This window comes from Pseudarthrobacter sp. CC4, from assembly GCF_048957775.1.
In the GTDB taxonomy this organism is placed as follows: Bacteria; Actinomycetota; Actinomycetes; order Actinomycetales; family Micrococcaceae; genus Arthrobacter.
In genome coordinates this window covers 57,672-115,342 of sequence record NZ_JARCCZ010000001.1, presented here as the reverse complement: position 1 = coordinate 115,342, position 57,671 = coordinate 57,672, and the positions used below count along the sequence as shown (strand labels likewise).

Below are 57,671 nucleotides of genomic sequence, written 5' to 3'. Positions count from 1 at the left end.
GGCAAGGTGGACACCGCAACCACCACGGCGGCCACCGTCGGCAAGGTCCTCGAAGACGCCGGCCTGGCCCTTGGTGCCAACGACCGCACGTCGCAGCCGGCCAACGCGCACGTGGTGAACAATATGGTCATCAAGGTCTCGCGCGTCGACACCGGCCAGACTGCGGTCGCCACAGAGGACGTCCCCTTCGAGATTGTCACCAGTGAGAGCGCCGAACTGCTGAAGGGTGAAAAAGAAGTCACCCAGGAAGGCGTCGCAGGCAAGCTGGAGAAGACCTTCAAGCTGGTACTGGTGGACGGCCGCGAAGCGTCCCGGACCCTTGTGTCGGAGACTGTTGCGGTCCAGCCCGTACCTGAGAAGGTCACCGTGGGCACCAAGCCCAAGCCCGTTGCGCAGGCTGCCACCTCGGCATCTGCAGGCGCCAACACCGGGGCCGCTGCTCCGGCAATGATGAACGAAGCCATGTGGGACAAGATTGCCCAGTGCGAGTCCGGTGGAAACTGGAGCATCAACTCCGGCAACGGTTACTACGGCGGCCTTCAGTTCGATATCCGGACCTGGATCGGCGCCGGCGGCGGCGCGTACGCCCCCAACGCCAGCCTTGCCACCAAGGCCCAGCAGATCGACATTGCCAACCGCGTTTACGCACAGCGCGGCCTGCAGCCGTGGGGCTGCGGTTGGGCTGCCACCAGCTGACCTCGCGGATTGCCTGCCCATGCGGGCACTGCGGCCGGTCCCGGATACCCGGGGCCGGCCGCAGCCGTTTAACCGGGCAGTCTTTCCCGGCGGGTTCCCCGCCTGTTTCCCCCTCCTCTTTTCCGGTGGGGCGCCCGTACCGCGCGGGATAGGATACCTAGGTGACTGAACCAATCCCCGCGCCCGCACCATTGTTTGGTGCATCCGACATACGCCGGCTCGCGGAGGAGATCGGTGTCCGCCCCACCAAGACCCTCGGCCAAAACTTTGTCATCGACGGCAACACCATCCGCAGGATTGTGGCCGCCGCGGATGTTGGCCCGGAAGAGACAGTGCTGGAAGTGGGGCCGGGGCTGGGATCCCTGACCCTCGGACTCCTCGATGCTGCGGCGTCGGTAGTGGCGGTGGAAATTGACCCGGTGCTGGCTGCCAAACTGCCGGAAACCGTCAGGGAATGGCGGCCGGCCGCCGCGGGAGCCTTCCACCTGGTGCATGCCGATGCCATGAAGGTCACGGAGCTGCCGGTGCAGCCCACGGCACTGGTGGCCAATTTGCCCTACAACGTCGCCGTTCCCGTGGTGCTGCACCTCCTTCAGCACTTCCCCAGCCTCCAGCACGGACTGGTGATGGTCCAGGATGAGGTGGCGGACCGGCTGGCCGCTGGGCCGGGTTCCAAGACCTACGGCGTGCCGTCGGTAAAGGCGGCCTGGTACAGCCAGATGCGCAAAGCGGGGGTGATCGGCATGAACGTTTTCTGGCCGGCGCCCAAGATCCATTCGGGGCTGGTGGCCTTTACCCGGCGCGAGCCTCCGGTCACCACAGCCACCAGGGAACAGGTCTTCGCCGTGGTGGACGCCGCCTTCGCCCAGCGGCGCAAGACCCTGAGGGCCGCTTTGGCCGGTTGGGCCGGCGGGGCGCCGGAAGCGGAGCGCTGCCTCGTTGCCGCCGGCGTCGACCCCACCGCCAGGGGCGAGGTCATCGGCATCGAAGCCTTCGCGAAAATCGCGGAAGCCAAGCAGGCGCTGGCATGAGCGCCCCGGGACGGTTCACCGCAAGGACAGTCCGCGTCAAAGCCCCCGGCAAGGTGAACGTTTCGCTGGAAGTGGGGCCGCTGCGACCGGATGGCTACCACTCCGTTGCCAGCGTGTACCTGGCCGTATCCCTCTACGAGGAAGTGGCTGCCACCAGCACGGAGACGCCCGGGATCACCATCAGCCTCAGCCCGGCCAGCACGGTCGATCTTGACGCCGCGGACATCCCGCTCGACGGAAACAACCTGGCCCACAAGGCCGCGGCGATTATGGCCGACGTCTCCGAGCACTCCACCGGGGTCCATCTGGAAATTACCAAGCGCGTGCCGGTGGCAGGAGGCATGGGCGGCGGATCGGCAGATGCTGCCGCAACCCTGCTGGCCTGCGACGCGCTCTGGAACAGTGGCCTGTCGCGGGAAGAGCTGGCGCACCTCGCTGCCGAACTGGGGGCCGACGTCCCCTTTTCCCTCCTTGGCGGCACGGCGGTTGGCCTGGGCGTGGGCGACGAACTTTCGCCGGCGCTGGCTAAGGCACAGACCCACTGGGTACTGGTCACCGCGGACTACGGGCTTCCCACTCCCGAGGTGTACCGCACCCTTGACCGCCTCCGCGAAGCGGCCAGCGCCAACGCCGCAGAACCCACCGGGGTGGACCCGAAGATCCTGACAGCGTTGCGCAGCGGTGACGCCGAAGCGCTGAGCCGTGTCCTGGTCAACGACCTCCAGCGGGCATCCATTGAACTGGCGCCCGCCCTGCGCGATACGCTGGGTATCGGAGAATCGCACGGAGCAATTGCGGGCATCGTCTCCGGATCGGGGCCCACGGTGGCCCTGCTGACTGATGATTCGGTGGCCGCTGAAGGCCTGGCCGCGGATCTGCGGCACTACGGCTTGACAGCCCTCGCAGTCCATGGCCCGGTTCCGGGCGCGCGCATCATTTCCGACACCCTCCTCTAAACCTCCAGTTTTTTACCTGAAGCAGAAAGCAGTTCCTTTGGCACACCTTCTTGGCGGCGAGAACCTGACGGTCTCCTACGCGACCCGTACAGTCCTGGACGGGGTAACCCTGGGGCTTGAGGAGGGTGACAGGATCGGCATGGTGGGGCGCAACGGCGACGGCAAATCCACCCTGATGCGGCTGCTTGCCTTGCGCTCCACGCCGGATTCGGGCAGGGTCACCAAGCGCGGTGACGTCAACGTGGGATACCTGGATCAAAGCGACGTGCTCGACGGCGACCTGACAGTGGGTGCCGCGATCGTGGGGGACCAGGCGGACTACGAGTGGGCCCGCAATCCCCAGATCCGCGAAGTCATGGGCGGGCTGGTGTCCGACGTCGATTGGCACGCCAACGTCCATGCACTCTCCGGCGGCCAGAAGCGGCGCGTGGCGCTTGCCAAACTGCTGATCGAGGACCACGACGTCATCATGCTGGACGAGCCCACCAACCACCTCGACGTGGAGGGTGTGGCCTGGCTGTCGCGCCACCTGAGGACGCGCTGGCGGCCCAACCAGGGTGCTTTCCTGGTGGTGACCCACGACCGGTGGTTCCTCGATGAGGTCTGCAACAAGACCTGGGAAGTCCACGACGGGATCGTTGACCCCTTTGAAGGCGGTTATGCCGCCTACGTGCTGGCCCGTGCCGAGCGGGACCGGATGGCGTCCGTCGTCGAGGGCAAGCGCCAGCAGCTGGTCAAGAAGGAACTCGCCTGGCTCCGCCGCGGGGCACCCGCGCGGACGGCAAAGCCCAAGTTCAGGATTGAGGCCGCCAACGCCCTCATCGCAGATGTGCCTGAGCCGCGGGACTCCATGGCCCTCAGCAAAATGGCAACCGCCCGCCAGGGCAAGGACGTGCTGGACCTGGAGAACGTCTCCCTCAACTTCCAGGGCAGCGATGACGGGCGGAAGCTCTTCGACAACATCACCCTGCGTCTTGCCCCCGGCGAACGCCTGGGACTGGTGGGCGTCAACGGCGCCGGCAAGACCACGCTCCTGAAGCTTCTCAATGGAGAGATCCTTCCCGACGCCGGAAAGGTCAAGCGGGGCAAGACCGTGGTCACCGCTGTCCTGACCCAGGAGGTCAAGGAACTCGACGACGTCAAGGACCTGCGCGTCATCGAGGTGATTGAGCGGGAAAAGCGGTCCTTCAACGTGGGCGGCAAGGAATTCAGTGCCGGCCAGTTGGTGGAGCAGCTGGGTTTCACCAACGAGAAGCAGTGGACCCCGGTCAAGGACCTGTCCGGTGGCGAACGCCGCCGGCTCCAGCTTCTTCGCCTGCTTGTCGGCGAACCCAACGTGCTGATGCTGGATGAGCCCACCAACGACCTCGACACCGATACCCTTGCGGCCGTCGAAGATGTCCTGGATGGCTGGCCCGGAACCCTGGTGGTGGTCAGCCACGACCGCTACCTGCTGGAAAGGGTCACCGACCATCAGATGGCACTCCTCGGCGACGGCAAGCTCCGCGGCCTGCCCGGCGGCGTGGACCAGTACCTCGAGCTGCGTGAGTCCGCCCTGGCAGGCTCCACGGTCACCGGCGGCGGGAACCCCGTCACCAGCGCCGGCAGCAGCACCGCCGCCTCAGCCCCGTCAGGCGCCTCGGAAGCAGAGAAGCGCGACGCCCGGAAGGCCCTCAACAGGATCGAACGGCAGATCAAGAAGCTCGACCAGCAGGAAAAGAAGCTTCACGACGACATGGTCAAGAGCACGGAGAAGTCCGACTTCGACGCCCTGGCAGAACAGAACAAGCAGCTCAAGGACCTGGCCGACGAAAAGGACGCCCTGGAACTCGAATGGCTTGAGTCCTCGGAACTCCTGGGCGACTGACCCCCTTCGCCGCGGACGGAACCACGGCGAGGCCTAGAGTTCAGACTGCAGTTCCGGGTCCTTTTTGAGGCCGGTCAGGCCGTTCCAGGCGAGGTTGACGAGGTGTGCGGCCACCGTGTGCTTGTCGGGCTGGCGGGAGTCCTGCCACCATTGGCCGGTCATTGCCACCATGCCTACGAGCATTTGGGCGTACATGGCGCCGTCCCGGGCGCTGAAGCCGCGCCGGTCGAACTCGTCGGAGAGGATGTGTTCCACCTTGGCGGTCACGTGCGAGAGCAGTGTGGAAAAGGCGCCTTCCGGCTGGGACGGCGGAGCGTCCCGCATCAGGATCCGGAAACCTTCGGTGCGGTCCTCGATGTAGGTGAGCAGGGCCAGGGCGGCACGTTCCACCAGGACGCGCGGCTTGGCTTCCTCGGTGAGTGCGCCGTTGATGGAGTCCAGGAGGAGCCGAAACTCGTGCTCTACCACCTGGGTGTACAGGCCTTCCTTGGAGCCGAAGTGTTCGTAGATGACCGGCTTGGAGACTCCGGCGCAGGCAGCAATTTCCTCGATGGTGGTGCCGTCGAGCCCGCGGACGGCGAAGAGGCCGCGTCCGACGTCGATCAGCTGGCTCCGCCGCTGAAGCCCGGTCATCCGTCTCCGCGGGGGGTTGGTGCTCACCGTTCCATCATGCACTACGCGTTCCCGGCGGATTTGCGGCGCTCCGGACGGGCCGGGAAAGCGGGCGGGGCGGGACAGGAACGGGGGAAGGGCAGGGGATGAAGGGCCCATGTCGCGCGGCGCCCCGAACCCGTGGCAAAATAACTACTTGTGCCCGGCCGCGCGCCAAGGCATGGTCCGCTCTGGTGTAATGGCAGCACCCCGGCCTTTGGAGCCGTGGAGTATAGGTTCGAATCCTATGGGCGGAACTGCTGTGCGAGGAGCGTTCAGTAGGATGACATACGGTGCCGCCCGCAATTTCGCCGGGACACCGTAAGCGCCAGCGTAACCAAGCAAGGAGAGCCCGTACGTGATCCCCGAGAATACCGGCCCGGCCGCAGTAATCGTCCTGGCGGCAGGCGCCGGTACGCGGATGAAGTCGCGTACCCCCAAGATCCTGCATGAAATCGGCGGCAGGTCCATGGTGGGCCACGCACTGCTGGCCGCCCGCAGCATCAGCCCCCGGCAGCTGGCCATCGTGGTCCGCCACGAACGCGACCTGGTGGCACGCCACGTCGCGGAGCTGGACCCTGCTGCCCTGATCGTGGACCAGGACGACATCCCCGGCACCGGCCGTGCTGTTGAAGTGGCCCTGCAGGCCCTGGACGCAGAACAGGACCTTACCGGCACCGTGGTGGTGACCTACGGCGACGTGCCGCTGTTGTCCGGACAACTGCTGGCCGAGCTTGTGGCCACGCACGAGCGTGAAGCCAATGCCGTCACCGTGCTGACCGCCGATCTTGACGATGCCACGGGATACGGCCGGATCCTTCGCGGCGAGGACGGCACCGTGACCGGCATCCGCGAACACAAGGACGCATCGGACGCCGAACGCCTGATCCGTGAGGTCAACTCCGGCATCTACGCCTTTGACGCAGCCGTCCTCCGGGACGCACTCACCCACGTCACCACCGACAACTCGCAGGGCGAAAAATACCTCACTGATGTGCTCGGACTCGCCCGGAAGGCAGGCGGCCGCGTCGCCGCCGTCGTTACTGCCGACCGCTGGCAGGTGGAAGGCGCCAATGACCGCGTCCAGCTCTCCGCCCTCGGCGCAGAGCTGAACCGCCGCATCGTGGAGGCCTGGATGCGCGCCGGCGTCACCGTAGTGGACCCCGCCACCACCTGGATCGATTCGTCCGTAACCCTGGACGAGGACGTCCGGATCCTTCCCAACACCCAACTCCACGGCGCAACCACCGTGGCGAGGGACGCCGTCGTCGGCCCCGACACCACCCTGACGGATGTCACCATCGGCGAGGGCGCAAAGGTAACCCGAACCCACGGTTCCGGCGCCGTCATCGGCGCGGGCGCCGCCGTCGGCCCCTTCACCTACCTGCGTCCGGGCACTGTCCTGGGGGACACCGGAAAGATCGGCGCGTTCTACGAAACCAAGAACGTGACTATCGGGCGCGGGTCCAAGCTGTCACACCTCGGATATGCCGGGGACGCCGAAATCGGCGAGGACACCAACATCGGCTGCGGAAACATCACGGCGAATTACGACGGCGAGAAGAAGCACCGCACGGTCATCGGCTCGGGCGTCCGGACAGGCTCCAACACGGTGTTCGTTGCTCCGGTCACCGTGGGCGACGGCGCCTACAGCGGTGCCGGCGCCGTGATCAGAAAAGACGTGCCGGCGGGAGCGCTTGCCGTGACCGTTGCCGCCCAACGCAATGCCGAGGGATGGGTCGCGGCCAACCGCCCGGGAACCCGCTCCGCTGAACTGGCCCAGGCGGCCACCACAGATTCCTCAAGTACCCCGGCATCTACAGAAGAGGGCAAGTAACCATGAGCGAAATTACGGCGCGCGGCGAGAAGAAACTGGTGCTCGCAACCGGCCGGGCCCACCCGGAGCTGGCCAAGGAGATCGCCAAGGAGCTCGGTACCGACCTGCTGCCGGTGGACGCCTATGACTTCGCCAACGGTGAGATCTATGTCCGCGCCGGTGAAAGCGTCCGCGGCACGGATGCTTTTGTCATCCAGGCCCACCCCTTCCCGCTGAACAACTGGCTGATGGAACAGCTGATCATGATCGATTCGCTGAAGCGGGCCTCCGCCAAGCGCATCACGGTGGTGTCCCCGTTCTACCCCTACGCCCGCCAGGACAAGAAGGGCCGGGGCCGGGAGCCCATCTCCGCCCGCCTTGTGGCGGACCTGTACAAGACCGCCGGCGCGGACCGCATCATGAGCGTGGACCTGCATACCTCGCAGATCCAGGGCTTCTTCGACGGCCCGGTGGACCACCTCATGGCCATTCCGCTGCTCGCTGACTACATCCGCACCCGGGTGGCCGCCGAAAACGTTACCGTCGTTTCCCCGGACACCGGACGCGTCCGGGTCGCGGAGCAGTGGGCCGAGCGCCTGGGCGGCGCGCCGCTCGCCTTTGTGCACAAGAGCCGGGACCTGACTGTGCCGAACCAGGCTGTGTCCAAGACCGTGGTGGGCCAGATCGAGGGGCGCACCTGCGTCCTGATCGACGACATGATCGACACCGGCGGAACCATCTCCGGCGCCGTGCAGGTGCTGAAGAACGCCGGTGCCAAGGACGTCATCATCGCGGCCACCCACGCGGTCTTCTCCGATCCCGCCGCCAAGCGCCTCTCCGAGTCCGGCGCCCGTGAAGTGGTTGTCACCAACACCCTGCCGCTCACTGCATCCCAGCGGTTCCCCCAGCTGACGGTGCTTTCCATCGCCCCGCTGATCGCGCGCGCCGTCCGTGAAGTGTTCGACGACGGTTCGGTCACCAGCCTTTTCGACGGCAACGCCTGACGGCGTCGCCTGCAGTGGGCCCACGCCGGCAGGGTTCCCTGGGCGAGCCTGGGGAGCTGGCGGGGACCGTTTTCAGTAAACGGGCCCGGCGCTGGTAAGCTGTTCAGCGATACCTTGGCGAGGGAGAGCACTGGTAACCGCATCTGCGGGAAGCCGTTGCAGGTCTCCGTTATCGACTGGGTCTGAATCTCCCTTCTAGGATGGGCCGGCTCCGGCCGCCCGGCGTTGAAGGTCGCAACAGACCTCCGCCCTTGCTGAACACCGTTTAGGATTCAAGGAGATTTCCATGTCTGAGCAGAAGCTCGCAGCAGAACTGCGCACCGAATTCGGCAAGGGCTACGCCCGCCGCGCCCGGATGGCCAACCTCATCCCCGCCGTCATCTACGGTCACGGCGCAGAGCCCATCCACGTCACGCTTCCGGCCAAGGCCACCACCCTGGCTGTCCGCACCCCCAACGCCCTGCTGTCCCTGGACATCAACGGCGAAGGCCACCTGGCCCTGGTGAAGGACGTCCAGCGCGACCCCATCAAGCAGATCATCGAGCACATCGACCTCCTCACCGTCCGCAAGGGCGAAAAGGTCACCGTTGACGTTCCCGTCCATGTTGCCGGCGAAACCGCCCCCGGCACCGTGCACAACCTGGAACTGACTGTGGTGTCCCTCGAGGCCGAGGCCACCCACCTGCCCGAGGCCGTTGAGGTGAGCATCGAAGGCCGTGGCGCCGGTGAGCACATCCACGCTTCCGATCTGGTCCTGCCCAAGGGCTCGGTCCTGCTGACCGACCCCGAGGCCCTCGTGGTGAACATCTCCGAGGCCGTTGAGGTCGCAGAGGAAGAAGCAGGCGAAGAGGCCGAAGCTGCCTCCGAGGCCGCTTCCGCGGCCACCGAGGAAGCCGCAGCCGAGTAATCAGCCGCATTCCCTGCCAATGGCCGGACTCCCGCGGGGTCCGGCCATTGGCATGTCTACTGCCCGTTGCGGCACCAGGCCGGCGGGCCACCCACCCTAGGATTGACTCATGACTGATAGCTGGCTGATTGTCGGCCTTGGAAACCCCGGCGCCCAGTACCAGGGCAACCGGCACAATGTCGGCCAGATGGTGCTTGACGAGCTGGCAGGCCGCATAGGTGCCGGCTTCAAAAGCCACAAGGCCCGCGCCCAGGTCCTCGAAGGCCGCCTCGGCATCGGCGGACCCCGCGTCGTGCTGGCAAAGCCGATGAGCTACATGAACGTTTCCGGGGGGCCCGTTGCGGCGCTGGCGAACTTCTACGGCATTGCCCCGGACCATGTGGTGGCGGTCCACGACGAGATCGACATTCCCTTTAATACGGTCAAGCTCAAGATCGGCGGGGGAGAAGGCGGCCATAACGGGCTGCGGGACATCTCCAGGGCCTTGGCCACCAAGGACTATCTCCGCGTCAGGGTGGGGGTGGGCCGGCCGCCGGGACGCATGGAGACCGCCGATTACGTGCTGCGCGACTTCGGCTCCGCCGAGCTGAAGGAACTGCCCTTCCTCCTGGACGATGCTGCTGATGCGGTTGAAGCGCTGCTGCGCGACGGCCTCACGGCGGCGCAGCAGAAGTTCCATCCAGCGAAGTCCGAACGCCAGTAACCAAGAACTCCGGTCAGTCAATTACTCCAGCAACTTGAAATCTCCGGTAACTTTGAAAACTTAAGTGCCTTTGGCCCTGTCTCCTTGTCTCTGGTGCGGGGTAGTCTTCTACCTATGCGGGGGAGCGATGGGGCTACATCCCGCTATCGCGGGATGTAGGGGAAAAGTTCATGTCAATCGAGCCACTTAGCTGGGGACGTGGGTCAACACCTCACCACGTCGGGCTGAACACAGACACCTCCGAGAGGCGGGAGGGTCAGCTTTGGTCTGCCCCTGCACGCGGCGCAAACCTTGAGTCGGTCCGCACCGCCCTGACCGGCGCAGACTCCCTTGGGGTGGTGATCACCGGCGGCCGCGGCGTGGGAAAGTCTTCACTGGCCCGCGCTGCCGTGATGGACCTCGGCCCCGACATCTGGTCACTGCAGCTCCGCAGCGGACCCGCCGGCTCCGCAACGCCCTATGGTTGCCTCTCCTTTCTCCTGGCCAGGCTTCCGCAGGCGTACATGGGCTCGCCCACGGCAATCCTCCGCGGCATTACTTCCCTGATCCGCAGTGACGCCGCAGGACGTCCCTGCATCATCACCCTTGACACCTCCGGCAGCATTGACGACATGAGCGCCGGAGTGCTGCTCAACGTCCTGCTGACCGGCACCGCCAAAATCATTGCTGTGGCCCCGAAAATCAGCGATCTTCCTGCCGATTTCCACTGGCTGCTCACGGACCACCGGCTGACCGAAGTCCGGCTGAACAACCTCAACGAACTGCAGACCCGCCAGGTCCTGTTGTCCCTGCTGGGGCACCGCGTTTCGGCCTCCCTGGTCAGCACCTATCACCACATGGTGGGCGGCAACCCGCTGCTCCTGAAGGCGCTCGTCACCGAACAGCAGCTGTCCGGAAACCTGGTGCTCTCCGATTCAGTCTGGACCCTGCGGGACAAAGTGGTGCTCGACGGCGCGGCCAGCCTGGACGACATCGTTCGCTCCAGATGGTCCAGGGAAACGCCCGAAACCCGGGAAGTCATCGAGATGCTTTCCTGCGCCCGCAGGGTTGAGCTGTCCAGGCTGACGGCCATCTACCGTGCCGAAGTGGTGGCCGACATGGAAGACGGCGGCCTGCTGGAGATCGACCAGTCCGACCATCGCTGGGTTTCGTTGCGTGAAAAGTACATTGGTGACGTGGTGCGCACCTGGCTGAGCATTGCCCGGCGCAGGGAACTGCGCAGCGTGCTCCTGGCCGGTGCGGAACCTGATCCTGCCGCCATGACCGTCGAGGAGCTAATGGCTTTCGCGGCGTGGACGCATGAATGCGAGGCGGACCTGAGTCCCGCCCTGGCGTTGGCTGCCGCGGAAGCGGCAGTCCAGCTCTTCGATCCGCGGTTTGCGCTGACGTACGCCGAAATGCTTCAGCGGACGGACCGGGAGTGGACGGCCGGCCAGCGGCAGAAAGCCGCCGCGTACCTTCAGCTGGACATGCCGGTCCAGGCCATGGCCGCACTTGATGACATTTCGCAGCCGGAACTCGAAAGCCTTGACGTCGAGGAGTATGCGGACGTCATAGCCGCCAAGTCGCAGGTCATGATGCGGCTCCCGGAGGCGGCAGGCAAGGTGCCGGACCTGCTCAGTGAAGCCCGGCAAAGGCTGGAGTCGGCCCCGAACTTTACTGGGTGGCCGGAGCCTGCGGCCGCCGCAGCGAACCGGGTGGCCTTGAGCGGGTTCGAGTATCGCGCTTTCGTGGGTGATTACGCCGCCATCATCCCGGACCTCGAAAGGGCTGCGGACCCTGCGCTGAACCCGGATACCGGCTACCGCATGGATTCGGCCATCCTGCTGATGACCGCATTGGCCATGACCGGACGCGAGATGGATGCGCTCAGCCTCATGCGCCAGTTGGGCGGCCAAATCAGCGATGCCTCCCACATTGTTGGTCTGCGGGAACGTTATACCAGGGAGGCCTACCTGGTATTACTGACGGCGGGGCAATGGCGGCGGTGCATTGACCTCCTGGGTCCGCAGGCCACCGAGGAGCCGCACAGCCTTCCCTTCCGCAGTGCAGCAACCGAACTGGCAGCCGGCATTGCCTATGTCTATTCGGGCCGGGGCATGGCGGCCCTTGACCCCCTGATCTCCGCCGCGGCGCAGCTGGAGCTGCAGCCGGTCCAAGCCGCCCTGCGCTGCGCGTACGCGGCCATTGCACTGGCCCACGCCCAGACCGGCAACGTAGCCCAGGCGCGAAAGTACTTGGCGAAACTGCAAAGGACGTCCGGAAAGTCCAGCTTCATCACTGACAGCATCGTTGAGTTCTGCTCGCTCGTCGCGGGCCGCTGGCTGGGCGATCCCGACGCCGTGACCGGCCTCAAGCGGTGCGCCCGGCAGGAAATGGAGGCCGGGCGCTTCACCCTGGCCGGGATCAACCTGCTCGCTGCGACCATCAACGGCAGCGATGCGGACTTCCGCCTGCTTGAGGAGATTGCGGGCCACCGCCAGGGCCCGCTTGCCGAAGTTTCCCGGCTGATCGCCGTGGGAAGCAGGACGAAGGACGCCAGGACCCTCCTTGCCGGTGGTGAATTGGCCGCCACCCTCGAACTGGATGCCGTTGAGGCGCGGTGCATGGCCCTCGCTGTGGACTTCGCACGACAGGACGGCGATTCACTCACCGCGCGGACCGCGCAGGCCCGGCTGGACATCCTCGCCGCCACCGTGTCGAACCTTCCCATCGTCCCAAGCAGCGGAAGCCCGCTGCTGACCAGCAGGGAACGCCAGATTGCCCGGCTGGCGGGCCGGGGTTCCTCCAACCGCGATATCGCCCTGGAGATGGGCGTGTCGGTCCGTACCGTGGAAGGCCACTTGTACCAGGTCTTCACGAAGCTCGGCGTAACCTCCAGGGGTGATCTGACTGGACTCGTCTAACGGCCATAAGCCTGCCACAGCGCACCGGCTCCTCACCGGCCGCCGGGAGCCGCTTGAACGGATCTGCAATATTGTCCGGAACCATGCGAGCCAGGCGGTTTTTGTCATGGCAGGGCCGGGAATTGGAAAATCGTCCCTGACGGAGGGGATCGCGGAACGCCTTGGCGGGGAGCTGAATGTTCTGCAGCTGCACGGCAGTTCCGCCCTTGCTGCCGTGCCGTTCGGCGTCCTCACTCCCTACACCGGCGAGTTGACTGCCGAGGAGTCTGTCTCTCCGGTTGCCGTCCTGCGGTCCATGTGGAGCTACTTCGAAAAGCTGAAGGCAGGAAGCGGATCCCCTGTCCTGCTCCTCATTGATGATGCGCACTACCTGGACGAGGCTTCGGCCGGTGTGATTGCGGACCTGATCTCGGCCGGATGGGCAACAGTGGTTGCTGCTGCCAGGCCGCGGCCGGGCCTTCCGCAGCCACTGGACCAGCTCTGGTACGACGGCCTGGCCGAACGCGTGGACCTGCGCCCGCTGAACCGCGACCAGATCGAGGAAGTCCTGGCCCACGTTCTTGACGGGACAGTGCCGGATGCCACCGTGGACGCCGTCTGGAGCGCCTCCGGGGGCAACCCCCGGCTCCTGGACGCCCTGCTCCACGACGCCGCAGAGGCCGGAATACTGGCCAAGCGGAACGGAATTTGGGTCCTGCTGGGGTCTTTGCCCACGGATGGCGTCCGGCTCACGGGAGTTGTTACCAAGGATCACCTCCGCCGCCGGCCGGAGGAACAGGAGGCCCTGAAATTCATTGCCCTTGCCGGGCCGGTGGGCCGGAAGGTCATCGAAGACATTTGCGGCGCGCCGGTGGTCCGCTCCCTGCTGGATCAGCAGATGGTGGTCGAGAATTCAGGCGTCCCCGCCGAACTGACTGTCTGGAACAGCCTGTTCGCGGAGGCCATCAGAAACACCATTTCGGTCTCCCGCAGCCTGCAGCTCCTGGAAAAGATCCGGGAACACAAGGATCCCGCCACCCTGCGGGGAGAAGGCCGGCTGCGGTCCGTGGAGTGGTCCCTTGAGTGCGGCCTGCGCGTACCCGACGCCGAGATGCTGGACGCCGCACGCGAGGCACTGACCCGCTTTCGGAACCACAGCGCCCGCGCCATCGCTGCCAAGGTCCAGGACCCCGAGTTCCTTCCCCTTGCCCATGCCGTCCGAGCGCGCGCCCTGTACAACGAGGGCTCGTATGCGGACGCTGCGGCCCTGCTCGACGCCTGTTGGCTCCAGCTGGCAGGCCACCCCGAGGGTCCGTCCGTCCTGCTGCTGAGGGCGGCGGCCCATCAGGCAACGGGACGCCCCTTGGCGGACCTGGCAGAGGAGGGCGGGGAACAACACGCTGGCACAGCGGAGCCCGCAGCATGGTGGCTGGAACAGCTCTTGCAGCTGCTCCAGCTCGGTGCGGACATGGATGCGGAAGGATTGCGCGGCCGCGTAGCGGACATCAGGAACCGCAGCTCCACCGAAGAAGAGGCGCCGGTCAGGGCTGTCGGGGAGGCGCTCCTGGCACATGCCCTGGCCGCAGCGGGCAAGGCCGCCGAAGGACTCGAGGCCGCGCTTGTGGCGTCCGCGGAACTGCGGCCCCTGGAAGGGAAGCTGTTTTTCTTTCCAGAGTTCGTCCTGGGACGGCTGGTCGCCGATTACCTCGCCATGGGGGAATGGCACTCCGCCGAGCGTGAGATCGAAAGCTACGCCGCAGGGCATACGTTCTCGGCCGCCACGTTCAATGGCAGCCTGCAGGTGCTGCGCGGCTACTCCCTGCTGCGGCAGGGCCGGATGGAACGGGCCTACCAGCTGCTGCTGCCGGCGGTGGAAGCGTTGCGGCTCAACGATCCGCTCCAGCTGTTCCGCTTCGGCTCTGCGCTGGGCTTCTATGTCGCGGCGCGGCTGGGAGACACTGCCCAAGGGAAGCGGCTGGAACAGGACTACAAGGATGCCTTGGCAGGTGCCCCCGCCCATGATTTCCTTGCCCGCGCCTACGCTGCCGCCGCGTCAGAGTACCTGTCCAGGGACGGCAAGGGCCTGGCTGCGCTGCACACGCTGATGACCACCCATGAGGCCTCTACGAGGGCCGGCACCCTGCTGGAGCTGCTCGGACTCGGCTGGGACCTGGGTGACCCCTCCGTGATCCCCATGGTGCAGAGGGCAGCTCACGGCGTGGAAGGCCGCTGGGCAGCCGCCATGCTGAAACTGGCCACGGACTGGGAAGCCGCTGACGGGGATGCGTTGATGGATACCGCGGCCTCGCTGGAGGAATCCGGTTTCGTCAACCTTGCACGTGAGGCCTACGCCCGCGCCAGCACCGTGCTGGAGCAGTCAGGGGAGCGCCGCCGCTCCAGGCAGGCCGTGGCCCAGCGCGAAAAGTGCGACCACGAATTGGGCGAGCGGTTCCGGGAGGGCCGTTTCATTGCCGCCACCCCGGCCGTGCAGCTCACCCGCCGGGAGCAGGACATCGTCGAGCTTGCCGTGCAGGGCCTCACCGACCGCGAGATTGCCCAGCGGCTCATGGTCTCTGTCCGTACGGTAGAGGGACACCTGTACCGCACCTACGTGAAACTCGGTGTGCGCAGCCGGGACGAGCTCGACGCAGCGCTCCCCAAGTAGCCCCGGCAGCCGGTACCGGAAAAGACACCCGCCCCCGCTGTGCCCAGGCGGCGCAGCCGCTTTTGCCTGCCCGCCTCCGCTTGATGGACGTGGTGGCCACCCGCCCTCGCAAATCACCCTCCCGGGTATATGCCGGGCGGTCCCGGTAGTACTGGCTCGCGGAATTCGAGTACTGCCTACTCGTGTACCTCCCGCCGCCGCAGTATTTACTTAAGGAAGCAAAGGACGCGGGGGAAACAAAGCCGCAGAGCATGCTGAGAGCAGTACAAGGCTCCTTGAGTTTCCGGTCCCCGTGACCGGGCCAGACGGGGCCGGCGACGTCAGAGTCTTCTGAGACCGAGACTCTCCCCCCAGCCGTCGCCGGCCCTCCATTCCGCGGGCTGAAGCCCGGAGCGGCTGTGGCGGCTACCCTTCCCGGGCGGCCGCCACAGCCGTGCTGTGGGACAATTGAGTGTCATCCGTTGGCATCTCAAGGAGTTAGTCTTGGCCGTAGTATCAACGCCAGCCACACTGGAACGCGCCTTGCCGGCCATGGATGACGCCGAGGTACTCCGCATCCGGAACGACTTTCCCGTCCTGAACCAGCTGGTCAACGGCAGGCCGCTCGTCTACCTCGACTCCGGCGCCACCTCACAGAACCCGCTGAGCGTCATTGAAGCCGAACAGGAATTCTACGAACAGCGCAACGCGGCCGTGCACCGGGGGGCGCACCACCTCGCCGTTGAGGCCACCGAGGCCTTCGAGGATGCCCGGCAGACCATCGCGGACTTTATCGGCGCGGATTACGCGGAGACCGTTTGGACGTCAAACGCCACTGAAGGCCTCAACCTGCTGAGCTACGCGTTGTCCAATGCAGGGCTATGGGCCGCCCAGGGCCGGGGCGACGCCAGGCTCAAGGAGCTCGCACTGAGCCCGGGTGACGAAATCGTGGTTACGGAAATGGAGCACCACGCCAACCTGATCCCATGGCAGGAACTGGCTTTCCGTACCGGTGCCACCCTGCGCTACATCCCCGTCGACGACGCCGGCCACCTCCGCATGGATGCTGCCGCAGAGATCATCGGCGCCCGGACCCGGGTGCTGGCGTTCACCCACGCGTCAAACGTCCTGGGCACCATCAACCCCGTCGCCGACCTTGTGGCCCTCGCCCGCCCGGCCGGCGCCCTGGTGGTCCTCGACGCCTGCCAGTCCGCGCCGCACCTGGCCCTGGACGTCAAGGACCTTGACGTGGACTTCGCCGTGTTCTCCGGCCACAAGATGCTGGCACCCACCGGGATCGGGGTGCTGTACGGGAAGCAGGAGCTGCTGGATGTCCTGCCGCCCTTCCTGACCGGCGGCTCCATGATCACCACTGTCACAATGGAACGTGCGGAGTATCTGCCGGCACCGCAGCGCTTCGAGGCCGGAACGCAGCGCATCTCCCAGGCCGTGGCGCTGGCGGCTGCGGCCAACTACCTGACGGAAACCGGGCTGGACCGGATCCATCAGTGGGAAGCCGGGCTCGGCCAGCGTATAGTCACCGGGCTTGAGTCCCTTCCCGGAATCCGGGTCCTGGGCCCCGCCGCGGGCCAGGAACGCATCGGACTGGCTGCCTTCGACGTCGAGGGTGTCCATGCCCATGACGTGGGGCAGTTCCTGGACTCACGGGGTATCGCCGTGCGCGTTGGCCACCACTGCGCGCAGCCCCTGCACCGCAGGCTGGGCCTTACTGCCACCACCAGGGCCAGCGCGTACCTGTACAACACGACGGACGACGTCGACCAATTCCTGGATGCCGTAGCCGGCGTGCGGGCCTATTTCCGCGCTTAGCGGGGAAGACCGAAGGACACCATGAGCCTTGACCAGCTGTACCAGCAGATCATCCTGGACCATTCAAAGGCCCGGCACGGCAGTGGACTGGCCGGGACAGAGGCCCCTGAGGGCGCTTCCACGGGCCAGTCCCACCAGCTCAACCCGGTGTGCGGGGACGAGGTCACCCTGAGGCTCGCTGTCACTGACGGGAAAGTGGCCCAGGTTTCGTGGGACGGGGCGGGTTGTTCCATCTCCATGGCCTCCGCGTCCGTGCTCAGCGAACTGGCGGAGGGCATGACCGTGGCGGAGCTCCATGAAGTGATTGACAGCTTCCGGGAGGTTTTGCGCTCCCGGGGGAAGGTCCCTGCGGATCCGGCGCTGCTGGGCGATGCCGCGGCGTTTGAGGGCGTGGCCCGCTACGCGGCGCGGGTCAAGTGCGCCATGATTTCCTGGGTTGCGGCGGAGGATGCGCTGAATCAGGCCGCCTGACCCGGTCCTGCCGGCGCAGGTTCCCGCCTAATACCGGGAAGGCCCTCGTCCCAGCGGGACGAGGGCCTTCCTTTTGCAGTTTGTTAGCCGGCCAGCGCCAAGATGCCGATCACGGCAGTGGCCGCGCCAAGCACCATGGAGACGCCCACCAGCACCACGTGGACGGTGAGGAACTTCGTGGCCTTCCCGGCGGAGTCCCTGGCGCGGGGATCCTTCATGACCCGGCGCAGGAACTGCGGCCAGACCACCAGGGACCATACTCCCGCAATGATCAGGACCAGTGAAGCGAAAACGGGCAGCTCCATGAACTAGTGGCTTTCCAGCCAGGCCTGCGCCTGCTTGGCCTGGAGGTTCAGGGCCTTGGACACCATCGGCTCCGCTGCATCCGCGATCTTGCCGCCGAGGAATGGAACGGACGATTTCACGGCGCCCTCAAGCTCCACGCGGGTTCCGCCGGCGTCTGCCACCAGGCGCTGAACGGCGGTGACGTCCACGGGGGCGCCGGCGATCTTCAGCGAGATGTTGCTCTGGCGGGAGCCGTCCGCTGCGGGGGCGTCCCAGTTCTCCACCTGGGTGACCTTGAGGTGCTCACCCACGAACTTCCGCGCGATCTCGGGGAGGCGGGTGGTGGGAAGGGTGCGCACGGACGTGGCGCTGAACGCTCCGGCGACGTCTCCGTCCACGGTGAATGACTCCAGCGAGCCGCCCACCAGCTGGCTGACGTGGCGCTGGAAATCTTCGTTCACCAGCACAGCTGCGACGCTGTCGACGGAGTGGGGAAGGGTGGTGGTTGCGCTCAAGGCCATGGGTCCTCCTGGGACGTGGGGGTCGGATTAGGCTCCAAACATCCTACGGTGTCCCGGCCGCGTGCTCCGCATCCGCGATCTCACGGGCGGCCCGGGTGATGTTCCTGGCCATGGCGGGAAAGATCAGGCTGTGGAACGGAAGGACGGCCAGCCAGTACAGCCGGCCGCTGAGTCCTTTAGGAAAGAAGATGGCCCGCTGCCGGTAGCGGCTGCCGTTCCCGTCCGGCTCCACGGAGAGTTCCAGCCAGGCGCGCCCAGGGGCGCGCATTTCCGCGCGGAGCCTCAGCAGCCTTCCGCGGTCAATCCGTTCAACACGCCACCAGTCCACCACCTCGCCGGCCGCAAGGGTGTGGGGATGCCGCCTGCCGCGCAGGAGCCCGGCGCCCCCGGTCAGCTTGTCCAGCCAGCCGCGAACCTGCCATGCCAGCGGCAGGGAGTACCAGCCGTTCCGGCCGCCGATCCCCTCGATGACCGTCCACACCTTCGCGGGATCCACGTCCCCGTGGAACGTCCGCTCATCGATGTACACCTTGTGGCCGGCCCACTCGGGGTCGCTGGGCAGGGGATCGGAAGCAGCTCCGGCGTTTGCCCAGGTGGTTTGCACCTGCCCGTCACGTTCCTTGCCGAGCGCCAGGGCGACGGCGGTGCGGTAGTCGGTCAGGCCGCCGTCGGGCTGCGGGATGTATTGGTCGATGTCGTGCTCGTCGGACACGGCATCGTGCTGCAGGGACTGGACCAGCGGCATTGCCATGGACAAGGGGATCGGCGTGGTGAGGGCAACCCACATGCCGGCCAGCTTCGGCGCCGGGATGGGCAGTGCCAGCACCGGGCGGTAGGGCAGGCCGGCCTCGGCGGCGTACTCCTGCATCATCCCGGCGTAGGTGAGGACCTGCCGGCAGCCAACGTCGAACGTGCGGTTGAGCGGGCCGTCCAGCGATGCGGCGGAGACCAGATAGTACAGGACATCGCGCACGGCGATGGCCTCGATCCGGTTCCGGACCCAGCTGGGCGCGGGCATCAGGGGGAGTGTCTCGGCGAGGTGGCGGATCATCTCGAAGGACGCCGAGCCGGAGCCGATGACCACGCCCGCCTGGAACACGATGGCGTCCACGGGGCTATCCAGGAAGACTTTCCCCACCGCTTCCCTGGACCGCATGTGGGTTGACAGTTCGACGCCCGTGGGGTGCAGCCCGCCCAGGTAGACGATCCTGCCAACGCCCGCGGCGGCTGCGGCGTCCGCGGCCGTGCGCGCCATCGCCTGCTCTTTCGCTTCAAAGCCCGCACCTGCTGCCATCGAGTGGACCAGGTAATACAGGACGTCGACGCCGGCCAGCGCCTGGCGGAGGGCGTCGCCGTCGTCGAGGCTGCTCTCCACCACGTCCACCCGGTCCCGCCATGGCACCCCGGCGATCTTGTCCGGTGAGCGCACCAGGACCTTGACCCTGTGGCCGGCCTCAAGGAGCTTGGGCACCAGCCGGCCGCCGATGTAGCCGGTAGCCCCGGTGACCAGGACCGTTCTGGAGGTGCGGGCGGTGTTCCCGGGTTCGGTCATGCTGACTCCTTAGTGTCCACAGGCCATTCGGAGCGGCCTGCTGTTTGGACTGCCTGTCTTGCGGCCCGTTGCCGGCGGGCCCCGCCCTGCCAGCCTATCCCCGGGCCGGCTCGCATTGTCGCTGCTGCGCGGTAGGCTGGGTTTACCCGGGATTCGAAGAGAATTTCGGGTTTTCGCGTTGCCTGCCTTTCGTTGCACACCACAGGAGCTTTCTGCCATGAGCCTTCCAGGCCCGTCCAACGCCGGCCACACCAGCACGGGCCCATCGCTGGACGGACTGCGCCGCGCCCTCGCCGCGGACCAGACCTTCGCCCGCGTCCGCGCCGAGGCCGCCCGTGGGTTCGAGGTCCGGGGCCGGGACTACCAGATCAGCGCACCCGCCGGGCTTCGCCCGCTGCTGCTTGCCGAGATGGCGGACGGCGTGGCGGCCGCCGCGGGCGAAGGGCACGACGACGGCAGGCCTGGCGTCGTGCTTGCCGTCACCGCAACCGGCCGCGAGGCCGAGGACCTGACTGCGGCGCTTCGGGCGTACCTTCCTGCGGACTGCGTGGCCGAATTCCCCAGCTGGGAAACCCTCCCGCACGAACGCCTCTCGCCGCGCTCGGACACCGTGGGCCGCCGCCTCTCCGTCCTGCGCCGCCTGGCGCACCCGGAAACGTCCGCGTCGGGCCCGCTTCGGGTGGTGGTGGCGCCCGTCCGCGCCGTGGTCCAGCCGGTGGTGGCCGGCCTGGGCGAGCTGGTCCCGGTCACCCTGAAAGTGGGCCAGGAGAAACCCTTCACGGAGGTGGTGCGGAGCCTGGCGGACGCCGCCTACGCCCGGGTGGACATGGTGACGCACCGCGGGGAGTTCGCCGTCCGCGGCGGCATCATCGACGTCTTCCCGCCCACCGAGGACCACCCCATCCGCGTCGAGTTCTTCGGTGACGAGGTGGACCAGATGCGCTGGTTCGCGGTGGCAGACCAGCGCTCGCTGTCCTCGCCCGGCCTGCACCACCCCATCGAACTGCATGCCCCGCCGTGCCGGGAAATCCTCATCACCCCGGCCGTCATGTCCCGGGCAGCCACCCTCAAGGCGCAGCTCCCGGCAGCCGCCGACATGCTCGAAAAGATCGCCGGCGGCATCACCGTGGAGGGCATGGAATCCCTGGCGCCCGTGCTGGTGGACTCCATGGTCCCGTTCGTGGAGCAGCTGCCCGCAGGCTCCATCTCGGTGGTCATCGAGCCGGAGAAGGTCCGGACCCGGGCCCACGACCTCGCCGCCACCAATGAGGAGTTCCTCGAGGCCGCCTGGTCCACCGCCTCGGACGGCGGGACGGCGCCGCTGGATCTCAGCTCGCAGGCAAGCGCCGCGCTCCATTCCGCCAGCTTCCGCTCCCTCACGGAAACGCGGACCTCATCCCTGGAGCACGGGGTCTCATGGTGGTCCATCACGTCGCTCGTGCAGGACGAGGAACTTCTCCCGGACATCGACGTCCTGAACCTGCATGCGCGGGAACCGCGCGGCTACCAGGGCGATGTGGCCGAGATGATGGACTTCATCGGCTCACATGTGCGGGACCAGTGGCGGATCGTTGTCGCCACGGAAGGCCCCGGGCCTGCCCAGCGCCTGGCAGAGCTGTTCCATGAGAACGACATCCCGTGCGCCCGCGTGGACACCCTGGACCACGAGCCCCAGGCGGGCATCATCGAGGTGACCACCGCCGCCGTCGGACGCGGTTTTGTCCTGGACGGGCTCAAACTGGGCCTGCTCACCGAAGCCGACCTGCTGGGCCGCACCTCCGCCGGGTCCACCAAGGACATGCGCCGCATGCCCTCCAAACGCCGCAACGCCGTGGACCCGCTGCAGCTCGTGGCGGGGGACCATGTGGTCCACGAACAGCACGGCATCGGCAAGTTCGTGGAGCTGATCCAACGCAAGATCACCGTCGGCGGCTCGAAAGATACAGCCGGGGTGCGCGAGTACCTGGTCCTCGAGTACGCGCCGTCCAAGCGCGGCGCGCCGGGGGACAGGCTCTTCGTTCCCACGGACCAGCTGGACCAGGTGACCCGCTACGTGGGCGGTGACACCCCCGTCCTGAGCAAGATGGGCGGCGCGGACTGGGCCAGCACCAAGTCCAAGGCCCGGAAAGCCGTCAAGGAGATCGCCGGCGAGCTGATCCGGCTGTACTCGGCCCGGATGGCGTCCCGCGGGCATGCCTTCGGCCCGGACACTCCTTGGCAGCGCGAGCTTGAGGAAGCCTTCCCCTACGTGGAGACGCCGGACCAGCTCACCACCATCAACGAGGTGAAGGCGGACATGGAGCGCGAGATCCCCATGGACCGGCTGGTTTCCGGCGACGTGGGCTACGGAAAGACCGAGATCGCCGTGCGCGCCGCGTTCAAGGCAGTGCAGGACGGCAAGCAGGTGGCCGTGCTGGTGCCCACCACGCTGCTGGCCCAGCAGCACTACGAGACGTTTACCGAACGGTTCTCCGGATTCCCCTTGCGGGTCAAGGCACTGTCGCGGTTCCAGGGGACAAAGGAAACCAAGGAGACCGTGGAGGGCGTCAAGAGCGGCTCGGTGGACGTCGTCATCGGCACGCACCGGTTGCTGTCCAAGGACTTTGCCTTCAAGGACCTGGGCCTGGTGATCGTGGACGAGGAACAGCGCTTCGGCGTGGAGCACAAGGAAGCTCTCAAGAAGATGCGCACCAATGTGGACGTGCTGGCCATGAGCGCAACCCCCATTCCGCGCACCCTGGAGATGTCGCTGACGGGAATCCGCGAGACGTCCACCCTGGCCACCCCGCCGGAGGAACGGCACCCGGTCCTGACCTACGTGGGTCCCTACACGGACAAGCAGACCTCCGCGGCCATCCGGCGTGAGCTGATGCGCGAAGGCCAGGTCTTCTTCGTCCACAACCGGGTCTCCACCATCGAGCGGACCGCGGCGAAAATCCGTGAGCTGGTCCCGGAGGCGCGCGTCGAGGTGGCGCACGGCAAGATGTCCGAAAGCCGCCTGGAGCAGATCATCGTTGACTTCTGGGAGAAGCGATTCGATGTGCTGGTGTGCACCACCATCATCGAAACCGGGTTGGATATTTCCAACGCCAACACCCTGATCGTGGACGGCGCGGACAAGTACGGCCTGTCCCAGCTGCACCAGCTCCGCGGCCGCGTTGGCCGGGGCCGTGAACGCGCCTACGCCTACTTCCTCTACCCGTCCGAGAAGCCCTTGGGCGAGGTGGCGCTGGAACGGCTCAAGGCCGTGGCCACCCACAACGAGCTCGGTGCCGGCATGCAGCTGGCCATGAAGGACCTGGAGATCCGCGGCGCCGGAAACCTGCTGGGCGGCGAGCAGTCCGGCCACATCCAGGGCGTGGGCTTCGACCTCTACATCCGCCTGGTGGGCGAGGCCGTGGCTGACTTCCGCGGCGAGGCCGAGGAGAAGGCGGCCGAGATGAAGATTGAACTGCCGGTCAACGCGCACCTTCCGCACGACTACGTGCCCGGGGAGCGGCTCCGCCTTGAGGCGTACCGCAAGCTCGCGGCAGCCCTCACGAATGAGGCAATCGACGAAGTCCTGGCGGAACTGGTTGACAGGTACGGAGAGCCGCCGCTCCCGGCACGGAACCTGGTGGCCGTGGCCCGCTTCCGGGTGGGAGCCCGTGAAGCCGGGCTGTCCGATGTTGCCCTGCAGGGCAACTTCATCAAGTTCTCGCCGGCCACCCTTCCTGAATCCAAGGTCATGCGCCTGAACCGGATGTACCCGGGGTCCCAGTCCAAGCCCGCCCTCGATGCCGTGCTCATCCCCAAGCCGAAGACCGCGAGGATCGGGGGCCGGGACCTGCAGGATGCGGAAATCCTGGAATGGGCCAACGGCGTGATCCGGAACATCTTCTCGGACCAACCGGTCACTGTCGCGCCGACCGGGAGCTAGCACTTGATGGGAGGACACCACGCCGCGTCGGGAGCCGCGGCGTGGGTAGCTATTGCCTCAACCGGGCCCTACACCCTTGGCTGGTACCCGCTGGACGCCACTGGCATCCTGATCGGCGGGATGGCGACGGCGGGAACCGCCCTCGTGTGCGACTGGGACCACCGGCACAGCACGGTGGCAAATTCCCTGCCGCCGTTGTCCAATGTGATCGCGGTCGGGATTGAAAACGCCAGCGGCGGGCACCGCCAGGGCACGCACTCCGTCCTCGGGGCAGCCTTTTTTGTCCTTCTCGCCACCCTGGCAGGCCAATTCCAGCTGGAGACGGACTGGGGACTGCTGTCCGTGGGTGCGGGGCTGCTGTGCATGTTCATGATCAACATCGCGGCCAAGGCACTGAAGCTCTTTCCGAAGGCGGGGTTCATCAGCAACTGGATCTTCGCGCTGACCATGGCCGGCCTGGTCACCTGGTTTGCCCCGGACCAGTGGACCTGGCTCCCCATTTCGATGCTGACCGGCGTTGTGGTCCATATCGTGGGCGACCTGGTCACCACGGGAGGAGTGCCGCTGCTGTGGCCACTGGTGGTCAGGCCGCCCAAACCCCTGCGGAGGGTACCGCTGCTGCGCCAGGTCTGGCGGCCCAACGGTGCATTGTCCCTCCCGCTGCTGGGCCGGGCGGGGTCAAAACGCGAGTGGCTTGTCCTGATCCCGGTGAGCGCCTACGCCATGGTGGGGATGTGCATGGCCGGCTGGTCCATAGCGCACAGCCACTGGGGCCGCGCGGCAGAGGCAGCGGTGGCCTGGGCCCGGCTCTGGCTGTAATGCCCGGGCGGCGTCCGCCGGGCATACGACAAAACCCCCGGACAGCGTCCAGGGGTTTTGTGCTGGCTGGTTGGTGTGGGCTAGTGCTCGCCGGCTGAGTCGGAGCGTCCCAGGACGGTCTGCGGAATCCAGAAGGCCAGGGCGAACAGCGCGATGCAGACAGCCATCGGCCAGGGGTTGTCCAGCGTGAGGAAGGAAAGCGAGTAGACGGCACCAAGGAACAGCGCGATCATGACCACAAAGAGGAAGACACTGGTTCCCAGCTTGTTCTCGTTCTGCGGGGTCTGCAGCGTGCCCTGATGTGCTCCGCGGCTGGAATCCGTGCCGTCGTTGGACGTCGTAATCTTGCTGGACATTCGTTCCTCCTCGGCCCCTCGGGGCTCAATCTGTGGCCGCGTCCGGTTGCCGTCAGTAGCCGGATGAACCCTGTTCACCCTTGACAATGGCAATTCCGGAGCTCGCACCAATACGTGTTGCACCTGCTGCAATCATAGCCTGCGCGTCTGCAAGGGACCGCACCCCGCCGGAGGCCTTGACGCCCAGGCCAGGCCCCACAGTCCTGCGCATCAGGGCGATGTCCTCCACCGTAGCGCCGCCGCCGTTGAAGCCCGTTGAGGTCTTCACGAAGTCTGCGCCTGCCTCCACTGCGGCTTCGCAGGCAAGGACTTTCTGGCTGTCGGTGAGCAGCGCGGTTTCGATGATGACTTTCAGGATGGCCCCGCTGGCGTGCACGGCCTCCGCCACCGAGGCGATGTCCTCGACAAGCGCCCCTTTGTCCCCGGCCCGGGCGGCGGCGATGCTGATGACCATGTCCACTTCGTCCGCACCGTCCAGCACTGCGCCCCGGGCTTCGAAGGTCTTGACGTCGGTGGGGGTGGCACCCAGCGGGAACCCCACCACCGAGCAGGTCAGGACGCCGGATCCCTTGAGGGCCTTCTTCACCGTTTTGACCCAGATGGGGTTGACGCATACAGACTTGAAGCCGTATTCAGCTGCTTCCGCACAGACCTTGAGGACCTCAGCCTCACTGGCCTCCGGCTTCAGCAGCGTGTGGTCGATGAAGGACGCTATGCTGCCGGAGCCCGCGGCGCCGGTGGCTGCAGCCTGAACGGAAGGGGTGGCTTCGTTGCTCATGATGGTCCTCTCCAAGGGCCTGTGGGCCGGGCGTTGTAACGCCCGCGACTCGTTTCGCAACCATCTTGCCATACGCTGAAGCGGCCAGAACCACCCCCGACCAACGGCAACGCGCGGTCAGTTTCCGCCCAATCCGAGCCGGTTATCGGGCGGGGAGTGACCCCGCGTTGCTTGATCAGGCCGCCGTCAGCAGCTGGGTGGCACAGGCTCCCGCAGCGGACGCGGCGGCCACCAGGAGGCCCAGCCGGACGCCGTCGAACGCTGCAGCGTCTCCGAGGGCCCAGATGCCCGGTACGGACGTCCGGAAGTCATGGCTGATCACGATCCCGCCGGTGGCCGCCGTCTCCAGGCCGGCACTGGCGGCGAGGTCGTCCCGGGATTCGCGTTCCTCGGCGAGGACCACCAGGTCGCCGTACATGCTGCTGCCGTCCTCGAAAACCACCCCGGAGGCTGCAAAGCCCGAGGTTGACGGGGCAGGGATCACGGAGGCCGGGCGGGCCGTGGTGCGGATGGGCCGCACGCCGCGGGCCCGGAGGACCGCCTCTGCCTGGCCGGCTGCGGCGCCGGTGCCCACCAGGATTCCCAGCGGACGCCGGCCCAGCTCCCTGGCCACCTGGCTCACGGCCTCGCCGACGCGGGCGGCGTCGTCGATGGTGGAGTAGCTCAGGCACTGGCCCGCTCCCTCGACGGGGCTGGCCACGGGCGCCGAGCCAGTGGCGATGACCAGCTGGTCGTAGGCAAATTCCATGCCGTCCGCCGTGGCCACCGTGCGGTTCGCGGCGTCGATGTGGCTGGCCGGCTGCCCGAACCTCACCGAAACCTGGGGCAGCATCGCCAGCTCCAGCAGTTCCGCCGGGGTGTCGTCCCGGTTGCTCAGGACTGTGATGGTGCCGGTGAAACGCGCCCGGTCAAGCTGGCTGACCAGTGCCTGGGCAGCCGGGCCCGCACCTGCGATGACGATGCGGGTGGCGGGAGCGGCGGAGGTGGAGGGTGCCGGAGCGGACATGTGCTGGCCCTTTCGCTGGCGGCCGGGAACGGCCGTAACTTCGTGATGGACCCAGCGTAGGCCCGCGCCTTTTCCGGGGTGTTTCCCCGCAGTTGCTGTTTATCAGGGCTGTGTTCGCCAGTATTTACCGGCCGGTAACAGAACCCGTGACGTGCCTCTCATCCGCGTGCGCGGCTGACACATGAGCGCCCGGCTCCGGCCAGGCTAGACGCGGATCCGGTAGCCGCGCTTGACCACGGTCTCCACCAGCCGCCCGTCGGGCAGGGACGAACGGAGCCGGCTGACCGTCATGTCCAGCGCGTGGACGGAACCGCGCAGTTCCAGCAGGTCGGACAGCGACTCGCGGGACAGGACGGCGCCGCCCGCTCCGAGCAGGGCACGCAGGAGCAGCAGGGGAGCGGGCGCCAGTTCGATGAGCTGGCCGTTGATGCGGAGGCTGCGGCCGCGCAGTTCGATGTTCCCGGACCGGGTGTCGAGGCGGCGCACGTGGTTCAGGGCAAGGTGCTCGCACACCAGGCGGATAAGGGCGCCCATCCGGAAGCGCTCCGGGATCAGCGGGGTGACGCCGGCATCCAGCAGCGGCTGCGCGGTGACCGGACCCACCACGGCGGTGGTGACGTTTGTCTTCAGGCTCTCGATCAGCTGCTTGTACACGCCCATCTCGTGGGCGGTGCTCCACAGGGCATCGACGGCGGGCGCGCTGGTGAAGGTGAGGACATCCAGGTTGCCGCTGCACGCAGCCTCAATGAGCCGCGGAAGCCGGTCCTCGCCGTCGGGCTTTACCCAGCGGTAGGGCGTGACCGTCAGGACCGTCGCACCGGACATCCGCAGGCGCTCCAGCTGCCGCACGTCCGTGTAGCCGTGCAGCTGCACCGCGACGGTCTTGCCCCGGACGCCCTCCTTGAGCAGCATGTCCACCAGTGTTGCGGTGGTTTCGTCGCTGCTGATTCCGACGTCGGCAAGGCCGGCCGCGCGCACGGCGCCGCGGGCTTTGGGTCCACGGACGAACATCCGGCAGGCACCCAGGGCGTCCAGCAGCTGCTCGCCGATCCCGAAGGAATCCGCTGCCTCGCACCAGCGGCGCATCCCGTAGGCGGTGGTGGCAATGCAGAGGTCCGGCCTGGCGGCGATGATGGCCTTGGTGTCCTCGATGAGGCGCATGTCCTCCTGCACGGGGGCGATCTTCAACGCGGGGGCGTGCAGCACTTCGGCGCCGCGGCGTTCCAGGGCCTCGATGAGGTCGCTGGAGCGGCGGTCCGAGGTCACGCCGATGCGGAAGCCCTCCAGGGGCGACTCGGCGGAGTCCGGGGCTTCGTCAGCCCTTTGTTCGACCTGCGGTGTTTCGGCCGGTGCAAGTGCAGTCATGGGGGTCAATCCTTTCATGAACCCAGCAGCGAGGCCGCCAGCCTGTCCAGGTCGGCGGCGGCCTCGGCATGCCCGCGGTTGGCCTCAGCCACCCGAACCACCTCGCCGATGACCAGCACGGCAGGGTTGCTGCATCCGGCAGCGGCCGAGGTGATCGTGCCAAGATCCGCGATGGTGGTGCGCTGGCCGGGGCGGTAGCCGCGTTCGACGACGGCCATGGGCATGTCAGCGCGCATCCCCGCCCTGCGCAGGCCGGCAGCCAGCTGGTGGAGGGTTCCGATGCCCATCAGCACGACGATGGTTCCGCCCAGCCCGGCCAGGTGCTTGTGCTCCTTTTCGGTCAGCGGCGCGTGGCCGGAGACCACGGTGAACATGTGGCTGACTTCGCGGTGGGTTACCGGGATCCCGGCGGCGGCCGGGACGGAGATCGCGCTGGTGACGCCGGAGATGACGCGGACCTTGACGCCGGCGGCGACGCAGGCGGCAACTTCCTCGCCGCCGCGGCCGAACACGTAGGGGTCCCCGCCCTTGAGGCGGACCACGTTGTTGCCGGCCAGGGCACTTTCCACCATGAGCTTCTCGATGTCCCCCTGGCTCACCTTGTGGTGGCCGGGCTTCTTCCCGACGTCCACCAGTTCGGCCGAGGTCATGGACGGCAGCTCCTGGTACGGGGCCAGCCGGTCATAGAAGACGACGTCGGCGTCACGCAGGGCCTTGGTCGCAGCGACCGTGAGGAGTTCGGTGGTTCCGGGTCCGCCGCCCACCAGGGTGACGTGGCCCGCTGGGCCGGCTGCCGGTTCGGCTGCCACCGGGATGCCGGTGGTGCGGCACCGCTCCAGCAGGACCTCCCAGCCGGGCTGTCCGTCGTCGACTGCCGCCACCAGGAAGGGGCGTTCGGGCAGCGGGCCGTCATGGCTTGCCCCCTGGGGGGTGCTGAGGCGGTAGACGACGGCGCCGGCCGCTTCGTAGCGGCGGACGGCCTGGCGGGCAGCGTGGTCGGAGCCGGTGACCAGCACTTCCCGGCCGGTCAGATCAATGCTGAGCTGCATGCCTATGCCTCATTCCCGTTGCTGGGCCGGACGGGGATGGAGGCTCCGATCAGGACTGGCTGCTGGGCGGCCGCCGCCTTTTCCTCCGGGGTGGCGGGGCGCATCTGGCCGCGCTCGTCCGGGACGAAGGTGATGGAGTCGTCTTTCTGGTCGGGGGCGTTGACGAAGGAGCGGAACCGGCGCAGGCGCTCGGGGTCCTTGAGGGTGTCTGCCCATTCGTCAATGTAGGTGTCCACGTGCTTGGCCATGGCGGCTTCCAGGTCCGCGGCGATGCCCAGGGTGTCTTTGACCACCACGTCCTCAACGTGCTTGATGCCGCCGTCGAGCTCTTCCTGCCAGCGTGCGGTGCGCTGCAGCCTGTCCGCGGTGCGGATGTAGTACATGAAGTATCGGTCGATGTACTTGATCAGCGTCTCGTCATCCAGGTCCTTGGCCAGCAGCTGGGCGTGGGCAGGAGTGGCGCCGCCGTTGCCGCCGACGTACAGGTTCCAGCCGTCCGCGGTGGCGATCACGCCGACGTCCTTGCCGCGGGCCTCGGCACATTCACGGGCGCAGCCGGAGACGCCCATCTTGAGCTTGTGCGGGCTGCGGAGGCCGCGGTAGCGCAACTCCAGCTGGATGGCCATGGCCACCGAGTCCTGGACGCCGAACCTGCACCAGGTGGATCCGACGCAGGACTTCACGGTGCGCAGGCTCTTGCCGTACGCCTGGCCGGATTCGAAGCCGGCGTCCACCAGTTCCTTCCAGATCTCCGGCAGCTGCTCGAGCCGGGCGCCGAACATGTCGATGCGCTGGCCGCCGGTGATCTTGGTGTACAGGTTGTACTTCTCCGCGACGGCCGCGATGACACCGAGCTTCTTGGGGGTGATCTCGCCGCCGGCGATGCGGGGGACCACCGAGTAGGTGCCGTCCTTCTGCATGTTGGCCAGGGCGCGGTCGTTGGTGTCCTGCAGGGTGCCGCGGCCGGCGTCCAGGACGTAGGCGCTGTTCTGGCTGGCCAGGATGTTGGCGATGGTCGGCTTGCAGATGTCGCAGCCGGCGCCGGTGCCGTACTTGGCCATGATCTCTTCGAAGGAGGTCAGCTCCAGGACGCGGATGGCATCGAACAGTTCCTGGCGGGACAGTTCGATGTGCTCGCAGAGTGCCTTGGAAACCTCGACGCCGGACTTGGTCAGCTCGGTTTCCAGCAGCTTCTTGAGCATCGGCACGCAGGAACCGCACTGGGTGCCGGCGCGGGTGCAGCCCTTCAGTTCGCCCAGTTCCTGGACGGGGGCGTTGCCCTCGCAGGCGCCGCAGCCGTTGATGGCGTCACGGATGCTTCCGGCAGTGACATTGTTGCAGGAGCACAGGGTTGCGTCGTCCGGCAGTTCGGTTTCGGGAGCGTCGCCGCCGCCTGCCGCGCTGAGGAAGGCGCCGGGCTCGGCGGGAAGTTCGCGGCCCAGCAGCGGACGCAGGCTCATGTACGGTGTGGCGTCGCCGACGAAGATGCCGCCCAGCAGGGTCTTGGCGTCATCGGTGGTGACGATCTTCTGGTACACGCCGCGGGCCGGGTCGGCATAAACGATTTCGAGGGCGTGCTCGGTCTTGGCGAACGCGTCACCGAAGCTGGCCACGTCCACGCCGGACAGCTTGAGCTTGGTGGCGGTGTCGAAGCCCGGGAAGGTGGCGTCCCCGCCGTGCAGGCGGTCGGCCACGATCTCCGCCATGGTGTTGGCCGGAGCGACCAGGCCCAGGCACATGCCGCCGTAGTTGGCCACTTCGCCGATGGCCCAGATGCCCGGCACTTCGGTTTCGCAGTAGTCGTTGATGACCACGCCGCCGCGGGGACCCAGGCTGAACACCTGTTCCTCGCCCTCGGCGGCGCGGAAGAGTTCGTCGCGGGGCCGGACGCCGATGGCCACAATGACCATGTCCGCGTCGATGATGCGGCCGTCCGCCATGAGGACGCCGGTGACCTGCCCGTCGTCGTCCGAGAGAACCTCGGACGGGAACACGCCGCCGTGGACCTCAAAGCCCTTGGCCTTGATGAGCCGGCCCATGGCCTGGCCCGCGCCTTCGTCCAGCTGTGTGGCCATCAGCCACTGCGAACCGTCGATGACGATGGGGTTGGCGCCCAGCTGCTCGGTGCCGGCGGCGGACTCGAGGCCCAGGAGCCCGCCGCCGATGGTGACGGCGTTGACCTTGCGGCCCAGCTTCTCCTTCAGCCCGGCGATGGCCTCGTTGATGGCCCACACGTCTTCGAGGGTGCGGTAGACGTGCGTGTGTTCGGCGCCCGGGATGGGCAGGCGGGCAGCATTCGAACCGGTGGCAACCACCAGTTCGTCATACTCGAAAGTGTTGCCGGCAGCGGTTTCCACGCTCTTGGCTTCGGCGTTGATCTTGACGACACGCTCGCCGGTCCTGAGTTCCAGGGAAGGGTGCTCCCACATGGCCGCCGTCCCCAACGTCAGGTCGACGTCTTTGTCTGTGAGGGCCTTGGACAGGGCCACCCGGTCGTAGGGGAGGTGGGCTTCCTCAGTGAGGACCGTGACATGCCAGCCATCGAGGCCACGGGCATGCATGGCGTCCGCAAAACGGTGGGCCGCGGGGCCGCCGCCGGCGACGACGATGCGGCGCGGAGTCTCTGTGCTTGAAGTCTGTTCGGTCACTGATGGGCCTTTCGCATGGGCCGCAGGCAGTTTTCCTGCAGCCTTCTCTGACGAGCTGTCCATTCAGACTAGGGAGGCGCAGTTTCGCTTCAGTTTCCCAATTGTTTCGTCAACTTAACTTCTGCATCACGAACGCATTTCCGGCCGCGTGAGGTGTCTTTTACGTTGTGGACACATTCACTGCATGCCTCTGAAACACCGCGGGCCTAGCGTGGATCACGGCCGCAGAGGTGGCCAATGAGCAGGACTACACGCACAGGGAGAGGAGCCGGACATGACGGCAACACTGGAACTTGGGGCACTCGAAGCCGGCATGGATGAGGCTGTCTCCGGCATTGCCGGCTGGCACACCGTCTGCCGGGTGGACGACTTGGAGGTTGCCTGGGGTGAAGCCGCCCTGATCGCGGGACGCCAGGTTGCACTCTTCCGCACCGGCGCCGACGAGGTTTTCGCGGTGGCCCATGAGGACCCTGCAACGGGCGCCCATGTCATGGCACGCGGAATCCTGGGCTCACGCGGCGAGCGTCCCACCATCGCTTCGCCGCTGCACAAAGAGGTCTACGACCTCGAAACGGGTGAATGCTTCAGCAGCCCGGACCTGAGCCTTGCCACATTCCGGACCCGCATTGCAGGCGGAGTCGTGGAGATCGAGCTGTAGCAGGGGCTAGAGCCCCAGGGCTTCGCTGACGTCGCGGAGCACCTCGTCCAGCGCGGCCCGCGCCGCCTGCCGGGCGGCGGGCAGTTCGGCCGCGGACCCCACGTGGTGGATCACCTCGAGGTAGCACTTGAGCTTGGGCTCGGTGCCGCTGGGCCGGATGATCACCCTGGTGAGGTTCCTGGTTACGTACAGGAGGCCGTCAGTGGGCGGAAGCCCGTCGCTGCCCTCGGCAAGATCGGCATAAACCTCAACTGCGGATGACCCGAACGTTTCCGGCGGGGAAACCCTCAGCCGGTTCATCATGGCGTCCAGCAGCCCCAGGTCCGCAACCCTGATGCTGAGCTGGTCGCTGGCGTGCAGGCCGTGCTGCAGGTAGAGCTCGTCCAGGGTGTCAAAGACGGATTTGCCGTCAGCCTTGGCGGCCGCGGCAAGTTCGGCAATGAGGAGGGCAGCCGAAATGCCGTCCTTGTCCCGCACCAGGTCCGGGGCCACGCAGTATCCCAGCGCTTCCTCGTAGCCGTACACCAGCCCGGGAACCCGGGAAATCCACTTGAAACCGGTGAGGGTTTCCTGGTGGGTGTATCCGGCTGCCGCAGCGATGCGGGCCAGCAGCCTGGAGGACACGATCGAATTCGCGAACACGCCCTTGCCGCCCTCGTCCGCGCCGCCGTCGTCCTTTCCTCCGCCCGCGGCAAGCCGGGCGGCTATGTGCGCGCCAAGCAGCGCGCCCACTTCGTCCCCGCGGAGCATCCGCCAGGCCCCGGTGTCCGGGTCCTTGGCCGCAACGGCGGCCCGGTCGGCATCCGGATCATTGGCGATCACGATGTCCGCGGCCTGCCGCTCAGCGGCCTCCAGCGCGAGGTCAAGTGCCCCGGGCTCTTCCGGATTCGGGAAGCTGACAGTGGGAAAGTCCGGGTCCGGCTCGGCCTGTTCCGCCACCAGCGTGATGTCCGTGAAACCTGCCGCGTTCAGCACTGCCAGTGCGGTCCCGCCGCCCACGCCGTGCAGGGGGGTCAGGACAATGCGCAGGTCGCGGGCCGGGAAGTGGTCCGGCAGGGCCAGCCCGGCGGTCGCCCGTTCGTAGTCTGACGCGATGGAGCTGTCCAGGAGGGTCCAGCCGGCAGGGGCCAGGGTGATGGATTCCAGCGGCCCCACGGCGTTGATCCTGGCCGCGATCTCGGCATCGTAGGGGGCCACGATCTGGGCACCGTTGCCGCTGTCCGCCACGGCGTGGCGGCCCAGGTACACCTTGTAGCCGTTGTCCTGGGGAGGATTGTGGCTGGCGGTCACCATGACGCCGCCGTCGCACTCCAGCGCCCGGACCGCGTAGGCCAGCAGGGGAGTGGGCAGCGCAGCGGGCATCAGGAAGGTCTCGATTCCGGCGGCCGTGAAGATGGCGGCAGTTTCTTCCGCGAAGATGTCTGAGTTGTAGCGGGCGTCGTAGCCGACGACGGCGCGCGGCCGCGTTCCCGGCGAGGCCTCGGCCACCGCCGAGAGCAGGAAGTCCGCGAGGCCGGCAGCGGCCCGCCGCACCACCACCCGGTTCATCCGGTTCGGGCCCGGCCCCAGGGCGGCCCGGAGCCCCGCCGTGCCGAACTGCAGTGTGCCGCGGAAGCTGTCCGCCAGTTCCTGGCGTGCGGCGGGGACGCCGTTGTCGACGAGCTGGACGAGTTCCAGGAGGGAAGCCGATGTGACGGGATCCGGGTCTTGGGCAGCCCATTCGCGGGCTTCATTGAGCAGGCGGAAATCGGCATCGGAAGACGTCATGGGCCTAACGCTATCGTCATTGGCCGCCGAAGCCGTGCCGCCTCCCGCGGAAAAGCGGAAAATTCACCGCAGGGCTGTCCCGCGTCAGAGCCGGGCGATGATTTCGGCGAGCAGCTTGGAAATCCGCGGCCCCGCCGCCTGTCCGGACTCGATGACTTCCTGGTGGCTCAAGGGCCGGGGGCTGATGCCGGCGGCAAGGTTGGTGACCAGCGAGATGCCGAAGACTTCCATCCCTGCGTGCCGCCCGGCGATGGCCTCCAGCGCCGTGGACATGCCCACCAGGTCCGCGCCGATGCGCTTGGCGTACTGCACCTCGGCCGGCGTCTCGTAGTGCGGGCCGGGGAACTGCGCATACACGCCCTCCTCCAGGGAGGCGTCAACCTCCCTGGCCAGGCCGCGGATCCGCGCCGAGTAAAGGTCCGTGAGGTCCACGAAGGTGGCGCCCTCCAGCGGAGAGGCGGCGGTGAGGTTGATGTGGTCGCTGATCAGCACGGGAGTTCCCGGGGTCCACTGTTCCTGCAGGCCGCCGCAGCCGTTGGTGAGCACCAGGGTTTTGCAGCCCGCCGCCGCGGCTGCGCGGATGCCGTGCACCACCGCGCGCACGCCCTTGCCCTCGTAGTAGTGCGTCCTTGCGCCCAGGACCAGGGCCCTCTTGCCGCCCTTGGTCAGCACCGAGCGGATGGTGCCCACGTGGCCCTCCACGGCAGGAGCATGGAAGCCTGGAACTTCTTCCGCGGACAGGGTCGCGGTGGTCTCGCCGATCAGGTCGGCCGCCTCAGCCCAACCGGAGCCGAGCACGAGGGCGACGTCGTGGCTGTCCACGCCTGTTTCCTCGGCGATGTAGTCGGCGGCGGCATGTGCGGCCGCGAAGGGATCGGTGTTCAGGAAGTCAGTTGTACTCACTGGTACAAGCTATCCTGCCGCCTGCGCCGGCGCCCACCCCGGCCGCCCGCACTGCCGTCCGCCTTCCTGCCAGGTCCTGAGAGACCGTTTTCTTTGGCGGTGCGGGGGAGTTGCAGGAGAATGGTGGATTGTGACTACGCATCCAGATTTCAGCTCGCCCCGGATCGCAATCCTGGGAGGTGGTCCCGGCGGGTACGAAGCCGCCATGGTGGCCGCCTCGCTCGGGGCGCAGGTCACCATCATCGAGCGGGCCGGGCTGGGCGGATCAGCAGTGCTGACCGACGTCGTCCCGTCCAAGACCCTGATCGCCACCGCGGACCTCATGACGCGCGTGGGCGAGGCGGGCGAGCTGGGAGTGAAATTCGACGTCGACGGCGGCGACTTTGTCCCGGTAATGCGCGCCGACCTCAAGCACATCAACGACCGGCTGCTGAACCTCGCGCGCAGCCAGTCCAAGGACATCCATGACGGCCTGGAGCACCAGGGAGTGCGGATCCTTGCCGGATCCGGCCGCCTGCTGGACGACCACACCATCGAGGTCCTCACAGCGGAGGGCACCGAAACAGTTGAAGCGGACACGATCCTGCTCGCCGTGGGTGCCCACCCGCGCGAGCTTGCCACGGCCAGGCCGGACGGCGAGCGGATCCTCAACTGGACGCAGATCTACGACCTCGATGAACTGCCCGAGGAACTGATCGTGGTGGGTTCCGGTGTCACCGGCGCAGAATTCGCCTCCGCGTACAACGGCCTGGGGTCCAAGGTGACGCTGATTTCGAGCCGTGACCGCGTGCTTCCCGGGTCCGATGTGGATGCTGCAGTGGTGCTGGAGGAAGTGTTCGAGCGCCGCGGCGTCCGCGTCCTGTCCCGTTCCCGCGCCGAGAGCGTGGAACGGACGGACGACGGCGTGCTGGTCACCCTCAGCGACGGGTCCAAGGTCACCGGCAGCCACTGCCTGCTGTGCCTGGGCTCCATCCCCAACACGGCCGGAATCGGCCTCGAGGAGGCCGGAGTGGCGCTCAGCGAGAGCGGCCATATTAAAGTCGACGGCGTTTCACGCACCTCCGCGCCCAACATCTACGCCGCAGGCGACTGCACCGGCGTGCTCCCGCTGGCCTCCGTCGCGGCAATGCAGGGGCGCATTGCGGTGGCCCACTTCATGGGCGACACCGTTACCCCGCTCAAGCTGCACCAGGTGGCGTCCAACATCTTCACCTCGCCGGAAATTGCCAATGTTGGGGTTTCCGAGGCCGAGATCGATTCCGGCAAGTACCAGGGCGACGTCATCAAGCTCTCGCTGCGCAGCAACGCCCGCGCCAAGATGCGCAACCACCGGGACGGCTTCGTGAAAATCTTCGCCCGCAAAGGCTCAGGCACCGTCATTGGCGGGGTGGTGGTGGGACCGAACGCGTCCGAATTGATCTTCCCGATCTCCATCGCGGTGAAGCAGAAGCTGCACGTTGACGACGTCGCCAGCACCTTTACCGTCTACCCATCCCTGAGCGGATCGATCTCGGAAGCGGCGCGGCGCCTGCACGTGCATCTGTAGTCCATAGGTAAGGGCCCAAAGTCCCCTGCCGGGTTGCGCCCCATTGCTACACTCTGCTCATGGTTGGGCTTCCCTTCACGGGAAACGGGCTGGTGCATGCCGGCTTCGTCGGGCTGGGAATCCTCGCAGCCCTGCTGTTCTACGCCTATGAAAAGCGCCGCCGCGGCCTGTCCGATCCACGGCTGTGGCCCATTGCCGGTTTCGCAGTAGCCTTCGGGGCCGTTGGTTCCAGGGTGCTCACCTGGGATATTTCCCGTCAGGTTTCCCTTGCAGACTGGTGGGGCAACGGCGACCGCAGTATCCTGGCTGGCCTTGTGGGCGCTTGGCTTGGTGTCCTCCTCGGCAAACGGCTGACCGGGTACCGGGAGAAGACCGGTGACCTGCTGGCCCCCGCGGTGGCCGTGGCGCTGGTCATCGGCCGCGTCGGCTGCCTCCTGACCGAACTGCCCGGCACCCCGACCGGGGGAGCCTGGGGGATAGCCCTCACCCCGGCGCAGGCTGCGGTGCTCGGCGGGCCGGCCGAAGTGGGACTTCATCCATCCTTTGCCTATGAAATTGCCTTCCATCTTGTGGCGTTTGCGGCAATGTGGCGTTATCGGGACAGCTTGCCCCGCCCTGGCGACCTCTTCATCTGCTACGTGACTTCCTACGCCCTGTTCCGGTTCGGGGCCGAATTCGTGCGCGGCAACGAGGTGCTTTGGCTGGGGATGAGCCGTCCCCAATGGTTCCTCCTGGTGATTCTCCCCCTGCTGTCCTGGCGGATGCTGCGGGTATTCGGGAAACCACTCCGCCCGAAGTTGGAAGGAAAAATGGCATGAGCGAGGACAACCCCGACGTTCCGCGGAACCCGCCCCCACCGCCCGGGCGTGAGGAGCCGCCCGCCGAACCAAGGCGAGGTTCCATGGGGCTCGGAATCCTGGTGGGGGCTGCTGCCCTTTATGCCCTCTATTTCGGGACAACGAGTGGCATTGCTCCGGATGAAGGGTATAAGACCTTCCTCGCGGGGCCCGCCGCATTAATACCAGTGGCAGCCTACCTGGGGCTGGCCGTTGTGCTTGCAGTCCAGCCCCGCACGTCCCGGCTGGGTGCGGGGCTGCTTATTGGCCTGGGGATCTTCACCCTGCTCGGCGGCGGGATCTGCGTTGGAGCCCTCGCGCGGATGCGAGCCTGAGATGAACCCGTCCTCTGCGTCCCCAGCACGGACCCTGCCCGGCCCCGGCCAACCGCTGCGCGGCGACCGGATCCACCGGTACGTCACAGCATTCTGTCCCTATTGCCACGAAACGAATCGACCGCTCGCACAGGTGCGGCGGCTCTCCGGCGCGCTGCTGATCCGGGATGACCGGGTGTGGCTGGAACGCGGCTGCCCGGACCACGGGCTGGTCAGCACCTTGTACGACGAGTCTCCGGAAATCCTGCGCTACCTGGAGAAGTGGCAGGCGCCGACCAAGCAGCACATCCCTGACCAGGCCGGTAATTACCGCCAGATACCCGAGGCGTATGCCTACGGGCTTCCGGCAATGCAGACGCAGCACACCTGCATCCTCCTGCAGGACATCATCGAGCACTGCAATTTGCGCTGCCCCACCTGCTTCACAGCATCGGGCCCGCAGCTACAGGGCGTCGCGCCCCTGGACCAGGTGCTGGCGAACGTTGACACCCGGCTTTCCCGTGAGAATGGGCGCCTGGATGTGCTGATGCTGTCCGGCGGGGAACCGACGCTCTACCCGCAGCTAGCCGAACTGCTGGCGGAGCTGGTTGCGCGGCCGATTGTCCGGATCATGGTGAACAGCAACGGCATGCTGCTCGCCACCGACGATGAGTTGCTCTCGCTGCTGGCCAGGCACCGGGACCGTGTGGAGGTCTACCTCCAGTACGACGGGCCGTCGAAGGAGGCCTCGGTCCACCACCGCGGCGGTGACCTGACGCGCTTCAAGGACGCAGCGATCTCACGCCTCTCCGAGGCGGGCGTCTTCACCACGCTGACCATGACGGCAACCCTCGGCGTCAACGACGGCGAGGTCGGCGCCGTCGTCATGCGCGCCTTGGAGACCCCGTTTGTCGGTGGAGTCGCATTGCAACCGGTGTTTGGTTCAGGACGCGGGCACGGCATCGACCCCATGGACCGGCTCACGCATACGGGCGTACTCCAAAGGCTCGCGGAGCAAACCAACGGCGTAGTTTCCTGGCACGACCTGACAGCCCTGCCGTGCTCGCATCCGCACTGCGCGTCCGTCGGGTACATGCTGAAGGACGATTCCGGAACGTGGCGATCGCTCGCTGCCCTGATCGGGCATGACCAACTGCTGGCATGGCTCGAGCTGCATCCTGACAGCATTGCCAACCGTATCGCCGACAGCGCAGTCCCGCTTGAACTGCGCAGCCTCATGAAGTCTTCGCTTCTCGACCTGCTCAGCGAGCAGTCTTCCCTTTCCCATCCGCGGACAGCCGATCTTTGGAAAAACATCTGCACCCAGTGCGACCTTGGCATCGGTACTCTCACCACGCTTGCCGCCGGCAAGCTTCCGGGCCAGCAACAGCGGCTGCGCCGGCTCCTCGCAGAGCGGGTCACCAGGATCATGGTGAAACCGTTCATGGATATGTCCACCATGATCGAGGAACGGCTCACCCAGTGCTGCGTGCACGTGGGAACCAAGAGCGACACCGGTGACCACCAGTGCGCTCCTTTCTGCGCAGTCCAGGCATGGCCAGCCCTGGCGGTGCAGCGGATGAGCACGGCCACTGGCCAACAGCTTCTCCCGGTCCGCCAGGTTTAAGGAGGAATGATGAGCTCTGCCTCGGATGCCGGGCGCATTGCAGCGGGGGCACTGCCGTCGGAGCTTGTGGCGTCCGGGAGGGCCCCGCACCCGTCCCGCAGCGGCGCAGGCCATGACAACCAGCCCACGGCACCGTACGATCCGCTGCGCCTGTGCATTTTCGCCACTATCGCCCTGCTCGGCTGGGTGGCCGGCCCCGCAGCGCTGACGGTGTTCGCAACCATCGGGTTCGCCGGCTACTGGAAAGCCCGGCGCAATGGCCTCAAGAAGTCAAACTGCTATCTTCAGGACACCAGGCTGGTACTGACGTATCTGGGAGCCCTGCTCGGGGCCGGGCTCTGGGGAATTTATGCCCTGGTGGCCGGTTTCCTTGGCCCTTGACCATGCGCACATATTCGGCAGCAATGAATCAACCGGTATGAAAGGTTAGGTACCAGCAATGACAACAGCACTTGTGAGGCCGCGCCGCGGCAAGATGATTGGCGGCGTCTGCGCAGCCCTGGCAGCCCGCTTTGGACTCCCGAAATTCCTGGTCCGGCTGGGCTTCGTGATCTTTGGGCTGGTGGGGGTAGGCGAACTCGCCTACATCGTGCTGTGGATCATCATTCCCAAGGAACCGGCGTAACCACACATGCTGGCCGGGGGCCGGGTCCCGGGCCGGAAGGCCTGCGGACCGGTCCGCGCCGCTGGGACGTTGTGCCCTAGTCTTCCGCTGCGCCCTGCACGCACAGTTGAGCATGGCTAAGATCTATATTCCCTACGGCAGCATTGAAGGGCAGACAGCCCACATAGCCGAGTACATCGCGGACGTCATCCGGGCCCACGGGCACCAGGCCGAAACGGTGGACCTCAAGCACAACACGGGCAGGCTTCCGGACGGGCAGGACGGCGTCATCGTGGCGGCATCGGTGCATATGGGCAAGCACGAGGGCTTTGTTGCCGACTTCGTCCGCGAAAACCGCACGGAACTAGACCAGGTGCCCTCCGCCCTGGTTTCGGTCAGCCTGGCCGCCCACGGGGACGAAGCCAACGCGGAAAGCCAGGTAAAGCAGTTCGAGGAGGAGACCGGCTGGCATCCCCGGCACGTGGCAATGTTCGGCGGTGCGCTCCTGTACACGCGGTACAACTTCCTGAAGCGCCAGCTGATGAAGAAGATCGTCAAGGACAAGGGCTCCCAGGACCTCGACACCTCCCGCGACTACATCTATACCGAATGGGACGGCGTAAAGCACTTCACGGAGGATTTCCTGGCCCGGCTGGCGCGTCCGGCAAACCCCTCCTAGGGCGGCTGGAGAACCTCAACCACAAGGCCCAAATTCAGGCGGCCGGAACCGCCTGGAAGTGTTTTTCGATGAGCCCCTTGATGTCCTCGTGGCAGCCGCCGCAGCCAGTGCCCGCACGGGTTGCCTTGGACACGTCTGCCACCGTGGAGCAGCCTTCCTCAACTGCGCCCTGGATGGCGGCTCCGCTGACGCCCGCGCACCGGCATACGGTGCCGGCGGGATCGGCGGGACCCGTGCCGGGCAGCTGGTCCGGGCCGTCAAGGCGCAGCAGCAGGGACCGGTCTGCCGGCAGTTCGGCGCTGCGTTCGAACAGCCCCACAAGCTCGGCGGCGGTGCGTGGCATGCCCACAGCCACCAGCCCTTCAAGAACGCCGCCGCGGGTCGTCATCTTCACGTAGCGGCCGTGCTCCGGATCCGCCCACTGGGCAACCTGGAGGCGCGGGCGCCCGTCCACGGCACCGGCGGACAGTGCTTCCTCGTCCCACGGCTCGGCAGCGTTGTCCCCGGCCACGGCCATGTTCATGCCGCGTGCCTTCAGGACGATGACGCCGGCCTGCTCCGCAGGCAGTTCCGGCAGGACTTCGGCTTGCTCCGGCGTGCCTGCGGCCAGGAGGGCCAGGTATTCGGCCAGCCATTCGGCCTGGCGCCAGCCCGGCCCCACCAGGCCAGACGGTCCTTTGGCATTGCGGCAGGATGCGCAGCCAGGGTCCGGGCAGCGCACCTCCGCGCAGTCGCCGATGGCGAAGATGTGCGGCTCGTGGTGGGCGCGGAGCTTGTGGTCCACCAGGATTCCTGCGGACGTGGAAAGCCCGCAGCCCTCGGCCAGCTCCGTTCGGGGACGGACGCCGCAGGACAGCACCAGGAGGTCGCCGTCGATCGCTGACCCGTCATCAAGCAGCAAAGCGGAGAAACCGCCGTCGGGAGCGTTGTGCTCCACCCCGGTGGAGCGGGCATTGCCGGCCATCCGGACGCCGCAGCGGCGCAGGCTGGCAGCCAGGACGGCGCCGCCGCCGCGGTCGATGTTGCGTCCCAGGGGGTGGGGCCCGTTGTGGACCACGGTGACGGTGGCGCCTTCTTCGGCCGCGGCCAGGGCCGTCTCCAGGCCCAGGACGCCGCCGCCCAGGACGACTACCCGCTTGCCGCCCTCCACTGCCTGGCGCAGCACGTCGGCGTCACGCAGGTCGCGCAGCGCGGTGACGCCGGCCGGAAGGACAGGGTGGGTGGGGTCCGGGTTGATGCCGGTGAGGTTGGGAATGACCGGGCGTGAGCCGGTGGCAAAGACCAGGCGGTCGTAGTGGACTGCTGCGCCGTCGGAGAGGATGACCTGCTGCCGGGCCCGGTCCACCCTGCGGACGCGGAGGCCGAGGCGGACATCCACACCGTCGCCGGCCAGGGCGTCCGCGTCGGAGAGTGCCAGGGCATCGGCCGTGGTGCGTCCAACGCCGAGGTCGGCGACGAGAACCCGGTTGTAGGCTGCTTCAGCTTCCTCGCCCACCACAATCAGGGTGGCCAGGCCGGTGCGGACCGCGGGCAGGAGTTCGTCCACCAGCCGGGCCGCCACCGGGCCGAATCCCACAATGACAATCTGCTCGCTCATGAGGCCTCCGTCGTTTGAAGCACGTTGGTGGAGAGGGGAACGGCCACGGGCCGGACCCACACGGTGTTGAATTTGAATTCGGGCATCCCGGAGATGGGGTCCGTGGCCGCCTCGGTGAGGCGGTTGGCGCTCTCCAGTTCGGGGAAGTGGAAGGGCAGGAAGACCGTCTCGGGACGGATGGCGTTGCTGAGTTGGGCCCGGCACACCACTTCGCCGCGCTCGTTGGCCACCGACACGAGCGCGCCTTCGGTGATGCCCATCGATGCTGCGGCTGCCGGATGGATCTGCACCTGTGCCTCCGGCTGCGCTGCCAGCAGTTCCGGCACCCGTCGGGTCTGCGCGCCGGACTGGTAGTGCTCCAGGAGGCGGCCCGTGATCAGTGTCATGGTCTTGGCAGCTATGCCATCCCCTGCAGGGGGCGCAGCAGGAGTACGACGGCGGCGCGGCGTCACCGGGACCATCACGGCTTTGCCGTCAGCGTGCGCGAAAGCGTCCTGGAACAGGCGCGGCGTGCCGGTGCTGCCGGCGGGGTAGGGCCAGTAGGCGGCCTCCCCGCGGTCCAGCATGGCGTAGTCGATGCCCGAGTAGTCGGCCAGCCCGCCGGCGGAGGCCAGGCGGAGTTCCTCGAAGACGGTTTCGGGGTCTTCGCTGTAGGTGGACGGTGCGTCCAGGGCCTCGGCCAGCCGCGCCATGATCCAGAGTTCGCTGCGGGCACCCGGCGGGGGCGCAAGGGCGCGGCGGCGGCGCAGCACCCGCCCTTCGAGGTTGGTCAGGGTGCCTTCCTCCTCCGCCCACTGGAGCACCGGGAGGATGAGGTCCGCCTCGACTGCGGTCTCGGACATAAAGAAGTCGCAGACCATCAGGAAGTCCAGGCTGCGGAGCCCCTGGATCACCGCGTTCGCGTCGGGGGAAGCCACGGCGATATTGGAGGCGTGGACGAAAAGGCAACGGACGCCGTCGGGCTTTCCCAGTGACTGAAGCAGCTGGACGGCGGGCAGGCCGGGGCCGGGAATAAGTTCCTCGGGAACGCCCCAGACGCCGGCTACATGGGCGCGGGCGGCGGGGTCGGTGATCTTGCGGTAGCCGGGGAGCTGGTCCGCCTTCTGGCCATGTTCGCGGCCGCCCTGGCCGTTGCCCTGGCCGGTGAGGGTGCCGTAGCCGCTGCGGGCGGAACCGGGCAGGCCCAGCAGGAGGCTCAGGTTGATGGCCGCGGTTGCAGTATCGGTGCCGTCCACGTGCTGTTCCACGCCGCGGCCGGTGAGGATGTAGCTGCCGCCCTGGCGGGTCCCGGCGGCGAGCCGGCGGGCTGTTTCCCGAATGAGTTCGGCCGGGACGCCGGTGAGGGACTGGACGCGTTCGGGCCAGAAGGAGTTGACGCTGCGGGCTACGGCGCTGTAGCCGGAGGTGCGTTCCTCCAGGTAGGAAGTGTCCACCAGGTTCTCGTGGATGACCACGTGGGAGATGCCCAGCAGGAGGGCCAGGTCGGTGCCCGGCAGGGGCTGGAGGTGGAGGCCTCCGCCGTCGGCCGTGAAGGCAGCTGTGGCGGAGCGGCGGGGATCAACCACGATCAGCCCGCCGGCGTCGCGCGTTCCCTTGAGGTGCTGCACAAAGGGCGGCATGGTCTCGGCCACATTCGAGCCCAGCATCAAAATGGTGCTGGCGGTGTCCAGGGACTCCAGCGGGAACGGCAGGCCGCGGTCGACGCCGAAGGCCCGCATACCGGCAGCCGCGGCGGAGGACATGCAGAAGCGGCCGTTGTAATCGATCCTCGACGTGCCCAGGGCAAGCCGGGCGAACTTGCCCAGCATGTAGGCCTTTTCGTTGGTCAGGCCACCGCCGCCGAAAACGCCGACGGCGTCCGCCCCGTGGCGTGCGCGGGCATCCTTCACCGCGGCGACTGCAAGGTCCAGGGCCTGCTCCCAGCTGATGGGGCGGTGGACGCCGTCGGGGCCTTTCAGCAGCGGCTCGGTGATCCGGCCGGCGTGGTTCAGGAGGCTGGGGGACGTCCAGCCCTTGCGGCAGAGGCCGCCGCGGTTGGTGGGGAAATCCCGTCCCTGGACTGTGAGCGGAACGTTGGTGGGCGCCTGGGGCGCTTCATGTTCCGCTGCGGGTGGTGCGGACACGGGGACTGGCCCCGGCTGGGAAGCCGGGGCCAGGCCCGTTGGAGACGTGAGCGTCATGGCGCACTGCAGGGCGCAGTAAGGGCAGTGCGTGTCGGCGCTTGTGGTCATGTTAGACGTGTCCCATCGCATTTCGGTTGGCGTTGCGGATGTAGCAGGCCCAGCAGACAACCAGCATCAGGACATACGCTCCGACGAAGCCGTAGAAAGCGGATGTGTAGGAGCCGCTGGCGGAGTTCGATGCGTTCAATACCTGGGGGATCACGAATCCGCCGTAGGCGCCGATGGCCGAGATGAGGCCAAGGGCCGAGGAGGCCAGGCGCTGGGTGGCTACGGAGCTGGCGCCGTTCTTTGCTGCCCGGCTGGAGGTGGCGAAGATGACCGGGATCATCCGGTACGTGGCGCCGTTTCCAAAGCCGCTGGCGGTGAAGAGCATCAGGAAGAGCGCCAGGAAGAGCCAGAAGTTCTTCAGCGGCAGGGTCCAGATCATGGTCAGGGTGATCACGGCCATGGAAGCGAATGCCGCGATGGTCATGCGGGCGCCGCCCATCCGGTCAGCCATCCGTCCGCCGTAGGGCCGGGCCAGGGAACCCACCAGCGGGCCGAGGAACGCGAGGGACAGTGCCACGGTCCCCACTCCGATCGAGGAGAAGGCCGGGAAGTAGTCCTTGATGAGCTTGGGGAAGACACCGGCGAATCCGATGAACGAACCGAAGGTGCCGATGTACAGCAGTGCCATGATCCACAAGTGCGGTTCCTTCAGCGCTGCGATCGAACCGGCCACGTCACCCTTGGCGCTGGTGAGGTTGTCCATGTATTTGAAGGCGCCGAACGCGGCGATCAGGATGAAGGGGACCCACATCCAGCCGGCCATGGGGAGGTTGACGCTGCCGACGGCGAGCATGGTGATCACAATCGGGACGGCGAGCTGTGCCACGGCGGCACCCATGTTGCCGCCCGCAGCGTTCAGGCCCAGTGCCCAGCCCTTTTCACGGGCGGGGTAGAAGAACGTGATGTTGGCCATGGAGCTGGCAAAGTTGCCGCCGCCGAAGCCGGCCAGGGCTGCCACGAGGAGCATGACGCCGAAGGGGGTTTCCGGGTTGGACACGCAGAGTCCGAGGCCGATGGCGGGGATCAGGAGCAGCAGGGCGGACACGATGGTCCAGTTGCGGCCGCCGAAGCGGGGAACCATGAAGGTGTAGGGGATGCGGAGGGTTGCGCCCACCAGGCTGGGCATGGAGATGAGCCAGAAAATCTCGGAGGTGGAGAACGTGAAGCCTGCTGCGGGCAGCTGGACCACAACGATGGACCAGAGCTGCCATACGACGAAGCCGAGGAATTCGGCGAAGATGGACCAGTTGAGGTTGCGGCGGGCAATGGTGCGGCCGGCGGTTTCCCACTGCTCCTTGTTCTCGGCATCCCAGTTGGCGATCCAGCGGCCGGGGCGGAATTCAAGGGCGGGGGAGTCTGTGGTGCGGGTGGTGCCGGGCTGTGCGCTGGCGGCTGCGGAACCTTGTACGTCGAGGTCAAGGGAATTGCCGGTGCCGGCATCAGCGGTGCGATCAACAGTCACGGTGTACCTCCTTCGGGGGATGTTGTTCCTCCAAGGTAAAGAAGCCGCGTTTCACGGACCGACGATGTTTGTTAACGCGCTGTGACATTTGCCTATCGGCGGCCAGGGGCCGCTGTTAGGCGAGGGTTAATGGCCAAAAATGAGACAGACTGCATCTGTCCGCATGCTGGACCTTTTGTCCATTCACTGGAACGCGGGAACTAATATTGGACTCTAACTATTTCGACCCGGAGCACGACTGCTGCCTCCGGACGGTTCTCACGAAAGCGTTTACCTATGTCATCCACCGAAACCTCCACGGTGCCCGGATCCCCGCAGCCCGTGAACTCCCGGGGCCGCGTGATCGTAGCCAGCCTGATCGGCACCACGGTCGAGTTCTACGACTTCTACGTCTACGCCACGGCCGCGGTGCTCGTCTTTCCGCAGCTGTTCTTCCCCAACCAGAACGAAACAACCCAGCTCCTGAGCTCCTTCGCGGTATTCGGTGTGGCCTTCGTGGCCCGCCCGCTCGGCTCGATCGTCTTTGGCCACTTCGGCGACAAGTTCGGCCGCAAGGGCACGCTGGTGGCATCCCTGCTCACCATGGGTATTGCCACCTTCCTCATCGGCTGCCTGCCCACCGCCCTGGTTCCGGGCTGGGCGTTCTGGGCCCCCGCGCTGCTGGTGGTCATGCGCTTCGCCCAGGGCCTGGCCCTGGGTGGTGAATGGAGCGGCGCTGCGCTCCTGGCCACCGAGAATGCGCCCGCGAACAAGCGGGCCATCTACGGCACCTTCCCCCAGCTGGGCGCCCCCATCGGCTTCATCATCGCCAACGTGATCTTCCTGGTGTTCAGCTACGCACTCTCCCCGGCCGACTTCCAGGCCTGGGGCTGGCGCGTTCCCTTCCTGCTCAGTGCCGTCATGGTCATCATCGGCCTGTACGTCCGGCTCAAGCTGATCGAAACCCCCGCCTTCACCAAGGTGATCGAGTCCAACGAGGTCGCCAAACTGCCGCTGGGCCGGGTGTTCAAGACCAGCTGGCGCCAGCTCATCCTGGGTACGTTCATCATGCTCGCCACCTACGTGCTCTTCTACCTGATGACCACCTTCACCCTGACCTTCGGCACCCGCCCCGCCAGCCTCGAGGCCGCCAGGGCCGCGGCTGAAAAGGCCGGCAAGCCTATGTCGGAAGCGGCCGCCGCCGCGTTCGTCCCAGGCCTGGGCTACACCCGCAACGACTTCCTGTGGATGCTGATTGCCGGCGTCGTCTTCTTCGGCATTTTCACGCTGGTCTCCGGACCGCTGGCCGAGAAGTACGGCCGCCGCAAGATGCTCCTGGCCGTCACCGGCGGCATCTTCGTCTTCGGCCTGCTGTTCGTCCCGCTGTTCAGCGGCGGCTTCATTGGCACCATGGCGCTGCTGGTGATCGGCTTCTCCCTGATGGGCCTGACGTTCGGGCCGATGGGTGCACTGCTGCCCGAACTGTTCCCCACGAACGTCCGGTACACGGGTTCAGCCGTCAGCTACAACTTCTCCAGCATCCTGGGTGCAGCGGTGGCCCCGTTCATCGCCGTGGCGCTGTGGGAAATGGCGGACGGCAGCCCGGTCCTGGTGGGCATCTACCTGACCTCCATGGCCGTCCTGACCCTCATTGCCCTGTTTGTGAGCAAGGAGACCCGCGACCTGGACTACGAGAACAACGTGGCCTGACCCGGTCCTGATGGAGATGCCCGGTATGGCCCTGCGGCCTGCCGGGCATTTTCATGCCTACCGGGCGTAGCGGGACACGAAGTTCCGCAGGATCTTCATGGGTTCGGTGGCAGTGAACTGCCGGGCGCTCTCCATCAGCTCCTCGGCCGACTCCGGCGGAAAATACCCCGCGTGCCGGTAAATGTCGATCCGGGTGCACAGGCCTTCAGCGTCCAGCTCCGGATGGAACTGCGTGGCATACAGGTTTTCCCGGACCCGGAACATGTGCACCGGGCAGGCCGCGGAGCGGGCCAGCAGGACCGCATGCGGCGGCAGGACGGTGCAGGCCTCCTTATGGCCGGTGAACGCCGTAAATGTCGGGGAGAGTCCCTCCAGTAAGGGGTCCTCAAGCCCGGCCTCCGTCAGCTCGATCTCCACCCCGCCCAGGGGTTCGCCGTAGGTCCTGTCGATCACGGCGCCCTGGTGCCGCCCCAGCGTCCCCACCCCGTAGCATGCCCCCAGGAACGGGAAGTCGCGGGCCACCAGTTCGTCCAGCAGTCCTGCGAGCTCGCGCTCCACCCGGTGCTGAACGGAGGATTTCGTTTCCGGGAGATCGCTCGAGGTGAAGGGGCTGCCGCCCACAATCACGCCCGAGTAGCTGGAAAGGTCCAGGCTGGGCAGCGGCGCAGCTTCCAGGCGCACCCTCCGCAGCTCCCGCGGCTCCAGCCCGCCGTACCGGAGGTAGGCGGCGTACTCGTCCTCGGCGGCAGCATCCTCCGCCCGCGAGGCCAGGAGCAGGAAAGGCAACATCTGCTAAGTGTGCCGGTTGGAGACCGGTCTGTCAGCCAATATCAGCTGGCAGGCTGGGTGAGGGAGCGGCGCGACTGCGGCCGCGCGGCGGGGTCCGCGTGCCGGTGCACGAGCTTCCAGTAGCCTTCCTCGCGCCGGAAAATACTGGTGACCCGGAGTGCGAACTCCTCCGCGGCGGCAGCACCGTCCAGGCGTGCCCGGAAATGTTCGGTCTCCACGAGGTAGGCGGTGTCCCGGGCGGTGTAGGACGAGATGGTGTCGAACCCGAGCATCTGTCCGTCCTGGAACTGCCGGGCAGCCTGGTCCAGCCTGGCCTCCACTTGTGCCCAGCCGCGGGCTATCCCGCCGAACGGGTTGGCCAGGGTGACGTCGTCGAGCCGCGAATAGAGCTCCTTGATGGGGCCGGGGTTGCCCTGGGTGATTTCGGGGACGGCAAGGTGGTAGCGGTCCACTTCTTCCTGGAAGCTGGGTGCGAGCATGGGTGCCTCCGGCGCTTAGTCTTCGATGATGGCAATGACAGCGCCGGCAGAAACTGTTTCGCCGGATGATGCCTGGAGCCCGATGATGGTTCCCGAGCGGTGCGCGGTCAGCGGCTGCTCCATCTTCATCGCCTCGAGGACCACCACCAGGTCTCCCTCGGTCACAAGGTCGCCGTTCGCGACGGCGACCTTCACGATGGTGCCCTGCATGGGGGAGGTGAGGGCGTTGCCGGTGGCGACAGCCGGGCCGCCGGAGCGTGAGCGCTTCTTCGATTTGGCGGGCTTGGCTGCCGTTGCCGCCCCGCCCGTTCCCAGGGAACCGAGGGAGGCGGGCAGGACCACCTCGAGCCGCTTGCCGCCCACTTCCACCACCACGCGCCGGCGCTCTTCCGCGCCGTCGGTGTCAGCAACTCCGTCGGGCGTCCAGGCCGGAAGGTTGTTGACGAACTCTGTCTCGATCCACCGGGTGTGGATCTTGAACGGGCCCTCGGCCGGGGCGAATGCGGGATCGGAAACCACCGCGAGGTCGAACGGGATGACGGTGGGAATGCCCTCCACCACCATCTCCTCCAGGGCGCGGCGGGCCCGCTGCAGGGCCTGTGGCCGGCTGGCGCCCGTCACGATCAGCTTGGAGAGCATGGAGTCGAAGTTGCCGCTGATCTCGTCACCCTGTTCGATGCCCGAGTCGATCCGGACTCCGGGGCCAGTGGGATTCTTCAGCACGCGCACGGTGCCGGGAGCCGGCATGAAGTTCCGGCCCGGGTCCTCACCCGTGATGCGGAATTCGATGGAGTGGCCGCGCACCTCGGGGTCGCCGTAGCCGAGCTCTTCGCCACGTGCCAGCCGGAACTGCTCGCGCACCAGGTCGATGCCGGTGACTTCCTCGGAAACGCAGTGCTCCACCTGCAGGCGGGTGTTGACTTCCAGGAAGGAGATGGTGCCGTCCTGCCCCACGAGGAATTCGCAGGTGCCGGCGCCCAGGTAGCCGGCTTCCTTGAGGATGGCCTTGGAGGATTCGTAGAGGCGCCGGTTCTGGTCCTCGGTCAGGAACGGGGCGGGGGCTTCCTCCACCAGTTTCTGGTTGCGGCGCTGCAGGGAGCAGTCGCGGGTGGAGACCACCACGACGTTGCCGTGGGCGTCCGCCAGGCACTGGGTTTCCACGTGCCGGGGGGCGTCCAGGAAGCGCTCGATGAAGCATTCGCCGCGGCCGAAGGCGGCGGTGGCTTCACGGACAGCCGATTCGTACAGTTCGGGGATTTCTTCCCTGGTCCGGGCCACCTTGATGCCGCGGCCGCCGCCACCGAAGGCGGCCTTGATGGCCACCGGCAGGCCGTACTGGTCCACGAAGTCCAGGATCTCCTCGGCGGACTGCACGGGGTCGGCGGTGCCGGGAACCTGGGGGGCGCCCACTTTTTCGGCGATGTGCCGGGCCTGGACCTTGTCGCCGAGGGCAGAGATGGCTTCCGGCGACGGGCCGATCCACGTGATGCCGGCGTCGATCACGCGCGCGGCGAATTCGGCGTTTTCGGCAAGGAAGCCGTAGCCGGGGTGGATGGCGTCGGCGCCGGACTGGAGGGCGGCGTCGATGATCTTGTCCATCACCAGGTAGGACTCGGCCGCGGTGTTCCCGCCCAGGGCGTAGGCCTCGTCAGCGAGGCGGACGTGCAGGGCGTCACGGTCCGGGTCCGCGTAGACCGCCACGGAGGCGATGCCTTCATCACGTGCGGCGCGGATGATGCGGACGGCAATTTCACCGCGGTTGGCGATCAGCACCTTCGTGAGGGTCGACTGCGTGGTTCCTGCGGACTGCTCCAAATTTGCTGACAAGGCGTCTCCTTCTTTCCTTCAGGGAGCCTAGCGCGGTTTTGAGGGTTCCGCCGATATTACTTGCGGAATCCGCGTGTAAACGCTCCAGCCTTTGTAGGGAAGCTACAAGACGCTACGAAATGCGGCGCTTTTACCGCGCCGGGCGGGGCTCCGCTCAAGCGGGCCAGAGGTCGGTGATGCGCACGTTCGCCGAGGCCAGCAGGTCCCGGAGGGTGGAGACGGAAAGCCCGACGACGGTGTGCGGGTCGCCGTCGACCTTCCGGATGAACGCCCCGCCCAGGCCGTCGATGGTGAAGGACCCGGCGCAGTGCAGCGGCTCGCCGGTGGCGATGTAGGCATCGATCTCGGCCGGTTCCATCTCCAGGAAGGAGACCGCGGCGGAGGCAACCGTCCCCAAAGTGGCGCCCGAACCCTGTTCCCCGCCGCCGTCGTCCGGATCGGTGTCCCGGCAGTCCACCAGCCAGTGGCCCGTGTGCAGCACCCCCGTGTTGCCGCTCATCCGCAGCATGCGCTCACGGGCCACGGCGGCGGTGTACGGCTTGCCGTGCGCCTCGCCGTCGAATTCGAAGACGGAATCGCAGCCAAGGACCAGCGCCCCTTCTGCTTCCGGCAGGGCGGCCACGGCTTCGGCCTTTGCCCGGGCAAGCAGCAGCGCGGTGTCATGGGGGTCGGTAACGCCGTACCGGGCCTGGACGGCGTCCTCGTCCACGTCCGAGACCAGGACGGTGTGGCGGATGCCGGCCTCGGCCAGGAGTTTGGTGCGGGCGGGCGACTGGGAAGCGAGAATCAGGCGGGGCACCATTCCAGCCTAGTGGACCAGTTCCCCGGACGCCCGTGCGGCCTCGGGCCGGCTGAGCTTGGCGCCCTCCACGTCCACATCCGGCAGGATCCGGTCCAGCCAGCGGGGCAGCCACCAGGACTTTTCGCCCAGCAGGTACATCACGGCCGGAACGATGGTCATGCGCACCACGAAGGCGTCCAGGAGCACGCCGAACGCCATCGCGAAGCCCAGCGGCCGGACCATGGTGAGGTGGCTGAAGATGAAGCCCGCGAACACGCTGACCATGATGATCGCGGCGGCGGTCACCACGGCGGCCGCGTGGCGGAAGCCCACCCGGACGGCTTCCTTGGCCGAGGATCCGTGCATGTAGGCCTCGCGCATCCCGGAGGCGATGAACACCTGGTAGTCCATGGCCAGGCCGAACAGCACGCCGATCAGGATGATGGGCAGGAAGCTCAGCACGGCGCCGGGGTTGGCCACGTCGAACACGCCACCCAGCCAGCCCCACTGGTACACGGCCACCACCGCGCCGAAGGCAGCGGCGAGGGACAGCAGGAAGCCGCCGGTTGCCAGCAGCGGCACCACGATGGAGCGGAACACCAGCAGGAGCAGGACCAGGGAAAGTCCGACGACGATTGCCAGGTAGGGCGGCAGGGCGTCGCCGAGCTTCGTGGAGACGTCGATGTTGCCGGCGGTCTGGCCGGTGAGGCCCATGGCGACGCCATACTCGGACTGGATGTCGTCATTCAGGCCGCGAAGCTCCGAGACGACCCGGACGGTGCTGGCGCTCGCCGGGCCTTCCTCGGGGATGACCTGGAACACCGCGGTGCGGCGGTCCTCGCTGAGTGCGACGGGCACGGCGGCCACCACGTTGTCCACGGCACGGAGCTTGTCCGCGACGTCGTACTGCAGTGCCTGCGCCTGGGCCTCGTCCAGGTTTTCCGGGAACTCACCCACGGCCACGATGGGGCCGGTGACGCCTTCGCCGAAGCTCCGCGCGGTCAGGTCGTAGGCCTGGTAGGCCTCGGAGTCCACCGGCTCCGAGCCGCCGTCGGGCAGTGCAAGCTGCAGCTGGGTGGCCGGGAGCGCGAGGGTGCCGAGGAGGAGCACCCCGGCCAGGAGCGCCACGATGGGGTGCCGGGTGACCAGGCCGCCCCAGCCGTGCGTGCTGCGTTCGCGGTCCTTGGCCTCATCGGCTGCTTCATGGCCGGGTTCGGCGTTGTGGGCCTCGGCTTTGGCCCAGGCCCGCCGGGAGATGATGCGGCGCCCGATCAGGGACAGCATGGCCGGGGTGAGGGTGATGGCCACCAGGACAGCCACTGCCACGGTGCCGGCCGCGGCCAGGCCCATCACGGCGAGGAAGGGCAGCCCGGGAACCACCAGGGCCGCAAGGGCGATGATCACGGTCAGCCCGGCGAAGACCACCGCATTGCCGGACGTTCCGGTTGCCCGGGCCACGGATTCCTCCGGATCCATTCCGGCGAGCAGCTGGGTCCGGTGCCGGTTCACGATGAACAGGGAATAGTCGATGCCGACGGCCAGGCCCAGCATGAGGGCCAGCATGGGTGAAATGGAGCTCATGTCGAACAGGCCGGACAGGGCGAACGTGATGCCGACGCCGATGCCGACGCCCACGATCGCCATCAGCAGCGGCAGCCCGGCGGCAACCAGGGTGCCCAGCATGAGGATCAGGACCAGGGCCGCGACGGCGATGCCAATGACCTCGGCCGCGCCGAAGAGTTCGGAGATGTCCTCGGTGATCTCCTTGCTGGCATACGCGGTCACGCCGGCAGCGGAAGCTTCATGGGCGATGTCCTGGACCTGCTGGCGGACCTCCGGGCTGAGGCCATTGATGGAGGTGTTGAACTGCACCTGTGCCACTGCCGCGCGCCCGTCCTCCGACACGAAGCGGATGGCGGACGATGCCTCGGCCTGGCGCTTGCCCAGCTCGAGCTTTGCCTTGCCCGCTTCCAGTTCCCGGGTGCCGGCTTCGAGCCGTGCCTGCCCTTCGGCAAGGGCTGCCTTTTGCTGGCCGAGCCGGGCTTCGATCAGGGCCGCCGGGGCGCCGGCCGCCGCCAGCTGCTGTTCCGCTGCGGCGAGCTGCTCCTGCCCGGCTTCAAGCTGGGCGCGGGAGGCGTCCAGCTGTGCCTGGCCTGCGGCAAGCTGCTGCTCGCCGTCGGTGATGGCCTGGCCGGCCTGGTCCACCTGGGCCTGGGTGGCGAAGGGATCCACGGTGCCGCGGACACCCTGCACGGTCTTGAGCTTCTCCAGGGCCTCAGAGACGGCGGCCCGGCTCCCGGCGGTGAAACCGCCGTCGGGCGCTTCAAAGACGATGGTGGCGGTGCCTCCGGACGCCGAGGGAAGCTCTTCCTTCAGCTTGTCCGCGATCCGCTGCGTCTCAGTGCCTGGGATCTGGAAGTTGTTGGAAAGTGTGCCGTGGAAGGCTGCGGCGGAACCACCCACGGCCACCAGGGCGGCAAGCCACAGTGAGATGACCAGCCAGCGCCGGCGGTAGGAGAATTTGCCCAGGCGGTACAGGAACAGTGCCATGCGAGGAAACCGATCTGATCAGGAGGAACGGGTGGCGGAAGAGGATGGGGCAGGTGCACTGCCTGTGGTGAAGCCTGAGCCGAGCAGTGCCATGGCGTCGATCAGCAGTTGCCGCAGCTCGGCCAGGGATGCCGGCGAGAGGTCCGCGCCGCGGCGGGCAAACCAGACCTCCATTGCCGCCTTGCCGCAGGAGATGACGGAACCGGCCAGGGCACGGAGGTAGAGCTCGTTTTCGGCGCCCGGAGTGGCGGCAGCCCGGCTGCGTGCCACAGCGGTGATCTGTTCCCGGCAGTGGTCCCATGCTTCCAGTTCGGAGTGGGACATAAGCGTGCTCTGCTGGGTCAGGGTGAAGAGTTCCGCCAGCGGGGCCACTGTCATGGGGTCCGCCAGCGCCATCAGGGCCTCCTGCGCCGACTGCAGGATGGGCTCCTCCGCGGGCCGGAGTTTGAACTGCTGTATCGCGTTATCCAGGAAGCCATGGATGATGGAAGCCAGGGCGGCGTCGGTGCTGCCGAAGTAGTTGAAGAACGTCCGGCGTGAAATCCCGGCGGCGTCTGCGATGTCCTCAACCGTGAAGTTGCCGGGGCCCTTGCTTCGCAGGAGGCCCAGTGCGGCGTCGGTAATGGCCTGGCGGGTGGCCGCCTTGTTCAGCTCGCGGCGCGATGGTGCGGCCGGTGGCGGGACGGAGGTTCCCTCTTGGGCAGACTCTGCAGAAACAGTCACCCGTTTACACTAGGTGCAACTTTGCACTCTGCGCAACTTACTTTCACAGGAGAATGAAAGGTTCCGAACAGGCCCCGCATGACTTGCTGCCCAATTCTGTAAGTGTCCCGAAAAGGACCAATCATCAGCAGCCGTCACCCGACGGCGGATCCAGGAGACACGTAATGTCACGCACAAAGAAGATGACCCTTGGCCTGTCAGCTACGGCGCTGGCCCTTGGTGCCGGTATCGGAGTTGCCGGCATGGCCTCCGCCACCACCGCACCCGCTCCCACGCCCAGTGCCAGCTCCAGCGCGTCCCCGGACGGGGGCGCCGGCACCGCTCCCGGCGGAGGCATGGGCAAGCGCGGCCGGGGCGGCGAACGGGGCGTAGCCCAGGCAGCCGCGCTCGCCGGGAAGCTGGGTGTCGACGAAGCCAAGGTGGCCGAAGCGCTCCAGGCCTTCCGCGAAGCCAATAAGCCTGCCACGCCGCCTGCGGAGGGGGAGAGGCCGGACCCCGCCGCCCGCGATGCCTCGCTGGCCAAGTCGCTTGCCGAATCGCTGGGCATCGAGGAGTCCAAGGTCACTGCTGCTCTGGAGGAGCTCCGCACGGAGAGGCAGGCCGCGAAGGCTGCGGCCCTCAAGACGCGGCTGGACCAGGCCGTCACGGACGGAAAGCTGACGCAGGCCGAGGCCGACGCCGTCACCAAGGCGGTGGAAAACGGCATTATCGGCGGCGGCGGTCACTGACGCGGCCATGACGCCAAGTGGGCCAGCCGCCTAACGCAGTAGAAGTTCCCGGGAAGACTTCCCGGGAACTTCTACTGTGTTGTTGCAGGGGGTGAGCAGAGGCCCTTAGGCCTTCGCGTCCGCCAGTTCACGCGAGGCGGTGTCCGTGGCGGTTCCGTCGGACGGGGCATCGGTATCAGCGCCGGCAACAGAATCGTCCACGAAGGGCGTGCCGTTGCGGGGAGCGTTGTACAGCTGCTCGTCGAGGATGCCCTGGCGCTTGGCCACGATGGTGGGGACGAGTGCCTGCCCGGCCACGTTCACTGCGGTTCGGCCCATGTCCAGGATGGGATCGATGGCCAGGAGGAGTCCGACGCCGGCCAGCGGCAGTCCCAGCGTTGACAGCGTCAGCGTGAGCATCACCACGGCTCCGGTGGTTCCCGCGGTGGCAGCGGAACCGAGGACGGACACCAGAGCGATCAGCAGGTACTGGGTGAAGTCCAGCTGGATGCCGAAGAACTGGGCCACGAAGATCGCGGAGATGGCGGGGTAGATGGCGGCGCAGCCGTCCATCTTGGTGGTGGCGCCCAGCGGAACGGCGAAGGAGGCGTAGGCGCGGGGGACGCCCAGGCTTCGTTCGGTGACGCGCTGGGTCAGGGGCAGGGTTCCTACGGAGGAGCGGGAGACGAAGGCCAGCTGGACGGCAGGCCACACGCCCGAGAAGTACTGCTTGACGGAGAGGCCGTGGGTGCGGACAAGGATGGGATAGACCGCGAAGAGCACCAGGGCAAGGCCCGCGTAGATGGCGAAGGTGAACTTGCCGAGGGCACCGATGGTGTCCCAGCCGTAGACAGCCACCGCGTTGCCGATCAGGCCCACGGTGCCCAGGGGCGCGATGCGGATGATCCACCAGAGCACCTTTTGGATGACAGCCAGTGCGGAGGCGTTCAGGTTCAGGAACGGTTCGGCAGCCTTGCCCACCTTCAGCGCGGCAACGCCGACGGCGGTGGCAATCACCAGGATCTGGAGCACGTTGAAGCTGACCGAGGTGGTGACGGCGCCGGACTCGGCAACGGTGGAGCTGGCGCCCAGTCCCAGGAAGTTCTTGGGGAACAGGCCGACCAGGAAGGCCCACCAGTCACCGGACTTGCCGGAGTACTTGGCTTCCTGGGTGATGCCCGTGTTGGCGCCGGGCTGCAGGAGAACGCCCAGCCCGATGCCGATCAGTACGGCGATCAGCGACGTGATGGCGAACCACAGCAGGGTGTTCCAGGCCAGCTTCGCGGCGTTGGACACCTGGCGAAGGTTGGAAATGGAGCTGACCACAGCGGTGAAGATCAGGGGTACGACGGCGGTCTGCAACAGGGACACATAGCTGGAGCCGATGGTCTGCAGCGTGGCGCCGAGGCCGTTCGGGGCTGCCTTGGTGCTGCCGGTGTACTTGGCCAGCAGGCCGAGGCCCAGCCCCACGATGAGGGCGGCGATGATCTGGACGCCGAACGAGCCGGCCCACTTGGGCAGCTGGAAGCCGGTCTTCCCGGCAGGGGAGGGGGTGCTTGTCTGAGTGCTCACCCGAACACGCTAGAGCCACCCCGAATACCACGGCGAACGAACATTGAGAAATATTACGCGGCCATCGATTCGGCCTGCGCCTAAAAACCCCGGGAAATCAAGGTTGTACAGCGGCCATGTTACTTATTCCCTGCCTGAGTGTGCTTAACATCTCGCGCGATACGGCAAAAGGCCCGACGTGGGTGCCTTCCGGCAGCTTGCGTCAAAGCGACGAAGGAGCAGCAAGCAGAGGAAGGCACCCTCGGCGGGCCGGGGCGACTGCGGAGCCAGAGCTAGGAAAGCAGTGCCCGCCTCAGGGTGTCCAGTCCTACGGAGCCGATGTTCAAAGCCCTTGTGTGGAACTCTTTGAGGTCGAAACCGGGGCGGGCTTCGAGTTCGGCGCGGATCTGCTCCCACAGGCGCTGGCCAACTTTGTAGGAGGGCGCCTGGCCGGGCCAGCCCAGGTAGCGGTTGAACTCGAAATTCAGCTGGCCTTCACTGATGGGCAGGTTCGCCTTCAGGAATTCATATCCCTTGTCCGGGGTCCAGGTGCCGGAGCCCCAGCGTTCCGGCATCTCCAGTTCAAGGTGGA

Annotated in this window: 47 protein-coding genes and 1 tRNA gene (2 of these 48 cut by a window edge); 25 read left to right on the top strand and 23 right to left on the bottom strand. The window is 67.0% G+C overall.

The window, feature by feature from the left end; genetic code table 11:
• The 4 genes from PV768_RS00425 to PV768_RS00410 all read left to right on the top strand — a co-directional run.
• Nucleotides 1-696, top strand: partial view of a transglycosylase family protein gene (locus tag PV768_RS00425; RefSeq protein WP_323056212.1) — the 3' portion only. It extends 474 nt beyond the left edge of the window; the window shows 696 of its 1,170 coding nt (coding positions 475-1,170); the start codon falls outside the window, past its left edge; the stop codon is at nt 694-696.
• Nucleotides 697-857: 161 nt separating this feature from the next.
• On the top strand, nt 858-1,727 hold the full coding sequence (rsmA, locus tag PV768_RS00420; RefSeq protein WP_321215753.1) for a 16S rRNA (adenine(1518)-N(6)/adenine(1519)-N(6))-dimethyltransferase RsmA: 870 nt from the start codon (nt 858-860) through the stop codon (nt 1,725-1,727).
• Nucleotides 1,724-2,683: a 4-(cytidine 5'-diphospho)-2-C-methyl-D-erythritol kinase gene (locus PV768_RS00415; protein ID WP_421091947.1), complete on the top strand. Its 960-nt coding sequence runs from the start codon at nt 1,724-1,726 to the stop codon at nt 2,681-2,683. The genes rsmA and PV768_RS00415 overlap by 4 nt, the downstream gene beginning before the upstream one ends.
• Nucleotides 2,684-2,720: 37 nt before the next feature.
• Complete coding sequence (locus PV768_RS00410; RefSeq protein WP_157238709.1) at nt 2,721-4,550, top strand: ABC-F family ATP-binding cassette domain-containing protein; 1,830 nt, start codon at nt 2,721-2,723, stop codon at nt 4,548-4,550.
• 33 nt (nt 4,551-4,583) lie between these two features.
• Here PV768_RS00410 and PV768_RS00405 read toward each other — a convergent pair whose 3' ends face one another.
• Nucleotides 4,584-5,210 carry a TetR/AcrR family transcriptional regulator gene (locus PV768_RS00405; RefSeq protein ID WP_321215754.1) on the bottom strand — a complete coding sequence of 209 codons (627 nt, stop codon included), beginning with the start codon at nt 5,208-5,210 and terminating at the stop codon, nt 4,584-4,586.
• A gap of 176 nt (nt 5,211-5,386) precedes the next feature.
• On the opposite strand from PV768_RS00405, the gene PV768_RS00400 reads away from it, so the two are divergent.
• The 9 genes from PV768_RS00400 (at nt 5,387) to sufU (ending at nt 17,461) form a co-directional block, all read left to right on the top strand.
• Nucleotides 5,387-5,458, top strand: a tRNA-Gln gene (locus PV768_RS00400).
• A gap of 101 nt (nt 5,459-5,559) precedes the next feature.
• Nucleotides 5,560-7,038: a bifunctional UDP-N-acetylglucosamine diphosphorylase/glucosamine-1-phosphate N-acetyltransferase GlmU gene (gene glmU / locus PV768_RS00395; protein ID WP_421091946.1), complete on the top strand. Its 1,479-nt coding sequence runs from the start codon at nt 5,560-5,562 to the stop codon at nt 7,036-7,038.
• A gap of 2 nt (nt 7,039-7,040) precedes the next feature.
• Nucleotides 7,041-8,021 (top strand): ribose-phosphate diphosphokinase, encoded by a 981-nt coding sequence (locus PV768_RS00390; protein WP_157238708.1) that lies wholly within the window; start codon nt 7,041-7,043, stop codon nt 8,019-8,021.
• 286 nt (nt 8,022-8,307) lie between these two features.
• Entirely contained in the window at nt 8,308-8,928 is a 621-nt protein-coding gene (locus tag PV768_RS00385) for a 50S ribosomal protein L25/general stress protein Ctc (RefSeq protein WP_157238707.1), read from the top strand.
• 109 nt (nt 8,929-9,037) lie between these two features.
• Nucleotides 9,038-9,631 (top strand): aminoacyl-tRNA hydrolase, encoded by a 594-nt coding sequence (pth, locus tag PV768_RS00380; RefSeq protein WP_157238706.1) that lies wholly within the window; start codon nt 9,038-9,040, stop codon nt 9,629-9,631.
• Between the two features lie 170 nt (nt 9,632-9,801).
• Nucleotides 9,802-12,537: a helix-turn-helix transcriptional regulator gene (locus PV768_RS00375; RefSeq protein ID WP_157238705.1), complete on the top strand. Its 2,736-nt coding sequence runs from the start codon at nt 9,802-9,804 to the stop codon at nt 12,535-12,537.
• 106 nt (nt 12,538-12,643) lie between these two features.
• On the top strand, nt 12,644-15,181 hold the full coding sequence (locus PV768_RS00370) for a LuxR C-terminal-related transcriptional regulator (protein WP_421091945.1): 2,538 nt from the start codon (nt 12,644-12,646) through the stop codon (nt 15,179-15,181).
• A gap of 483 nt (nt 15,182-15,664) precedes the next feature.
• A complete protein-coding gene (locus tag PV768_RS00365; RefSeq protein WP_421091944.1) occupies nt 15,665-16,990 on the top strand; it encodes a SufS family cysteine desulfurase in 1,326 nt (441 codons plus the stop codon).
• A gap of 21 nt (nt 16,991-17,011) precedes the next feature.
• A complete protein-coding gene (gene sufU, locus PV768_RS00360) occupies nt 17,012-17,461 on the top strand; it encodes a Fe-S cluster assembly sulfur transfer protein SufU (protein WP_421091943.1) in 450 nt (149 codons plus the stop codon).
• Nucleotides 17,462-17,544: 83 nt separating this feature from the next.
• On the opposite strand, the gene PV768_RS00355 is transcribed toward sufU, so the two are convergent.
• Genes PV768_RS00355 through PV768_RS00345 form a run of 3 tightly spaced genes read right to left on the bottom strand, consistent with a single transcriptional unit; the run spans nt 17,545 to nt 19,819 of the window.
• A complete protein-coding gene (locus PV768_RS00355) occupies nt 17,545-17,766 on the bottom strand; it encodes an SCO4848 family membrane protein (RefSeq protein ID WP_157238701.1) in 222 nt (73 codons plus the stop codon).
• A gap of 3 nt (nt 17,767-17,769) precedes the next feature.
• Nucleotides 17,770-18,267: a DUF2505 domain-containing protein gene (locus PV768_RS00350; protein WP_104997260.1), complete on the bottom strand. Its 498-nt coding sequence runs from the start codon at nt 18,265-18,267 to the stop codon at nt 17,770-17,772.
• A 43-nt stretch (nt 18,268-18,310) separates the two neighbouring features.
• A complete protein-coding gene (locus PV768_RS00345; RefSeq protein WP_421091942.1) occupies nt 18,311-19,819 on the bottom strand; it encodes an SDR family oxidoreductase in 1,509 nt (502 codons plus the stop codon).
• A 217-nt stretch (nt 19,820-20,036) separates the two neighbouring features.
• Here PV768_RS00345 and mfd point away from each other — a divergent pair, with 217 nt between their 5' ends.
• Entirely contained in the window at nt 20,037-23,738 is a 3,702-nt protein-coding gene (mfd, locus tag PV768_RS00340) for a transcription-repair coupling factor (protein WP_421091941.1), read from the top strand.
• Between the two features lie 6 nt (nt 23,739-23,744).
• A complete protein-coding gene (locus tag PV768_RS00335; protein WP_157238698.1) occupies nt 23,745-24,557 on the top strand; it encodes a metal-dependent hydrolase in 813 nt (270 codons plus the stop codon).
• Nucleotides 24,558-24,637: 80 nt separating this feature from the next.
• Here the strand turns inward: PV768_RS00335 and PV768_RS00330 are convergent, their stop codons facing one another.
• The 6 genes from PV768_RS00330 to nirB all read right to left on the bottom strand — a co-directional run bounded on the left by PV768_RS00330 (nt 24,638) and on the right by nirB (nt 31,759).
• Nucleotides 24,638-24,913 (bottom strand): hypothetical protein, encoded by a 276-nt coding sequence (locus tag PV768_RS00330; RefSeq protein WP_321215760.1) that lies wholly within the window; start codon nt 24,911-24,913, stop codon nt 24,638-24,640.
• A 52-nt stretch (nt 24,914-24,965) separates the two neighbouring features.
• The gene (deoC, locus tag PV768_RS00325) at nt 24,966-25,691 is read right to left on the bottom strand and encodes a deoxyribose-phosphate aldolase (RefSeq protein ID WP_157238697.1); all 726 of its coding nucleotides are present in this window, start codon (nt 25,689-25,691) and stop codon (nt 24,966-24,968) included.
• Between the two features lie 175 nt (nt 25,692-25,866).
• Nucleotides 25,867-26,697, bottom strand: a complete 831-nt coding sequence (locus tag PV768_RS00320; protein ID WP_157238696.1) for an FAD-dependent oxidoreductase — start codon at nt 26,695-26,697, stop codon at nt 25,867-25,869.
• Nucleotides 26,698-26,901: 204 nt separating this feature from the next.
• Nucleotides 26,902-28,062 carry a uroporphyrinogen-III synthase gene (locus tag PV768_RS00315; protein ID WP_157238695.1) on the bottom strand — a complete coding sequence of 387 codons (1,161 nt, stop codon included), beginning with the start codon at nt 28,060-28,062 and terminating at the stop codon, nt 26,902-26,904.
• Nucleotides 28,063-28,076: 14 nt separating this feature from the next.
• Nucleotides 28,077-29,111: a uroporphyrinogen-III C-methyltransferase gene (cobA, locus tag PV768_RS00310; RefSeq protein ID WP_421091940.1), complete on the bottom strand. Its 1,035-nt coding sequence runs from the start codon at nt 29,109-29,111 to the stop codon at nt 28,077-28,079.
• A 2-nt stretch (nt 29,112-29,113) separates the two neighbouring features.
• Complete coding sequence (gene nirB / locus PV768_RS00305; RefSeq protein WP_321215762.1) at nt 29,114-31,759, bottom strand: nitrite reductase large subunit NirB; 2,646 nt, start codon at nt 31,757-31,759, stop codon at nt 29,114-29,116.
• A gap of 274 nt (nt 31,760-32,033) precedes the next feature.
• Here nirB and nirD point away from each other — a divergent pair, with 274 nt between their 5' ends.
• Nucleotides 32,034-32,417, top strand: coding sequence for a nitrite reductase small subunit NirD (gene nirD, locus PV768_RS00300; RefSeq protein WP_157238693.1), 384 nt, complete (start codon nt 32,034-32,036; stop codon nt 32,415-32,417).
• Between the two features lie 6 nt (nt 32,418-32,423).
• Here the strand turns inward: nirD and PV768_RS00295 are convergent, their stop codons facing one another.
• Complete coding sequence (locus tag PV768_RS00295) at nt 32,424-34,184, bottom strand: phospho-sugar mutase (RefSeq protein ID WP_421091939.1); 1,761 nt, start codon at nt 34,182-34,184, stop codon at nt 32,424-32,426.
• 84 nt (nt 34,185-34,268) lie between these two features.
• Nucleotides 34,269-35,087 carry a purine-nucleoside phosphorylase gene (locus PV768_RS00290; protein ID WP_321215765.1) on the bottom strand — a complete coding sequence of 273 codons (819 nt, stop codon included), beginning with the start codon at nt 35,085-35,087 and terminating at the stop codon, nt 34,269-34,271.
• Nucleotides 35,088-35,217: 130 nt separating this feature from the next.
• Between PV768_RS00290 and PV768_RS00285 the strand changes: the two genes are divergently transcribed.
• The 7 genes from PV768_RS00285 to PV768_RS00255 all read left to right on the top strand — a co-directional run bounded on the left by PV768_RS00285 (nt 35,218) and on the right by PV768_RS00255 (nt 40,693).
• Nucleotides 35,218-36,633, top strand: coding sequence for an NAD(P)H-quinone dehydrogenase (locus PV768_RS00285; RefSeq protein WP_321215766.1), 1,416 nt, complete (start codon nt 35,218-35,220; stop codon nt 36,631-36,633).
• 59 nt (nt 36,634-36,692) lie between these two features.
• Nucleotides 36,693-37,451, top strand: coding sequence for a prolipoprotein diacylglyceryl transferase (locus PV768_RS00280; RefSeq protein ID WP_421091938.1), 759 nt, complete (start codon nt 36,693-36,695; stop codon nt 37,449-37,451).
• Nucleotides 37,448-37,804 (top strand): hypothetical protein, encoded by a 357-nt coding sequence (locus PV768_RS00275; protein WP_157238690.1) that lies wholly within the window; start codon nt 37,448-37,450, stop codon nt 37,802-37,804. Before PV768_RS00280 ends, PV768_RS00275 begins: the two co-directional genes overlap by 4 nt.
• A gap of 1 nt (nt 37,805) precedes the next feature.
• Entirely contained in the window at nt 37,806-39,410 is a 1,605-nt protein-coding gene (locus tag PV768_RS00270) for a radical SAM protein (RefSeq protein WP_157238689.1), read from the top strand.
• 9 nt (nt 39,411-39,419) lie between these two features.
• Nucleotides 39,420-39,791, top strand: coding sequence for a hypothetical protein (locus tag PV768_RS00265; RefSeq protein ID WP_421091937.1), 372 nt, complete (start codon nt 39,420-39,422; stop codon nt 39,789-39,791).
• A gap of 58 nt (nt 39,792-39,849) precedes the next feature.
• Nucleotides 39,850-40,035 (top strand): PspC domain-containing protein, encoded by a 186-nt coding sequence (locus PV768_RS00260; RefSeq protein ID WP_321215769.1) that lies wholly within the window; start codon nt 39,850-39,852, stop codon nt 40,033-40,035.
• A 112-nt stretch (nt 40,036-40,147) separates the two neighbouring features.
• The gene (locus PV768_RS00255) at nt 40,148-40,693 is read left to right on the top strand and encodes a flavodoxin domain-containing protein (protein WP_157238686.1); all 546 of its coding nucleotides are present in this window, start codon (nt 40,148-40,150) and stop codon (nt 40,691-40,693) included.
• Between the two features lie 34 nt (nt 40,694-40,727).
• On the opposite strand, the gene PV768_RS00250 is transcribed toward PV768_RS00255, so the two are convergent.
• The 3 genes from PV768_RS00250 to PV768_RS00240 are packed head-to-tail and all read right to left on the bottom strand — an operon-like array spanning nt 40,728 to nt 45,983.
• Entirely contained in the window at nt 40,728-42,290 is a 1,563-nt protein-coding gene (locus PV768_RS00250) for an FAD-dependent oxidoreductase (RefSeq protein WP_321215770.1), read from the bottom strand.
• The gene (locus tag PV768_RS00245) at nt 42,287-44,521 is read right to left on the bottom strand and encodes a molybdopterin oxidoreductase family protein (RefSeq protein ID WP_421091936.1); all 2,235 of its coding nucleotides are present in this window, start codon (nt 44,519-44,521) and stop codon (nt 42,287-42,289) included. The genes PV768_RS00250 and PV768_RS00245 overlap by 4 nt, the downstream gene beginning before the upstream one ends.
• A gap of 1 nt (nt 44,522) precedes the next feature.
• Nucleotides 44,523-45,983, bottom strand: coding sequence for an MFS transporter (locus PV768_RS00240; protein WP_321215772.1), 1,461 nt, complete (start codon nt 45,981-45,983; stop codon nt 44,523-44,525).
• A 276-nt stretch (nt 45,984-46,259) separates the two neighbouring features.
• On the opposite strand from PV768_RS00240, the gene PV768_RS00235 reads away from it, so the two are divergent.
• The gene (locus tag PV768_RS00235; RefSeq protein ID WP_421091935.1) at nt 46,260-47,672 is read left to right on the top strand and encodes an MFS transporter; all 1,413 of its coding nucleotides are present in this window, start codon (nt 46,260-46,262) and stop codon (nt 47,670-47,672) included.
• Between the two features lie 57 nt (nt 47,673-47,729).
• Here PV768_RS00235 and PV768_RS00230 read toward each other — a convergent pair whose 3' ends face one another.
• The 6 genes from PV768_RS00230 to PV768_RS00205 all read right to left on the bottom strand — a co-directional run bounded on the left by PV768_RS00230 (nt 47,730) and on the right by PV768_RS00205 (nt 54,821).
• Complete coding sequence (locus tag PV768_RS00230; protein ID WP_421091934.1) at nt 47,730-48,461, bottom strand: glutamine amidotransferase; 732 nt, start codon at nt 48,459-48,461, stop codon at nt 47,730-47,732.
• A gap of 41 nt (nt 48,462-48,502) precedes the next feature.
• Nucleotides 48,503-48,940: a YybH family protein gene (locus tag PV768_RS00225; RefSeq protein WP_104997279.1), complete on the bottom strand. Its 438-nt coding sequence runs from the start codon at nt 48,938-48,940 to the stop codon at nt 48,503-48,505.
• A 15-nt stretch (nt 48,941-48,955) separates the two neighbouring features.
• Complete coding sequence (locus PV768_RS00220; protein WP_421091933.1) at nt 48,956-50,767, bottom strand: acetyl/propionyl/methylcrotonyl-CoA carboxylase subunit alpha; 1,812 nt, start codon at nt 50,765-50,767, stop codon at nt 48,956-48,958.
• A 154-nt stretch (nt 50,768-50,921) separates the two neighbouring features.
• Nucleotides 50,922-51,566 (bottom strand): Maf family protein, encoded by a 645-nt coding sequence (locus tag PV768_RS00215; protein ID WP_421091932.1) that lies wholly within the window; start codon nt 51,564-51,566, stop codon nt 50,922-50,924.
• 9 nt (nt 51,567-51,575) lie between these two features.
• Complete coding sequence (locus PV768_RS00210) at nt 51,576-54,098, bottom strand: MMPL family transporter (protein WP_421091931.1); 2,523 nt, start codon at nt 54,096-54,098, stop codon at nt 51,576-51,578.
• Between the two features lie 18 nt (nt 54,099-54,116).
• A complete protein-coding gene (locus PV768_RS00205; protein ID WP_421091930.1) occupies nt 54,117-54,821 on the bottom strand; it encodes a TetR/AcrR family transcriptional regulator in 705 nt (234 codons plus the stop codon).
• A 164-nt stretch (nt 54,822-54,985) separates the two neighbouring features.
• Between PV768_RS00205 and PV768_RS00200 the strand changes: the two genes are divergently transcribed.
• Nucleotides 54,986-55,549, top strand: coding sequence for a hypothetical protein (locus PV768_RS00200; RefSeq protein ID WP_421091929.1), 564 nt, complete (start codon nt 54,986-54,988; stop codon nt 55,547-55,549).
• Nucleotides 55,550-55,654: 105 nt separating this feature from the next.
• Here PV768_RS00200 and PV768_RS00195 read toward each other — a convergent pair whose 3' ends face one another.
• Nucleotides 55,655-57,100, bottom strand: a complete 1,446-nt coding sequence (locus PV768_RS00195) for a dicarboxylate/amino acid:cation symporter (protein ID WP_421091928.1) — start codon at nt 57,098-57,100, stop codon at nt 55,655-55,657.
• A gap of 272 nt (nt 57,101-57,372) precedes the next feature.
• Nucleotides 57,373-57,671, bottom strand: partial view of a DUF885 domain-containing protein gene (locus PV768_RS00190; RefSeq protein WP_421091927.1) — the 3' portion only. Its footprint extends 1,387 nt past the window's final position; 299 of the gene's 1,686 nt are visible here — the last part of the coding sequence; its start codon lies off the right edge, out of view — the gene reads right to left on this strand; it ends in the stop codon at nt 57,373-57,375.

Bases quoted from the DNA above. Each gene is read 5' to 3' on its own strand.
- PV768_RS00415 (WP_421091947.1), top strand. From the start codon at position 1,724: ATGAGCGCCCCGGGACGGTTCACCGCAAGGACAGTCCGCGTCAAAGCC.
- PV768_RS00390 (WP_157238708.1), top strand. From the start codon at position 7,041: ATGAGCGAAATTACGGCGCGCGGCGAGAAGAAACTGGTGCTCGCAACC.
- PV768_RS00385 (WP_157238707.1), top strand. From the start codon at position 8,308: ATGTCTGAGCAGAAGCTCGCAGCAGAACTGCGCACCGAATTCGGCAAG.
- pth (WP_157238706.1), top strand. From the start codon at position 9,038: ATGACTGATAGCTGGCTGATTGTCGGCCTTGGAAACCCCGGCGCCCAG.
- PV768_RS00375 (WP_157238705.1), top strand. From the start codon at position 9,802: ATGTCAATCGAGCCACTTAGCTGGGGACGTGGGTCAACACCTCACCAC.
- PV768_RS00370 (WP_421091945.1), top strand. From the start codon at position 12,644: ATGGCAGGGCCGGGAATTGGAAAATCGTCCCTGACGGAGGGGATCGCG.
- sufU (WP_421091943.1), top strand. From the start codon at position 17,012: ATGAGCCTTGACCAGCTGTACCAGCAGATCATCCTGGACCATTCAAAG.
- PV768_RS00355 (WP_157238701.1), bottom strand. From the start codon at position 17,766: ATGGAGCTGCCCGTTTTCGCTTCACTGGTCCTGATCATTGCGGGAGTA.
- PV768_RS00350 (WP_104997260.1), bottom strand. From the start codon at position 18,267: ATGGCCTTGAGCGCAACCACCACCCTTCCCCACTCCGTCGACAGCGTC.
- PV768_RS00345 (WP_421091942.1), bottom strand. From the start codon at position 19,819: ATGACCGAACCCGGGAACACCGCCCGCACCTCCAGAACGGTCCTGGTC.
- mfd (WP_421091941.1), top strand. From the start codon at position 20,037: ATGAGCCTTCCAGGCCCGTCCAACGCCGGCCACACCAGCACGGGCCCA.
- PV768_RS00335 (WP_157238698.1), top strand. From the start codon at position 23,745: ATGGGAGGACACCACGCCGCGTCGGGAGCCGCGGCGTGGGTAGCTATT.
- PV768_RS00330 (WP_321215760.1), bottom strand. From the start codon at position 24,913: ATGTCCAGCAAGATTACGACGTCCAACGACGGCACGGATTCCAGCCGC.
- deoC (WP_157238697.1), bottom strand. From the start codon at position 25,691: ATGAGCAACGAAGCCACCCCTTCCGTTCAGGCTGCAGCCACCGGCGCC.
- PV768_RS00320 (WP_157238696.1), bottom strand. From the start codon at position 26,697: ATGTCCGCTCCGGCACCCTCCACCTCCGCCGCTCCCGCCACCCGCATC.
- PV768_RS00315 (WP_157238695.1), bottom strand. From the start codon at position 28,062: ATGACTGCACTTGCACCGGCCGAAACACCGCAGGTCGAACAAAGGGCT.
- cobA (WP_421091940.1), bottom strand. From the start codon at position 29,111: ATGCAGCTCAGCATTGATCTGACCGGCCGGGAAGTGCTGGTCACCGGC.
- nirD (WP_157238693.1), top strand. From the start codon at position 32,034: ATGACGGCAACACTGGAACTTGGGGCACTCGAAGCCGGCATGGATGAG.
- PV768_RS00295 (WP_421091939.1), bottom strand. From the start codon at position 34,184: ATGACGTCTTCCGATGCCGATTTCCGCCTGCTCAATGAAGCCCGCGAA.
- PV768_RS00280 (WP_421091938.1), top strand. From the start codon at position 36,693: ATGGTTGGGCTTCCCTTCACGGGAAACGGGCTGGTGCATGCCGGCTTC.
- PV768_RS00275 (WP_157238690.1), top strand. From the start codon at position 37,448: ATGAGCGAGGACAACCCCGACGTTCCGCGGAACCCGCCCCCACCGCCC.
- PV768_RS00270 (WP_157238689.1), top strand. From the start codon at position 37,806: ATGAACCCGTCCTCTGCGTCCCCAGCACGGACCCTGCCCGGCCCCGGC.
- PV768_RS00265 (WP_421091937.1), top strand. From the start codon at position 39,420: ATGAGCTCTGCCTCGGATGCCGGGCGCATTGCAGCGGGGGCACTGCCG.
- PV768_RS00260 (WP_321215769.1), top strand. From the start codon at position 39,850: ATGACAACAGCACTTGTGAGGCCGCGCCGCGGCAAGATGATTGGCGGC.
- PV768_RS00255 (WP_157238686.1), top strand. From the start codon at position 40,148: ATGGCTAAGATCTATATTCCCTACGGCAGCATTGAAGGGCAGACAGCC.
- PV768_RS00250 (WP_321215770.1), bottom strand. From the start codon at position 42,290: ATGAGCGAGCAGATTGTCATTGTGGGATTCGGCCCGGTGGCGGCCCGG.
- PV768_RS00245 (WP_421091936.1), bottom strand. From the start codon at position 44,521: ATGACCACAAGCGCCGACACGCACTGCCCTTACTGCGCCCTGCAGTGC.
- PV768_RS00235 (WP_421091935.1), top strand. From the start codon at position 46,260: ATGTCATCCACCGAAACCTCCACGGTGCCCGGATCCCCGCAGCCCGTG.
- PV768_RS00230 (WP_421091934.1), bottom strand. From the start codon at position 48,461: ATGTTGCCTTTCCTGCTCCTGGCCTCGCGGGCGGAGGATGCTGCCGCC.
- PV768_RS00225 (WP_104997279.1), bottom strand. From the start codon at position 48,940: ATGCTCGCACCCAGCTTCCAGGAAGAAGTGGACCGCTACCACCTTGCC.
- PV768_RS00210 (WP_421091931.1), bottom strand. From the start codon at position 54,098: ATGGCACTGTTCCTGTACCGCCTGGGCAAATTCTCCTACCGCCGGCGC.
- PV768_RS00200 (WP_421091929.1), top strand. From the start codon at position 54,986: ATGTCACGCACAAAGAAGATGACCCTTGGCCTGTCAGCTACGGCGCTG.